This is a genomic window from [Lactobacillus] rogosae (genome assembly GCA_900112995.1).
Classification (GTDB): Bacteria; Bacillota; Clostridia; order Lachnospirales; family Lachnospiraceae; genus Lachnospira; species Lachnospira rogosae.
This window is the reverse complement of record FONU01000025.1, coordinates 1-43,807: the sequence shown is the minus strand read 5'-3', so window position 1 is coordinate 43,807 and position 43,807 is coordinate 1. Positions and strand designations below refer to the sequence as shown.

Genomic DNA, 43,807 nt, shown 5'->3' with positions numbered 1-43,807 from the left:
TTTTTAACTTTTTGTCCAATAGGGCGAACGCCCGACAGTCAAGGGAAGCAAAGCTTTCCTTGACGTGCACGGCGGGGTAAATTGGCAAAACAAGAGGAAAAATAAAAAAGAACCCAACAACCAGAAGAAACGAAAGGACAATTGAAAGATGAGCAAACAGACATGGAAACCCGGCAATATGTTATACCCAGTACCAGCAGTAATGGTTAGCTGTCGAAGAGAGGGTGAGAAGCCTAACATAATTACTGTTGCGTGGGCAGGAACAATATGTTCTGACCCTGCTATGGTGTCAATATCAGTGAGAAAGGAAAGATACAGCCATGATATTATAAAAGATTCAGGCGAATTTGTGGTCAATCTCACAACAAGAAAGTTATGCTATGCAACTGATTACTGCGGTGTTAAATCTGGAAGAAATACGGATAAATTCGCAGATATGCACCTTACACCACAGCAATCGGTTAAGATAGCTGCACCGGCAATAAAGGAAAGCCCTGTTAATATTGAATGTAAGGTTAAGGATATTATAGAACTTGGAAGCCACGATATGTTTATAGCGGAAGTTGTAGCTGTAAATGTAGATGAGAAGCTTCTTGACAGCAAGGGTGCATTAAGGCTTCAGGATGCTGACCTTATAGCATATTCACACGGACAGTATTACACACTGGGAGATAATATAGGCAAGTTTGGATACTCAGTTAAGAAGTAAAGGGTTTATTGCGTAGCACGGAACAATTTGTAGGTATCAAAGTCTGGGGCTTTTGACCCCGGCATCATAATAATGAACAGTTCATTATTATTTCACTATTTATAAGAAGTGTAAGACTTTACAAATAAGCATATGCGTGGTAGTATAAAATTTGTTACGAAAATGTTACAGAAATATTACGTCATTATATTATACGAATAATGACATTAAATATACTATTTGTTGGAGGAATGTATGACACGCATAACGAGATATGGTAGGGAGATGAGAACTACCTTTATCGCGACAATGTTTATTGCATGCCTTGTAATAGTGATAGGTATTCCATTTGTATCAAAGCAGATGTTTGATAATGAGGTGGGATATTACAGTATTTCTATTCAGGGTAATTATATTGGCGCTGCTAATACAGAAGACGAAGTCAATGTTGCACTGGCTGATGCAAGATTACAGCTCTGCAAAGAATTTGCAGATTATATATATATGGACTGCGATGTTAAGATAACAAAGCAGAGAAGAGCGATAGCGAAACGTATGACTACCAAGCAGTTACAGAATGCAATATACAGTTCATTATTTGACTGTATCGTTGATGTTGAAACACAGCTTGCTTATACTGTAAGGGTTGATGATAATATGGTAACTCTTGCTACTAAAGAAGAAGTTGAGGAGTTATTCAGAAAGATTATACAGCCATACAATGTAGCTGATGAGTTTGAACCTGTCATAAAGGCTGGAACATCGATTGATGAACAGTACACAATTGCTATCAATAAGAATGAGGAAGAGTCAGTTCAGGATACACAGATAGTTGCTTCATTCTTTGAAGATAATAATTCGGAAAATGGAACTAACAAGAAATCGCCTGACCAGCTTATGGGAATTGATTTTGCGGAAAATGTATCTGTTAACGCAGTAAGCGGGGATAAGGCAGATGTAGTGTCTGTACAGGAAGCTTATGACATTTTAACAAGAGAGAATAAATCCCAGGTATCTTATATAATAAAGGAAGGCGATACTCTTGAACAGATTGCCAAAGATTATCAGATGACTTTGGATGATCTGCTTAAGCTTAATGACATAGCTTCACAAAATGTGGTTGTTGTACCAGGCGATGAGATTGTGGTAACAGTACCGGATACGCAGATAACAGTGCTTACAACCAAGCAGCTCTCGTATGATGAGGACTACAAGGCGGAAGTGAGTTATATTGACGATAATAATAATTCAAGAGGGACTAATACAATTCTTGATGAGGGAACGTCAGGAAAAAGAACGGTGGTTGCTAATGTCACATATGCTAATGGCAGGGAAGTGGCAAGAGATATTGTAAAAGAGAATATAACAGAGGAGTCAAAGCCTGGGAAGATTGCAGTGGGAACCCTTACACAGACTGATTATATTAAGCCGGTGGCAGGAACTTTTGTTTCGGGTTATGGAACTGGAGAAGATACAGTTAATTACGGCGTTGACTGGACGTGTAGTGAAGGCATAACAGTTGTTGCAGCAAGAGCTGGTAAAGTTACAAGAGCAGGCTGGTATGGTGGATATGGTTACTGTGTTGATATACAGCATGAAGATGGAAGCCTGACAAGGTATGCTAATAACAGCAGACTTACTGTCAGTGTTGGAGAGCAGGTAAGTCAGGGTCAGCAGATAGCGTTAAGTGGAAGCACAGGCGATGTGACAAGTCCACGTCTGCATTTTGAAATATGGATTGATGGCACAAGGGTTAATCCTCTTAATTATGTTAATAAGAACTAGAATAAAACGTACAAAGGGTGTGGATATTTTCCATACCCTTTTTAAATCATAATAAAATGCGGATAAGACAGATTGACATAATGATATGGTGTGATATAATCATAAGGATATTGAAATATTTGAACATATGCCTTAATATATTTAAGGATAACGATAGAGTAATACCATAATTGTAACGGTATAGAATATGAGATTATGGTTAAGATATTTAGAGATTAGTAACTTTTTATGAATTAGTAAGTAGTGACAGAGGTGCGAATTATGGAACAGTATGTTGTCAAGGGAGGAGTGCCACTTCGTGGAGAGGTGTCCATAGGTGGAGCAAAGAATGCCGCACTTGGTATTCTGGCAGCAGCAATTATGACGGATGAGACCGTAACAATAGAGAATGTGCCTAATGTAAGAGACACAAGAGTGCTATTACAGGCAATAGAGGGCATAGGTGCAAAGGTTAAATATATATATAACAACACAGTTCAGATTAACGGGGGTTCAATAAGCGATCTTAATGTTGAATACGAATATATCAGAAAGATAAGAGCTTCTTATTATTTACTTGGGGCACTTCTTGGAAAGTATAAGGAGTCCAATGTGGCACTTCCGGGTGGCTGTAATATAGGAAGCAGACCAATAGACCAGCATTTAAAGGGCTTTAAGGCTCTTGGAGCAAAGGTAAATATTGACCACGGAGTTGTAAGTGCGAAGGCAGAAAATCTGGTTGGAGGTCATATTTATTTTGATGTTGTAACAGTTGGAGCAACAATTAATCTTATGATGGCATCGTGTATGGCTGAGGGAGAGACAATTCTGGAGAATGCGGCAAAAGAGCCACATATTGTAGATGTAGCGAACTTTCTTAATGCTATGGGTGCTAATATTAAAGGTGCAGGAACAGATGTTATAAGAATTAAGGGTGTGAACAGGCTTCACGGTTGCACATATTCAATAATACCTGACCAGATTGAAGCTGGTACATTTATGATGGCAGCAGCAGCCACAAGAGGAGACATTGTTATTAAAGATGTAATTCCAAAGCATCTTGAGTCAATAACAGCAAAGCTTCTTGAGATGGGCTGTAAGCTTGTTGAGGGCGATGACTGGATAAGAGTTATAGCTGAGGGTGAAGTGGGAAGCACTAATGTAAAGACGCTTCCGTATCCTGGTTTTCCTACAGATATGCAGCCTCAGATAGCGGTAGCACTTGCGCTTGCCAAGGGTTCTAGTATGGTTACGGAAAGCATATTTGAGAACAGATTCAAGTATGTTGATGAACTTAACAGAATGGGTGCTAAGATAAAGGTTGAAGGTAATACAGCATATATAGAAGGTGTGGAGAAGTTCACATCGGCTCAGTTATCTGCACCTGATTTAAGAGCCGGAGCGGCTCTTGTTATTGCTGCACTTGCGGCTGACGGAATTTCACAGATAGATGATATTGAATATATTCAGAGAGGTTATGAGGATTTTGAAGGTAAGCTCTCAGCACTTGGTGCAATTATTGCTAAAGTGGATTCAGAAAGAGAACTTCAGAAGTTCAAATTAAAGATTGGCTGATAATAATGGACTGCGGATATTTTTATGATATCTGTAGTTCATTTTATTTTTATATTTTTAATACTTTGTTATAATAATAGTGTGCTAATTTGTGGTATTATTATAAAGTGATTAATATATTTATATAATGATGTCCGATTTATAATAATAATGTTAAGATGTTATAACATTTGGATATTTAATATATAATATTTTATGTGCCGATGATGCACATTCTTTTTTATACACGATATTTAGAGAGAATACATATTTATAGCAAGAGGAATATATGAAATTAAGAGATAAGTTAAAGATTTCATTCTGTGTAATGATAGTACTTCCGGTTATTATGCTGTGTGTGTTTGTCGTAGGAATTTTCAAAATGCAGTCAGACAGCATATGCAAGACATATAATGTTGAAGGTGATACGGTGTTATTATATTTTTATTCGCCTATGACGTTGTTTGGAAGCATAACCGATGATGTGTATGAGCAGGTAAGAGAACAGGCAGAGACCGAACCAGAGAAGTTTAATAACAGAATATATCTAGAGGAGCTTAATGATACATTAAAAGAAAAGTTATCAAAGCTTGTTGTAAGAAAGAATAATAATGTTATATACAATTCGACAGGGTTAAGTTCAACAGAGCTTATTAATATACTTCCAGAGTATGAGATAGATGGAAGTAATATTGTAGATGTTGCAACATATAAAGGTGGAAGCTATCACAGCCTTATAAAGCAGGTTGATTTTACAGATGATTTCGGGAATACATATAGTGTATCAATACTAACTTCTGTTAAACAGAGTGTTCCACAGATAAGACATATGATTGTTGAGCTTATAGTAGTTATAATACTTATTCTTGCAATTACGAGCCTTATTCTTAATCTGTGGATATATAGTTCGATTATTAAGCCGGTTAATAAGCTTAAGCTTGCGACAGATAATATTAAAGAAGGTAATTTTGATTTTGAGATGCCCAAAGTACCTGATAATGAGATTGGAGATGTGTGCAAGGACTTTGAGGAAATGCGTCTTATATTAAAGAAGTCGTCAGAGGACAAGCTCCAGTCGGATAAAGAAGAGAAGGAACTTATAAGAAACATTTCCCACGACCTAAAGACACCTCTTACAGCAATCAAAGGATATGTAGAGGGCTTAAGGGATGGAATTGCAGATACACCTGAGAAGCAGGCAAAGTATGTTAAGACAATTGCTAATAAGGTTAATGATATGGATAAGCTAATAGATGAGCTTACTATATATTCAAGGCTTGATGCTAACAGGGTATTGTATACATTTGTTAAATTTGATGTGTCAGAATATTTTGATGACTGCTGTGATGAGATAGGAACAGAGCTTGATGCGGCAGGCATAGAGCTTAATTACAGAAATCATATTAAAGAGCCGGTCATAATTGCCGCTGACCCAGAGCAGTTAAAGAGAGTTATCAATAATATTATCAGCAACTCAGTTAAGTATATGGCTGAGGGGCGCAAGGGAAAGATAGATATAGATTTGTATGATGAGAGTGATTATGTACACATCATCATTGCAGATAATGGCAAGGGAATAGCTGGAAAAGATGTTTCGCATATATTTGAAAGGTTCTATAGAACTGATGAGTCGCGTAACTCGAAACAAGGAGGAAGCGGCATAGGTCTTGCGATTGTAAAGAAGATTGTCGAGGACCACAAAGGAAAGATATGGGCAGAGAGTGTTGAAGGAGAAGGCACTACAATGCATTTGAATTTACTCAAATATAATGTGCAGAACCCACAGCCTAAAGAATAACAGATTATAGAAAGATGAGGAATGAGATTATGAGCAAAGTATTAATAGTAGAAGACGAGGAAGCAATTGCAGATATTGAAAAGGATTATCTTGAATTAAGTGGATTTGAAGTAACAATATGCAAAGATGGTACAAGCGGACTTGCAGAAGCACTTGACGGAGAATATGACATCTGCATACTTGATGTTATGCTTCCGGGAATTGACGGATTTGAGATATGCAAGAAGGTAAGAGAGACTAAGAATATACCTATTATAATGGTATCAGCCAAGAAAGAAGATATTGATAAGATAAGAGGTCTTGGTGTAGGTGCTGATGATTATATGACTAAGCCATTTAGTCCAAGTGAACTTGTGGCAAGAGTTAAGGCTCACCTTTCAAGATATGAAAGACTTATTAACAGCTCGCAGCCAGAGAATGATATAATTGAAATACGTGGTATCAAGATTGATAAGACTGCAAGAAGAGTATTTGTTAATGGTGAGGAGAAGATATTTACAACAAAGGAATTCGATCTTCTTACATTCCTTGCTGAGCATCCTAATCATGTATATACTAAAGAAGAATTATTTAAGGAAATATGGGATATGGATTCTATCGGTGATATAGCTACAGTTACAGTTCATATTAAGAAGATAAGAGAAAAGATTGAACTTGATACAAGCAAGCCACAGTATATTGAAACAATATGGGGTGTTGGCTACAGATTTAAGTTATAATCAGTTAATGGGAGCCGTCAGGATGGATAACTCCCTGCGTTATGTAAGGAGTATTAACCATAAATTATCACATAAGTATATCATAATATAGAAAGAAGTGTTGAATATGATTATTGAGAAAGATTATTTTGATGCTGAGGAAGTTGATATTGCTAATGCAATGAATGATAAGTCAAGAGCACCTATAAGAAAGATACGTCTTGCAACAACTGATAGTAATAAGTATTATGCAAAGGCAATTCTTGTTGGAGATCAGGAAAATATTCTGTCAGGTGAAATAGTATTCAGACCGGATTCACAGGTTTCCAAGGAAGGTCTTGCTTTCAGTAAAGTCATTATAAAGGAAACAGCTGACGTTGAGGAATATTTTAAAAATCTTATCAGATTTGAAGGCTATAGAATTATAAGTGAGAAAGCTGACAGTGAGAATTTCAGGGCTGGATATGATGAATTATGTATGCAGGCTAATAAACTGTTATTTATGAAAAGTAAATAAACGGAAAGAGAATAGTTAAGATGTTAAATGTCATATATGAGGATAAAGATAAAATAATAGTTAATAAACCGGCAGGGCAGCTTTCGCAGAGTGCCAGAGGCTTTGATATGGATCTGGTAAGCGAAGTGCTTACATATAGAAAGAATAAGGGTGAGGAAGCCTATGCGGCAATTATTAACAGGCTTGACAGACCAGTATCAGGTCTTGTGCTTATAGCAAAGAACAAGAAAGAAGCGGCAAGGCTTTCAGCACTTATGCAAAGGGAATCTTTATGCAAGCAGTATCTGGTACTTGTATGTGGCAGACCTCATAGTGATACAGGCACATTTACAGATTATCTTTTAAAAAATGGCAAAGATAACACATCAAAGGTGGTATCAAAGGAACAGGCAGGAGCAAAAAAGGCTGTGCTTGAGTATAGCCTTATTGACTATGACGAGGAAAGAAATGTTTCACGCCTTTTGATTAATCTTATAACAGGACGACATCATCAGATACGTGTCCAGTTATCATCAAGGAATCTGCCCGTTGTTGGCGATGGCAAATATGGTGGAAACCCAGCGGTTAAGAAAGCAGAGGAGTACCATATTAAAAGGGGCTGTATAGCATTATGTGCTAAGAGCCTTACAGTTGATGGAAAGGTGTATGAAATTGAGCCTGAATTTTCAGGAGGAAAATAGAAAGACTAAAAACAGAGATTGGACAGCTCAGGAAAACAAGCAATCAATATAGAATTTTTTCAAGTATAATTTGTCGGTAATGTGGAATTATTTCATATATAGATGATGAATTATTACGGAGGAGATTGTATATTTTGCGTGATGAAAAGAGTGGTAAGACCAGAATAAAATTTCTTTTTGGAATAGCTGTTATAGTGGCGGCTGTATATATAAGCTTTAAGTATCTGATTGTGTATGTATGGCCATTTGTTATAGGTGTGTTTATAGCAGTTATACTTGAGAAGAAGGTAATATATCTGTCAGATAAGCTATACATAGGACTAGATAAGCTTTTAGGATGGAACAAAAGAATAACAATTAAGAAAAAGAAGTGTCAGGGGATTGCTGCAACGATTATTGTATCATTGATATTTGTTGTACTGCTGGCACTTTTTAGTTTTATAATTTTTAAGGGTGTAGATGAGTTCAGCAGGCTGTTAAGAAACCTTGATTATAACCTGATTGCGGTAAAGCAGCTCACAGCCAGAATGTGTTTTGATGCAGATGCATTTCTGGGACTGGAAGGAGGCTGTTGTCTTGAGTCACTTATTGCGTGTGGACATAAACTTATGAGCATAATGCCTGAGAAGATAATATTGATATCTGCTCCAGTTGTAAAAAATATTGTTATTATTGTGGGTGGAATTGTTGTATGCTTCATAGCAGTTATATATCTTGTGTCTGATTTGCAGAAGTTCAGGGATAATATAAGACAAGTAGTATTCTATGAAGAAATCCGTATGATATGGAAAGAAGTAAGAAGGCTTATAAATATTTATTTCAAAGTGCAGCTAAGAATTATGCTGATTAACTCTGGGTTATGTATGTTGGCATTTGCGATACTTAAGAATCCATACGCTATTGTGCTGGGAATTATTATAGGGATAATTGATGCACTTCCTGTATTCGGAACGGGTACTGTGCTTATTCCATGGATATTAATAAGCTTTCTTATAAGAAATTACAGATATGCGGTAATTTTGTTAATGGCATATATAATCACGTATTTTGTGCGTGAGATTATGGAGTCCAAGAGTATGGGCGACAGACTGGGAATATCACCATTTACAATGCTTGTGATAATATTCACTGGACTGCTTGTATATGGTGTGGCAGGGTTTATAACAGGACCGGTAAGTTATGTCATAATTAAGGCATTGGTTATAAGACTTAGGTGTGAAATGAGGATAGAGTAGGCATATAAAATATTTAAATAACGGATATCTGTGTTCTACTTGAAAATCCCTGCTGAAAATGTTAGACTATTACAGATTATGTGAGCTTTAATATGTGGATAACCTGTAGCATCTTTTATTGTGGGTTATCTGCTTAGATTACAGGCTTGCGGCACATTTAACAGGACGCGCAGACAGCGCAGGAAATGAGGTATATTTATGGCAGAGGATAAGAAGTTAGTAGAAGCGATTACTTCCATGGATGTAGACTTTGCACAGTGGTACACAGATGTATGTAAGAAGGCAGAGCTTATGTCATATTCAAGCGTTAAAGGATGTATGATATTTAAGCCGGCTGGATATGCAATCTGGGAGAATATAAAGAATGAAATGGATAGAAGATTCAAGGAAACAGGCGTAGAGAATGTATATCTTCCTATGTTTATTCCAGAAAGTCTTCTTGAGAAAGAAAAGGATCATGTAGAAGGATTTGCACCAGAGGTAGCCTGGGTTACTTATGGAGGACTTAATCCACTTCAGGAGAGAATGTGTGTAAGACCAACATCCGAGACACTTTTCTGTGATTTCTACAAGGATGAGATACAGTCTTACAGAGATTTACCAAAGGTATATAACCAGTGGTGTTCAGTTGTAAGATGGGAGAAAGAGACAAGACCATTCCTTCGTTCAAGAGAATTCTTATGGCAGGAAGGACATACAGCACACGCAACAGCAGAAGATGCAGAAGCACGTACACAGCAGATGCTTAATCTTTATGCTGACTTCTGTGAGGAAGTTCTTGCTATCCCGGTTATCAAGGGCCGCAAGACAGATAAAGAGAAGTTCGCTGGTGCAGAAGCTACTTATACTATCGAAGCACTTATGCACGATGGAAAGGCTTTACAGTCAGGAACAAGCCATAACTTTGGTGATGGATTTGCTAAGGCATTTGGTATACAGTATACAGATAAAGATAACAAGCTTAAGTATGTTCATCAGACATCATGGGGAACAACAACAAGACTTATCGGTGCTGTTATTATGACACACGGAGATAATTCAGGACTTGTGCTTCCACCTAAGGTTGCACCAGTTCAGGTTGATATTATTCCTATTATGCAGAAGAAGGAAGGTGTGCTTGATAAGGCATACGAAGTAAGAGATGCTATCAAGGCAGCAGGTCTTAGAGTTAAGGTTGATGATTCTGATAAGAATCCAGGCTGGAAGTTCTCAGAGCAGGAAATGCGTGGTATTCCAGTAAGAGTTGAGATGGGACCAAGAGATATTGAAGCTAATCAGGCTATCGTTGTACGCCGTGATACAAGAGAGAAGATTACAGTTGCAATTGATGAACTTGCAGTTAAGCTTCCGGAAATTCTTGACACTATCCAGAAAGATATGCTTGAGAGAGCAAGAGCACATAGGGATGCACATACATATGTAGCAGTTAACTATGATGAGTTCAAGGAAACAGCAGCTAATAAGCCAGGCTTTATCAAGGCTATGTGGTGCGGTGAGCAGGCTTGTGAAGATAAGATTAAAGAAGAGACAACTTGTACATCAAGATGTATGCCATTTGCACAGGAGCAGTTAAGCGATGTGTGCGTATGCTGTGGCAAGCCAGCTAAGAAGATGGTTTATTGGGGTAAGGCATACTAATTAAATGCAGCAATTCTGACATATCAGTGAACTGCATAGTAATGGGAGCAATCCGAGGGCATAAGTCAAGGGCAGAGTACCTTTTGCCTCTGACATTAATATATAAGATTATATAGAATACTGATAAGAATGGCAGACAATCCGTAAATACGGCTGGTTACCAGACTTGTCAGTATTTTTTACATTTATTTTATAAATATTAACACTGGATTTACGATTGCATACAAGCAGATTTTATAAACTCCCCATATATTATATATAGTCTTTAATTAAGCTGTTATCTGCAAAATACGTAGGGCAGACAGATTGATAAAGACCAGGCTGAAAATATAGAGGCAATTATTATTGTACAGGATAATGGCACATTTTCAGCAATATAAAATGTAAAGCTTGATATCGGGAGGAAACGATGAGAAGAATGAAGAAGGTTGCGGCAGCAACGTTAACAGCTATTATGGTAGCAAGTATTGCAATGGGAACAACTGAGAGCTGGGCAAGAAGTTCAACAAGAGCAGCGTGGAACAATGCTGCGGCACAGTCAAAGGACGAGGAGCAAATTGTCAATGATGCCTGTTATGCAGAAGATGGAAGCGTGACAGAGGAAAGAAATGTAAAGTCAAATGTATATGCTAACAGCGAGGAATGGGCAGCGTGGAAGACAAAGTGGGAATCAGTAAGAAATAACTTCTGTCAGATTGCACTTACACCGGGAGAAAATGCAACAAAGCTTAATGCAGCGTGGTATTCAACAACTGAGGGCGAGACACCTAAGATTAAGCTTATGGATTCAACAGGCAGAGAGATAAAGACATATGAGGGCGTGCAGTCGGTTGATACAGATGTTGAAACAGTAGTTGATAATGGAACAACTTATACATTATATCCTTGTAAAGTAACTGTTACAGATCTCACAGAAAATACTTCATATCAATATCAGTATTATGTCAACGGTGCTTGGTCAGATACATATAGTTATAAGACACAGTCTACAGAAAGCTTTTCAATAATGTATGTCGGCGACCCACAGATTGGTGCTTCAACTGGACAGATTAAGGGCGAGAATAAAGAGTATTTTGCGATGAATGACTCTTATAACTGGTATCACACACTTAATAATGCAGTCAGCAAGTTCCCTGATTTGAGCTTTATTATGTCAGCAGGTGACCAGATTAACCAGTCATCGGTTTCAAAGGATGCAGATAAGTTAGAACAGCAGATTGAATATGCAGGATTTCTTAATCCAACAGTATTAAGAAGCCTTCCGGTTGCTGTTACAATCGGTAACCACGATTCAAAGTCTGTTAATTATTCAAACCATTTTAATTATCCTAATAAGCAGACAAGCAGTGATAATACAGCTTCTAAGACAGCGGCAGGAACAGATTATTACTTTACATATGGCAACACTTTATTCATAAGCATAGATACTAACAATTACAATGTTACAACTCACGAAAATGTTATTAAAGAAGCGACTGAGAATAATCCAGATGCCAAATGGAGAGTTCTTATGTTCCATCAGGATATATATGGTTCAGGTTATGACCACTCAGATTCAGATGGTATAGTTCTTCGTACACAGCTTACTCCTGTAATTGATAAATATGATATTGATGCAGTCCTTCAGGGACACGACCATACATATTCAAGAACTTACCAGCTCACATCAGACAGCAAGGCACATAATTCATACACAGCAGCACCATCAACATCAAAGACTGATGAATTTAATGCCTATCTTACAGATAATTTATGTTATCAGCTTTCAACAGGGGAAAAAGATGGTTCAAAGGTTGTAGACCCTGAGGGAACAGTATATTTTGAGGCTAACTCAGCAACTGGTAGTAAGTATTATCAGCTTATAGGTACTAAGCAGAATTATATTGCCGCAAGATGTCAGAGCTGGAGACCTACATATTCAGTAATTGATATAACAGATACAACATTAACAGTAAGAACTTACGATGCGGCTACTAATGAAGAACTTGTGGCAGATGGTGGAGTAGCAACTGCTTATACAATTGTTAAGCAGGCTGATAAGAGTGCACTTACCAGTGAGGTTGCCAAGGCAGAGGCTTCTTTGGAAACAGCTAAGGCGGCAGGCAATTTTACAGAAGAGTCAGTAAATGCTCTTTCAGATACAATTGAGGCAGCTAAGGCAATTCTTGATAATGAGGAAAGCACAACAATGGATATTGCAAGTGCAGTTACATCACTTCAGGATGCAGTTAAAGCATTAAAGACAGCAGATAACAGCAGTGATAATGTTAATAACGGCACAGAAAATGGTGATAATGCGGCTGATAACAATGGCAATAATTCATCAGATAATAACGGTAACAACACATCAGACACAACAGGTTCTGGTAATGATAATGCGGATAATACGGCCGATTCTTCAATGGATAATGAAGGCACTCAGACAACAGATAACTCATCAGATGTAACAGCAGTTAATGAGAGCTCTGATAATTCCAATACAACCGTCAAGACAGGTGATATAAGCAGACCGGCAGTATATTACACAGCTGCAGGAATATCATTAATAGGAATTGCAGGAATTGTATTAGCAGACAGAAAAAAGAAACATATTAAATAATGGAGATATATAATGTCGGATAAAAAGAAATTCTTAATCCGTATTATAGTAATTATAGCCGGTCTTGCAGCATTTATAATAGCTGCTGACCGGCTTAAAGTTACAGATAAGGCGGAGATAGTAACAACTCTTGGTTATTCCTATGAAAGTGCCCGGGTTGTTGAGGTGGTGGAAGATAATCTTTCACCAGATGGAATAAGAGTCGGATACCAGATGTTAAAGGTTCAGCTTACATCAGGTGAGTATAAGGGGGAGATAGTCAATGCAACGAGTGCAGAGGGTAATCTTTTTGGAGCAGTGTGCCATAAGGGGGATTCTGTAGTTGTGCATATGAGCGTGTCAGGAGAGTCTAAAAATGTATCTGTCTATTCAAAGGACAGGATTATACAGATAGCTGTATTTGTTGGAATATTTCTGCTTCTAATATGTGTTATTGGTGGAAAGAATGGGGTTAAATCGGTTGTCGGGCTGGTGTTTACATTTGTTGCAATATTCAAGATATACATACCTCTTATATATAGAGGTTTTTCGCCATTTGCTGCGGCGGTAATTATTACAATAATAACGACAATTGTGACGATGTATCTTATAAGCGGTGCAACTATAAAGACATTTTGTGCAATTGCAGGTACGGTTCTTGGGGTATTGTTAGCGGGAGTCAGTGCGTGGCTGTTTGGCGTATGTGCGGATATTGACGGATATAATGTGTCTAATATAGAAACGCTTTCGTATGTGGGACAGCTTACAGATATTAAGATTGGTGGCCTGTTGTTCTCAGGAATATTAATAGCATCGTTAGGTGCGGTAATGGATGTTGCTATGTCGGTATCATCGGCGATAAGTGAGATACACGATAAAGCACCAGAGCTTAGTTCGGTGGAATTGTTTAAGAGTGGAATGAACGTGGGACGTGATATGATGGGAACTATGTCTAATACACTTATACTTGCATTTGTCGGAAGTGCAGTTAGCGAGCTTGTAATTAATTATGCGTATAACCTTCCATTCAGGCAGATTATTAATTCTTATAATATAGGAATAGAGATTATGCAGGGCGTGTCGGGAAGCATAGGTGTAATACTGACAGTTCCGGCAGTGGCAGCTATCACTGCATTTTTATGTAATAGGAAATTTCAATAGAATTCCCTGTTACATAAAAGGCACTATGTGCCAATCTGCACACTTGTGTGAAGCTGTAGTGTGTCGTAAGTGACCATATTTGGTGCGAGAATGTGCTTTGCACATTCTTTTTTTAAATATAAAGCAAGATAATATTAGTAATAAGAATAGGAAGTAATAAGGGCAGGAATATAATTCCATAAATTGAATACAATATAAATACAGCATAAAATTAAAACAATATATGAATTGCTTAGAACTCGTTGATGTATTAATAAAAGTATGTTATACTTTTAACAATAAATTAACGGACGTAATAACTAAATACGTTATAGGAATAATGGAGGGAAGCTTATGGCGAAATGGGTTTACAGATTTTCAGAAGGCAACGCTTCAATGCGGCCATTACTTGGTGGAAAAGGAGCTAATCTTGCAGAGATGACATGGCTTGGTATGCCAATTCCACAAGGTTTCACAGTTACAACAGAGGCCTGCACTGAATATTACAGACACGGAAAGCAGATTACAGATGAGATACAAGCTCAGATATTTGAAGCTATTGGCTGGCTTGAGGAGTATAACGGAAAGAAGTTCGGGGATACACAGGATCCTCTCTTAGTTTCTGTAAGATCAGGTGCAAGGGCATCTATGCCGGGTATGATGGATACAATACTTAATCTTGGACTTAATGATGTGGCAGTTGAGGGCTTTGCGGTTAAGACAGGTAACCCAAGATTTGCGTATGATTCATATAGAAGATTCATACAGATGTTCTCAGATGTTGTTATGGAAGTTCCTAAGTCATATTTTGAGAAGATTATAGATGAAGTTAAGGCTGATAAGGGTGTTGTATATGATACAGAGCTTACAGCAGATGATTTAAAAGAACTTATTGTAAGATTTAAGGCTGTATACAAGGAAGCTATGAAGGGTGAAGAGTTCCCACAGGATCCTAAGGTTCAGCTTATGGAAGCAGTTAAGGCAGTATTCCGTTCATGGGACAACCCTAGGGCAATTGTATACAGAAGAATGAATGATATTCCGGGCGACTGGGGAACAGCGGTTAATGTACAGACTATGGTATTTGGTAATAAGGGTGATACATCAGGAACTGGTGTAGCATTTACAAGAAATCCATCTACAGGTGCTAAGGGAATATACGGAGAATATCTTATCAATGCACAGGGCGAGGACGTAGTTGCTGGTGTCAGAACACCTCAGCCAATAACACAGCTTGAGAAAGACCTTCCAGAGTGTTATTCACAGTTTATGGAACTTGCAATGAAGCTTGAGAACCACTACAAAGATATGCAGGATATGGAATTTACTATAGAAGAAGGCAAATTGTATTTCTTGCAGACACGTAACGGCAAGAGAACTGCACAGGCGGCTATCCAGATTGCGTGTGATCTTGTAGATGAGGGAATGATAACACCTAAAGAAGCAGTAATGAGAATAGAAGCTAAGTCTTTAGACCAGTTATTACACCCAATGTTTGATACTGATGCACTTAAGGCAGGGGAAGTTATTGGAGAAGCACTTCCAGCATCTCCTGGAGCTGCCGCAGGTAAAGTAGTATTTACAGCCGAAGAAGCCAAGGAACTTGGAAAAGGCGGCAAGGGAGAAAGAGTTATCCTTGTAAGACTTGAGACATCTCCAGAGGATATAGAAGGTATGCACGCTTCACAGGGCATACTTACAGTAAGGGGAGGTATGACATCACACGCTGCTGTAGTTGCAAGAGGTATGGGTACTTGTTGTGTTTCAGGCTGTGGAGCAATATCTATAGACGAGGAAGCTAAGCAGTTTACACTTGGTGGATATACATTTACAGATGGGGATTATATATCACTTGATGGTTCAACAGGTAAGATATACAAAGGCGATATTAAGACAGTGGAAGCTACTGTAAGTGGTAATTTTGGAAGAATTATGGCTTGGGCTGATGAATATAGAAAGCTTGGTGTAAGAACTAACGCAGATACACCAGCAGATACTAAGAATGCTGTAAGGCTTGGTGCTGAGGGAATAGGACTTTGCCGTACAGAGCATATGTTCTTTGGTGAAGACAGAATTCCTAAGTTCAGAAGAATGATTCTTTCTGATACAGTGGAGAAGAGAGTAGAAGCATTAAAGCCAATTGGTGAGTTCCAGAAGGCAGATTTCAAGGCTATGTATGAAGCACTTGAAGGCAGGCCAATGACTGTAAGATACCTTGATCCACCTCTTCACGAATTCGTGCCAACAGAGGAAGAAGATATTAAGGCACTTGCAGATGATATGGGACTTACAGTAGAAGAAGTTAAAGCAAAATGTGAGGCACTTCACGAGTTCAATCCAATGATGGGACATAGAGGCTGCCGTCTTGCAGTAACATATCCAGAGATTGCAAGAATGCAGACAAGAGCAGTAATGGAAGCTGCGATTGAAGTTTCAGAAGAAAAAGGCTATGAGATTACACCAGAGATAATGATACCTCTTGTGGGCGAGAAGAAAGAATTAAAGTTCGTTAAAGATGTTGTAATAGAAGAAGCGGAAGCTGTTAAGAAAGAAAAGAATTCAGATATCAAGTATAAGATTGGTACAATGATAGAAATTCCAAGAGCGGCACTTCTTGCTGATGAGATTGCAGAAGAAGCAGAGTTCTTCTCATTTGGTACTAATGATCTTACACAGATGACTTTTGGATTTTCAAGAGATGATGCAGGAAAGTTCCTTGACTCATATTATAAGAGCAAGATATATGAGTCAGATCCATTTGCAAGATTAGACCAGAATGGTGTAGGACAGCTTGTTAAAATGGCAGTTGCCAACGGAAGAAAGACAAGACCAGCACTTAAGTGCGGAATATGCGGAGAGCACGGTGGAGATCCATCAAGCATAGAATTCTGTCATAAGGCAGGACTTGATTATGTAAGCTGTTCACCATTCAGAGTGCCTATTGCAAGACTTGCAGCAGCACAGGCAGCAATTGCCAGCGAATTGCAGAATGACAGCGAAGGTGACACTAATGCCGCGGCTAAGGAAGGCATAGATACAGATGAGCTTAAGGAGAAAGCTAAGAAAGCTGCTAACGAAGCCGCCAAGGTAGGCAGGGAAGTAGCTAAAGAGGCTGTCAAGGTGGGTAAGGAAGCCGCCAAGGCCGGTAAAGAGGTAGCATTTGCAGGGGTGGCTGGACTTAAAGCAGGAATAGCAGAAGCGAAGAAGGCTTATAAAGAGAATAAGAATAAAGATAACTAGGTCGGATTATTTACACAGGTATTGGTGTGATTGTGTTATCATAATAGTAAAAGAGCTAATCATTAATATGCAGGCATAGCTTTGTGGCATATAATGGTTAGCTCTTTACATTTTAAAAGATATGGCTGAATTTATATTTGAAATAATAATATGGTATAAAAATTAAATTAAAGTTGGATTTTTAAGGTAGGCGAAAAGCCAAACCTGTGTTATATTATAGAACATATAAGCTGAATATATATTTAGAATGTGAGGATAGATATTACTATGGCTAAATTTACAAAAAGAGCTATAATGTTAAGCCTTTTAAAATTACTAAAGCAGAAATCAGTTGATAAAGTTACGGTTAAAGATATATGTGATGAGTGTGAAATTAACAGAAACACATTTTATTATTATTTTAAGGATATATACGATGTTCTCAATAACATATTTATGGAAGAGATTGAGAAGAATTTAAGAGAAGCTGGAAGTAATGGTTCATTTTATGAGGAGTACAGCAGGGCTGCGGCGATACTTGTGGAGTATAAGGACGTTGTGATACACGTCTATAATTCCAGGAACCGCGATATTATTACCAATTATCTTGAAAAGATGACCGCTGAGGTAGTAAGAAGTTATATTGCGGCTAAGAGTGAGGGCGAGAATATCTCAGAAAAGGATCTGGAATTCATGTCGTATTTTTATGGCTATGCGATAATCGGAAGTACATATAAATGGATAGAAAGTGGTATGCAGGCTGATTTTGAGCATTTTATAGCAAGAATTTCTGAGTCAATAGATGCAACACTTCCAGTTATGATTTCAAAAGCTAAAGCAAATAGTAACTAACATTTATAAAAATTTCATTTTCAGACAGATTGAGGGAAGTGTACGAATTTAGGTACACTTCCCTCAATCTGTCTGTATTAATTGATATGAAAATGAGTTATCCTAACTTTAAGTTAAAGAATTCACAAAGATATTTAAGAAAGGAGGCAGCATTATGAATGGCATAAAGAACTTTAAGAATATGTACAGTATTCTTACAATATGTCTTATTCTTGTTGGGGCTGTACTTCTTATAGCACCGGGAATTGCGTTAGATGTTGTGTGTATAATATTCGGGATATATATGATAATATACGGCGCAGTCAAGATTATGGGATATTTTGCAAAAGATGCTTACCAGCTTGCATTCCAGTTCGATCTGGCACTTGGTATAGTTATTGCAATTGTGGGAATTGTATTTGTGTGCAGGACAGCAAGAGTGGTGCAGTTGTTATCAACCTGTATAGGAATTGTAATGCTTGTAGATGCGACATTTAAAATACAGACATCTATAGATTCCAAAAGATTTGGAATAAGCCGCTGGTGGCTGATGCTTATACTGGCAGTTATTGTAGCTGCGATTGGCATATTGCTTATATTAATGCCGGGTGAGACAACAAGGCTTATGGTAAGGCTTATAGGGCTTAATCTGTGTATGGATGGAATTCTTAATCTTGTTATCGTGATAGATACGGTTAAGACAGACAAAGCATTAAGGCAGTGATTATATAGATAATTAACGCAGTAGTTAACAATTGGAATATTAATAAATAATTAATACAGATCATAAGAGTTTATACAATAAAGAAGAAATTAAAAGCGACAGGAGTTGAAAAAAATGGGAACAATTACACATAAAGCAGGAAGAGTAGCCGTAGGAAAAGCAGCAGATGTTGTTATTAAAAATCTTGATAAAGATAGAGAAAAAGAGATATTAAAGCTTGTCGATTTTATGGAAAAATATATGGATGGTGAGAAGCTTGATGTTGATTTTGACAGCGTGAGAAAGAAAATCAAAGATAAGGACAGTGCACTTAATAAGTATATTAATAAGGCATTAGATGAGATAGACCCTGGCGTATTAAAGACTATGGTGCTTAATCTTGGATTTGAGGCATTCTTAAATGGAACTAAGACAATAAGAAAGATGAGAGAAAAGTATAACTGTAATGTTCCTTGGCTCATTCTTATGGATCCTACAAGTGCCTGCAACCTTCATTGTACAGGCTGCTGGGCGGCAGAATATGGCAACAGGCTTAATCTTACATTTGACGAAATGGACAGTGTTGTAACACAGGGCAAGGAGTTAGGAATATATCTTTATATGTTTACAGGCGGTGAACCACTTGTAAGAAAGAGCGACATAATAAAGTTATGTGAGAAGCATAATGACTGTGCATTTCTTTCATTTACTAATGGAACACTTGTTGATGAAGCATTTTGTCAGGAGATGAAAAGAGTAGGCAATCTTTATCTTGCAATAAGTCTTGAGGGATTTGAAGCAGTCAATGACTTAAGACGTGGCGATGGCGTATATGGCAAGGTTATGAATGCAATGGATCTTTTAAAGAAAAATGGTCTTGTATTCGGTACTTCAATATGCTACACATCTAAGAATACAGAAACAGTAACAAGTGATGAATTCATACAGCTTATGGTAGATAAGGGCTGCCGTTATGCAATGTATTTCCATTATATGCCAGTTGGAAATGATGCTTCAGTTGAATTGCTTCCAACACCAGAGCAGAGAATATATATGAAAGACCGCATAAGACAGATAAGAAGTCTTACAACAGGACAGGGCTTATTTACATTTGATTTCCAGAATGATGGTGAGTTCGTTGGTGGCTGTATAGCAGGCGGAAGAAACTATTTCCACATTAATGCAAATGGTGATGCAGAGCCTTGTGTATTTATTCATTATTCAGGTGCGAATATAAGAACTAATACATTACTTGAGATACTTAACCAGCCATTATTTATGGCGTATAGAAAGAACCAGCCATTTAATAAGAATCATTTAAGACCTTGTCCTATGCTTGAAAATCCTGAGATTTTACAGAAAATGGTCAAGGAAACAGGTGCTAAATCAACAGATTTACAGTCGCCAGAGACAGCAGAGCATCTTTGCAGCAAATGTGTTCCATATGCCAATGCGTGGAAGCCATATGCTGATAAGATATGGAGTGAAACTCCTGTAAAGAAGAGTAGCTATGAGAATTATGGACATTGTTGATTGCAGGTCAGCAGATATGTGAAAGGAGAAGCTTATGAGTAAGAAGTCAATCGGAAGCAGGACATTAAAGGCGGGAGCAGCACTCCTTGCAGTAGGAGCAGGAGTTGCGGCTATTAATGCAAAGAATAAGAACGGTACAGAGAAGAAAGAGATAAAAGAAATACAGAAGAAAGAATACGAGCAGTACAGAAATACTGAGCGTGGTAAATATGATAAGAACAGCAAGGGTATATATTACTCAAATGGTAATTATGAAGCATTTGCAAGACCAGAAAAGCCAGAGGGCGTTGATGCTAAGTCAGCATATATTGTAGGTAGCGGACTTGCCTCACTTGCAGCAGCTTGTTTCCTTGTAAGAGATGGACAGATGAAGGGAAGCCATATTCACATTCTTGAAGCTATGGATATAGCTGGTGGTGCGTGCGATGGCATTAATGATCCAACAAGAGGGTATGTAATGCGTGGCGGTAGAGAGATGGAGAATCATTTTGAGTGCCTTTGGGATTTGTTCAGAAGTATTCCATCATTAGAGAAGCCGGGTGCATCAGTGCTTGATGAGTATTATTGGCTTAATAAGCACGACCCTAACTATTCACTTTGCAGGGCAACAGTTAATCAGGGTGAAGATGCACATACAGATGGCAAATTCAATTTAAGCCAGAAGGGCTGTATGGAGATAATGAAATTGTTCTTCACTAAAGATGAAGATTTGTATGACAAGAAGATTGAGGATTTCTTTGATGAAGAAGTGTTTGACTCGGATTTCTGGCTCTACTGGAGAACAATGTTTGCATTTGAGAACTGGCACAGTGCGTTAGAGATGAAGCTTTATATCCAGAGATTTATTCATCATATAGGCGGACTTCCAGATTTCTCAGCACTCAAATTCACTAAGTATAACCAGTATGAATCACTTATCCTGCCTATGCAGAAGTATCTTGAGGCAGCAGGTGTTAAGTTCCAGTTCAATACAAGGGTGGAAAATGTTATATTTGAGTTCAAGGATGGCAAGAAGATTGCCAGGACAATAGAGTGCAATGTCAAGGGTAAGGAAGAAACAATTGAGCTTACAGAGAATGACCTTGTGTTTGTAACTAACGGAAGCTGTACAGAGAGTACAATCTATGGTGACCATACTCACGCACCTGTAGGAGATGCAGAGGTAAGAACAAGCGGCTGCTGGAGTCTTTGGAAGAATATTGCAAAGCAGGATCCATCATTTGGACACCCAGAAAAGTTCTGTGGCAATGTATCTAAGTCTAACTGGGAGTCAGCTACAGTTACAACAAGTGATGAAAAGATTATCGATCATATTAAGAAGATATGTAAAAGAGACCCTAGAACAGGAAATGTTGTTACAGGCGGTATCGTAAGCTGTAAGGATTCAAGCTGGCTTCTTAGCTGGACAATTAACAGACAGGGACAGTTCAAGGAACAGAAGAAAGATGAAGTATGCGTATGGGTATACAGCTTATTTACAGATGTAGCTGGTGATTATGTCAAGAAGCCTATGAAAGAGTGTACTGGTCAAGAGATTACAGCAGAGTGGTTATACCATATTGGAATACCAGTAGATGAAATAGATGAACTTGCTAAGAACCACTGCAATACAACACCTACGATGATGCCTTATATCACAGCATTCTTTATGCCAAGAAGAAAAGGTGACAGACCAGACGTTATACCAGATGGCTGTGTGAACTTTGCATTCCTTGGACAGTTTGCTGAGACACCAAGAGATACTATATTCACAACAGAATATTCAGTAAGAACAGCTATGGAGGCTGTATACGGACTTCTTGGCGTAGACAGGGGCGTTCCAGAAGTATGGGGAAGCGTATATGATGTAAGAGATCTCTTAGATGCTTCAGTTAAGCTTATGGACGGCAAGTCACCTCTTGAAATAGAACTTCCTGGCGTGCTTGATAACATTAAGAAACCACTACTTAGAAGGATAAAGGGAACTGTAATTGAAAAGGTTCTTAAAGACCATAATGTTATTAAGGATTATATGAAGTATTAATATAAGCGATAGTTGTCTGATAAATACGATGTTTTAAGATAACATAGTGTTTAAAAATGCAGCATTTTAAAATAGTGCAGGAAACTGTTGTGCTATATACAGAATATCAAAAATATTTGTCATATAAAAAGCTCAGCCTCAAGCTGATGGATAATTCCAGCAGCTAGGGCTGAGCCTTTTTATGTATTAGGAAAGCACCTGTGATTGGTGCACATATGACTACTTTAAATTATCAAGAAGTGCAATTAAAGTAGCCTTATCATTAAGCTTAGGGTTCTCAATTACAATATCAAGCAGTGTATTAAGTGTATTGCCGATTTCTGCACCCTTAAGACCATATTCGATAAGGTCAACTCCTGTTATATCAAGGTCTTTTATTGTAAAGCAGTCACCTCTTTCAAGTATATCATCTGCCATACGCTGTAATTTATTCAGATGGTTATACTTGGCAGGGTTACTTATAAATGTAATCTCTTCACTTGCTTTAATAGAAGCACGCTGTAATCTTATTACTAACATAAAAATGTCACGTCCACACTGATGAAGTGCTTCCCTTACAGCAGGTTCAGTTTCATCAATGTGAAGCGGGGTGTATGTTAATATCTTTACAACAGTATCAATAGTCTTGTTATCCATTCTAAGATTTCTTAAAGCTGTTCTTGCCTCATCAGGTGAGCATACAAAAAGAATTGCGGCTAATCTAAGTGGAAGCTCATTATCAGTATATTTGCAGGTAAGAAGCAGCTTCTTGGCATATCTGCCGGTAAGATTATCTGCTATTACAGGCAGAATATTATTAAAAAGACCTGTTGTTGCATAAAGACTGCAATAATCAGGGTTATCTGATAAAAGAGTCTTCTTAAGTTCTACGCATACACGTTCCATACTGACTTTATCTATATTGCGGTTAAGCTTTTCAATAGCCTTAAATGTATCCGGTTCAATGGTAAAGCCAAGCTGTGCAGAAAATCTTATGGCTCTCATCATTCTTAAAGCATCTTCTGTAAAACGCTCAATTGGGTTGCCAACGCATTTTATTATGCGGTTATTAATATCGTCTATTCCGCCATATTCATCGACAAGCCCAGTTATATTATTGTAAGCCATAGCATTTATTGTAAAATCACGTCTGCATAAATCGTCTGTCAGCCTGTCGGAGAATTCAACAGAAGATGGGTGTCTGCCGTCTTTGTACTCGCCGTCAATTCTGTAGGTTGTAACCTCATATCCAACATTGTGCAACATAACTGTTACTGTGCCGTGTTCAATTCCGGTATCAATTGTCTTGTTGAAATATTCTTTGATATCGGAAGGGAGTGCAGAGGTTGTTATATCCCAGTCATTAGGAGTGAGTCCCATAATAGAATCGCGGACACAGCCACCTACAGCATAAGCCTGATGGCCGTGGCTTTTAATTGTGTTGATTATAAATTCAACGTCATTAGGCATATCAATTTTAAAATTACTATAATCCATACTTAATTACCAATCTTTAAATTATTATTTTGATTTCATTTTTAAATCTTTAAATCTGTTATTTGGCTATATAAAATTTGCAATAGTTCGCATTATTACTGCCCATAATTTTAACAAAAAAAACTATGTTTGTCACTGAATGGCAAAGCATTTTTTATTGAACACATGCATATGATAAGTAGGCCTAGTTGGATTGGAGGGTATATTCGTGAATGAGAAATCAGAAAAGGTGTTAGAACAATATAATATCAGCATTAACCGTATGATAAGAGGCAGGGGCGGTATTATTATTGCAACTGGACAGGGGTATAAGCTTTTTACCCAGTGTGAGAAGCCTGACAAGTATTATGAGAGGGAGAATAATATTACACAGATATTAAAATCAGCGGGATTTGGCAATACAGATACATATGTAAGAAATAATGAGGGACAGCTTGTGTCGCAGGATGAGGACGGCAGAAGATATATTTTAAAAGACTGGTTTGATGCGAAGGAAAGTGATGTAAAGGATATGGGGGATATGTGCAGAGCGGTGAGTATGATGGCGTATCTTCATATGGCGTTAAGGGAGGCTGGAAGCGAGCTTAAGATTAATCCATGTGGTGAGACAGAGTACAAGGAGTATGCACAGGCAGAGCTTAAGGCATGCCAGAACAGGAAGGAAACAGCACTAAGAAAGACATATGTGAAGCACACAAGGGAATTAAAGAAAGCATACAATTATCTTAAGCAGAAAAAAGGCAGACAGACATTTGAGCAGCTGGCATTTAAGCATATCGGTGACTATTATGAGGAGGCGTGCAATGCAAGCGAGAGGCTTATGGACGAAAGATTTGATGAGAGGCTTCTAGATGCGGCGGTTAATGGAGAGATTTCGCATGGAAGCTATACTTACCATAATGTGCTTATCGGTGGAAAGGATACTTATGTTGTTAATTTTGACAGATATAAGAATGAGTGCCAGATTAGTGATTTGTACCAGTTCATAAGAAAAGTTATGGAGAAGTATAACTGGGAAAATAGTGTGTTCTACAGGCTTCTTGATGAATATGACAGAATATGTCCTCTTGATGATAATGAGCTTGAACTTCTTATGACACTTTTGTCATATCCGGAGAAATTCTGGAAGATAATTAACCAGTATATTAATAGTAATAAATCGTGGATTCCAGATAAAAATGTAGATAAACTAAGGAAGGTTATTGAGCAGAATGAAAGAAGAAGAGAATTAATTGATAAAATATGCTGTGTGTGGTAAAATTCCCATAGGTATAGCCAATAAACGATTATAATCAGGATACAGGGAATGAAACATACATTTATATATAATAAAGCTAATAGAACAAAGAACGAAAGTGGTATTACAAGAAGCAGGACACATCTGTTTAACATAGTTAAGCCATATTCGGTTGTAAAGAGAATGGCAGTTATTATAATGACTGCCATTATGATAATATGCCAGACAGGTTGTGGAACATCGGGAAGTAACGGAGCGATTGTACCGGGCAGTTCAATTACACCAGCGAAGAAAAAGGGCAATGTAACAGACATAGCCAGGAACAGTGACAATGCAACACTAGTGGGGATAGTATCGTCAATAGATACCACGCTTAAGAATATACATTTTATTGATGTTGAAACTGGAACGGAATATTCAGTAATGTATACAGGTGGTACTGATATACAGGATGCTTATGGAAAGCTTAAGGCGGCGACATTGATACAGCCCGGAGAGATATATGATGTATACTGCAACAAATATGGCAAGGCAACCAAGATATATGGTTCAAAGAATGCGTGGAGCAGGACATCAGTTACGGATATAGAGCTTGATGAAAGCTCTAAGAGTGTGGTGATTGGACAGACTACGCTTAATTACAGGGATTATACGGTAGTAACCTCTGGAGGTAATCTTATAAGCATTGCACAGATTGTAAAGGAAGATGAACTTACGTTAAGAGGAATTGATGATAAGCTGTACTCAATATCGGTTGATAATGGGCACGGATATCTGGAACTGACAGGAATAGATGCATTTGTAGGTGGTTATGTGACATTAGGAAGCAGTCTTTTGTATGGTGTTACACAGGATATGATGCTTACTGTCGGAGTTGGTACTTATGATGTTGAGCTTCAGAGTGCAGATATGACAGCAACCAAGAAAGTAACTATTAAGAAAGATGCGACTTCAACGCTTGATTTCTCAGAATATAAGCAGCTTTCAGCTAAAAAGGGTGCAATCAACTTCTCAGTTACACCAGAGAATGCAATTATGGCAATAGATGGAAGTGAAGTTGATTACTCAAAGCCTGTGTCATTAACATATGGTTCTCATACACTTACATTACAGGCTAACCATTATGAAACTTATACAGAGACATTTACGGTTAATTCAGATTACAAGACTAAGGTTATTGATATGACAAGTACAAGCTCGTCAACAACAGCAAAGACGACATCAGCGAGCCTTACTAATGGTTATAGTGTTAATATAACAGCACCATCAGGAGCGGCTTTGTATGTAGATAGTGTATACATAGGTGTTGTTCCCTGCTCATTTAGCAAATCAAGTGGCAACAAGACTATAACATTGTCACAATCTGGGTATAATACAGTAAGCTATACTATATCAATACCTAATACAGCAGGTGATATGACATATGCGTTTCCGGATATGACAAAGACAAGTGAGACTGCGACTGTACAGACGCCAACGGTAACAACGCCTACAGCCACATCTTCTAATTAGATTATGCAGAATGTATAGAAAAGAGGCAGAAGGATAATAATGACAAAAAAGATGAATATACCATTTTCACCACCAGATATATCAGAAAAGGAAATTGAAGCAGTAAGCGAAGCATTAAGGTCGGGCTGGATTACAACAGGTCCAAGAACCAAGGAATTAGAAAGACAGATGGCAGAGTTCACTGGCACTAAGAGAGGTGCGTGTCTTAATTCAGCTACAGCGTGTATGGAGACGGCTCTTAGATTATTCGGAATTGGAGCGGGAGATGAGGTAATAGTTCCGGCATACACATATACAGCATCAGCAAGTGTTGTATGCCACGTTGGTGCAACTTTAAAGCTTATTGATGTGCAGGAGGGAACTTATCATCTTGATTATGATGAGCTTGAAGCAGCCATAACAGAGAAGACCAAGGCGGTTATTCCAGTGGATATAGCTGGTGTAATGGTCGATTATGATAAGATAAGGGCAATACTTGAGAGCAAGAAGGCTTTATTTAAGCCGGCTAATGCTTATCAGGAGGCACTTGGAAGAGTTCTTATACTTGCTGATTCGGCACACGGATATGGTGCGTCAAGAAATGGACATAAGAGCGGACAATGTGCGGACTTTACATCATTTTCTTTCCATGCTGTTAAGAACTTTACAACAGGTGAAGGTGGAGGCCTTGTATGGAGAGAACTTGACGGAATAGACGATGAAGAAATATACAAAAAGATTATGCTTATGAGCCTTCACGGACAGTCAAAGGATGCACTTGCAAAGACTAAGCTTGGTGCGTGGGAATATGACATTATTGCACCACTTTATAAGTGTAATATGACAGATATAACAGCCGCCATAGGTCTTGCTCAGATGACAAGATATGAGGGGATGCTTGCAAGAAGAAAGCAGATGATTAATATGTATACAGAGGGTATTAAGGCAGATGATGTTGAGTGCCTGTGCCATTATACAGATGAATATTCATCAAGTGGACATCTGTTTCTTACAAGACTCCTTGGAAGAGATGTAGAAGACAGAAACCAGTTTATAATAAGAATGGCAGAAGCAGGAATTGCAACGAATGTACATTTCAAGCCGCTTCCTATGCACACAGCATATAAGCAGCTTGGCTTTGATATAAAAGATTTCCCAAAATCTTTTGAAATGTATCACAATGAAGTCACACTTCCACTTCATACTAATCTTACAGATGAACAGATAGAATATGTTATAGAGAATTTTAACAGCCTTAAATAACAGGTTTAACAGACTGGCAGAAAAGAGGTTGGTATGCAGCTTAGAAAATGGAATGAGCTTCCAAAGTTTATGAGAACAAGGGAAGTAAGAAAATATTACAATATAGTTAATAAACGTAGAGCTTCTTTAATGGTGAAGAGATTATTTGATATCGTAGTTGCATCAATAATGCTTGCTGTGCTTGCATTGCCGATGTTAATAATTGCAATACTTATAAAATGTGATTCAAGAGGACCTGTATTTTTCAGACAGGAAAGAGTTACACAGTATGGAAGAATATTTAAGATATACAAGTTCAGGACAATGGTTGTTAATGCTAATGAGCTTGGTGCTTCTGTGACTGTGGATAATGACAGAAGAATAACAAGAATGGGAAAGCTTTTAAGAAAGATAAGAGCTGATGAATTCCCACAGTTATTTAACATTCTTGCAGGAGATATGACACTTGTCGGCACAAGACCGGAAGTGCCTGAGTATGTAAAGCAGTATTCTAAAGAAATGTATGCAACACTGCTTTTGCCGGCTGGGCTTACATCAAGAACAAGCATAGCTTATAAAGATGAAGATAAAATATTAGGCAATGCCGCCAATCCGGATAAAGCGTATGTTGAGGAAGTACTTCCTGCGAAGATGAAGTATAATCTTGAGGCATTAAGAAAGTTTGGTTTTGCAGAGGATTGCAGGGTGCTTTGGGATACATTTGAATCTGTTGTTGGAAGCGAGAGGCTTTCAGTGACAAAGAGTAGAAGGAGATAATAAATGTCTGATATGCTTATTACTATGTGTGTTATTGCATATAACGAGGAACAGAATATTAATGGAATATTAGAATGTATTAAAAATCAGGATTATGACCATAACAATATGGAGGTTGTGCTTGTAGACGGAGCATCAACTGATAATACAAGAGCACTTATGTGTGAATTTGCACTTGATAATAAAGATGAATTCAGAAGGGTTGTAGTGCTTGACAATCCTAAAAAGACACTTCCATCAGGCTGGAACGTTGCATTGAGGGAATATAAGGGTGATGCGATAATAAAGGTAGATGCACACGCTGTAATTCCAGAGGATTTTGTCAGTAAGAATGTGAGGGTGCTTGAAACAGGCGAATATATATGTGGTGGACAAAGACCTAACATAATAGACAAGCCAACTCCATTTAAGGAGACACTTCTTCTTGCAGAGAGCAGTATGTTTGGTTCAAGCATTGCTTCATACAGGAATAATCCTGGAAAGACTTATGTTAAATCGTTATTTCACGCAGCATATAGAAGAGAAGTATTTGAAAAGGTTGGTTTCTTTAATGAGGAACTTGTGCGTACAGAAGATAATGAAATTCATTATAGAATGAGAAAAGCTGGATATAAGCTGTGCTTTGACCCTGATATAATATCATACCAGTATACAAGAAGCAGTCTTAAGGCAATGCTTAAGCAGAAGTATGCTAACGGCTACTGGATAGGAAAGACAAGCAAGGTATGTCCTAAGTGCCTTAGCATATATCATTTTGTGCCATTTGCATTTGTCAGTGCAATAATAGCTTCAGGTTCGGTTATTGGAGCGACAGGACTTGCAGAGTGCATTAAGAAAAGGCACAACCATACACTTGGAAAAGGTATTTCGGCATTAAGAAAAGTAACAGTAGTGCTTACAACTGTTATGTGGGTGCTCTATGCTTTAATGGCATCTGGTATGGCGGCAGTATCTGCATTTAAAGCTGAAGATAAAAGAAATATAACTAATGCCTGTCTTCCTGTATTATTCCTGCTTCTTCATTTAAGTTATGGAATAGGCACAATAGCAGGACTTATGGATAAATCAAAAAGAGGTTAATTATGGAAGAGACAAGGAAAGATAAGCTACAGTTAATAGTCAGACGCTTTTTTCTTATAATAACAGATATAATTCTTGTTAACGGCTGTGTATTTATATCGCTGGTAATGAGGTTTAACGTTGATCTGGCGGCGATAGAGTCACAATATATACAGAATTTTAAGAGTACCTGCGTACCATTTACACTTATAACACTGCTTATATTCTGGTGTTTCAGAATGTATCACAGTTTGTGGCAGTATGCGAGTATAGCCGAGCTTTATAAGATAGTTGAGGCTTGTATTGTATCGGAGGTGGCACACGTCTGTCTTACAACAGTTATGGGAACACCGCTTCCTAGAGCCTGTTATTTTATGTCAGTAGTATTTCTTATAGTTGCAATGTGTGCGAGCCGTTTTATGTACAGGCTTATAAGAACACTTTTACAGGAATACAGACATACATCAGAGCAGATTAAGATTATGATAATTGGTGCCGGTGAGGCTACCAATGTTCTTATGAGAGAGATTGCTAATTCAAGATACCTTGATAATTCCAAGGTTGTATGTATTATTGATGATGACCCTAAAAAGGTTGGAAAGTATATACGAGGCGTTAAGATTGTTGGAACAAGGGAGCGTATTAAGGAATATGCAAGATACTATGAGATAGATGAGATAATATTTGCTATTCCATCAGCATCGCAGGAAACTAAAAGACAGATACTTAATATCTGTAAAGAAACTAACTGTAATTTAAAGATTATACCTGGCGTGTATCAGATGATGGACGGCGAGATTAATGTTCAGGATATCAGAAATGTTGATGTGGACGATTTACTTGGAAGGGATCCTATCAATGTTGATGTGGAGTCAATTCTTGGATATGTATCGGGCAAGACTGTTCTTGTAACAGGCGGCGGTGGTTCAATTGGTTCTGAGCTTTGCAGGCAGTTAGTCAAGCATAACCCTAAGTGCCTTATTATATTTGATATATATGAGAACAGTGCCTATGATATACAGCAGGAATTAAAGATGAATTGTCCTTATGCCAATGTGGTGACGCTTATTGGTTCAATAAGAAATAACACAAGACTTGAGTGGATATTCTCACATTACAGACCGGATATTGTATATCACGCAGCGGCACATAAGCACGTTCCGCTTATGGAGGGAAGCCCTAATGAGGCAGTTAAGAATAATGTAGCCGGTACCTGGAATCTTGCAAGAATGGCAGACAAATATAATACCAAGAGATTTGTAATGATAAGTACAGATAAAGCCGTTAATCCGACTAATATAATGGGTGCGACAAAACGTATATGTGAGATGATAATTCAGTATTATAATGGAGTATCTAATACAGAATTCGTAGCCGTAAGATTTGGTAATGTACTTGGAAGCAATGGCTCTGTAATTCCTCTTTTTAAGAAGCAGATTGCAGCAGGGGGTCCGGTTACAGTTACACACCCTGATATAATAAGATATTTTATGACAATACCGGAGGCCGTGTCGCTTGTTATTCAGGCGGGTGCATACGCCAAGGGTGGTGAGATATTTATTCTTGATATGGGTGAGCCGGTAAAGATAGATGACCTTGCAAAGAATCTTATAAGACTATCAGGTTACACACTTGGTGTGGATATGGAGATTAAATATACTGGTTTAAGACCTGGTGAGAAGTTATATGAAGAACTTCTTATGGCAGAGGAAGGGCTTCAGGATACACAGAATAAGCTTATTCATATAGGCAAGCCTATTGAATTTGATAAAGACAATTTTGAGGACAAGCTAGAAGTCCTTAAGGAAACAGCTTACAAAGAAGATGCGATGGCAGTAAGACGGCTTGTAAAGGAATTCGTTCCAACTTATAAGCCTGACCATGTATCGGATAATGATATACAATAAGAAACTGCAAAAAGAGGTTACTATGAAATATATTATTGATGGAAGCTTTTTGTATGGACATATTAAAGGTGTCCAGAGGTACGCAAGACAAATAACAAAAGAACTTGATAAATATATGGCGGATAAGCCTTACGAGGTTGAGATAGCTGTGCCCGAGATTGATTCAGAAGGTACATCTGCGGAGATTAACAGCTATAAGACACACTATAATAACATTAAGATTGTTATATTGGCTGGAAAATCTGGAAGAATGTGGGAACAGTTCACGTTTCAGAGATATGTGGACAAGCAGAAGGCTAAGCCTGTATATTTATGTAATGAAGTATCACTGTTTATGAAAAATGGAATAGTTACGGTACACGACATAGCATTTAAGACACATAAGGAGTTCTTTAGAGAGCCGGGTGACTGGCATGAGATATTGTTCAGAAAGCTTATGTATCTTAAAGCCTTTAAGAGTGCTGATGCGATAATAACGGTCAGTGGGTTTTCCAGAAAAGAAATCATTGATAATTATAATACCCATGGTAAGGAAATAGTAGTTGCAGGCAATGGCTGGCAGCACTTTGATGTGAACAGCATAGACGAGAGTATATTTGACAAGTATGCTTCAAGAATAAAAAGACATAAATATTATCTGTATATGGCTTCATTGGCACCTAATAAGAATCTTAACTGGATTCTTAATAATGCGAAGCTTCACCCAGAAAGTACATATGTAATAGCAGGTGAAAGTCTTGGGGACAGGTCTGGAATAGAAAAGCTTGGCAATGTAGTGGCGATTGGTTATGCCAGGGATTCAGAGGCAAGAGCACTTATGAAATACTGCAAAGCATTTTTATTCCCATCAACCTATGAGGGCTTTGGAATACCACCTATGGAGGCACTCTGTATGGGAGCTGAGATTGTTCTTGGTGATATTCCGGTGCTGCACGAGATTTACAAAAATGCGGCTACATATGTCAACTGTCATAAGCCTGATGTGAATATAGATGAGCTGTTAGAAAAGAATAAGGTGAGTGACGAGGCAGTGCAGAATGTACTTTCAAGTCATTCGTGGGACAGGTCAGCCCATATAATTGCAGGAATTATGGACAAATATGCAGAATAAGGATTAAAAAGATGAAGATAGCGGTTGATGCAAGAACGCTTGGCAGCAGACCAAGCGGAGTGGGAATGTATCTTAATGACTTTCTTAAGCAGCTTATGAAATATGAGGATCTGGAATTCGTTCTTATATCAGATGTTGCAGAGAGTGAATATATTAAGTCATTTATTAAAAATGGAATAAAAGTATATACAAAGGGAAAACAGGTGTATAAGAGTGCCGGAGTTTATGCTTATTTTGCATATGTGAAAAAGCAGCTTGATATTATTAAGCCTGATATATTCTGGGAAGTTAATACGATAATTCCGATTAACCTCGGCGGTAGTTTTAAGACTATGATTACAATACACGATATGTTTCCAATAGAATATGTTGAATATTTCGGGCAAGTATATAGTATGTATTTTAAGTACAATCTTAAAAAGACACTTAAGAATACAGATATGATTCTATATAATTCAGAACAGACCAAAAGGACAACGGAAGAAATTTTCCCGGAAGCTAAGAGCATAGCGAATGTTAATGCTTATATAATATCCAATCCTGTTAAAAAGCAATGGGATAATAAAGATGATGATTATTTTCTTTATGTTGGCAATATGGAGAAAAGAAAGGGTGTTGACCTTCTTATAAAAGGCTATTTGCAATATAAGAACCGGGGTGGCAAGAAGAAACTTATTCTTGGTGGAAAGATGCAGGAAGAAGAGATTAACCAGATTGTAAGGTCGGCAATGATGTTAGATGAAGATATAACTTATCTTGATTATGTGACCCACGATAAAAAGCACGAGCTGTATGCCTCAATGTCAGCTTTTGTGTTTCCGTCGAAGGCCGAGGGGTTTGGTATGCCGATTATTGAGGTTATGCGTTTTAAAAAGCCAATTATAGCAAGTAATCTTCCTATATTTGATGAGATTACAGACGGCAATATTAATACATTTAATATAAGATGTAATGAATATGAGCAGATAAACAATCTTGCAGATGAATTATTGTCATATAATACAGAGGTTGATACAGAAGCATATGCAAATGTAGTTAAAAGATATGCACCTGATAGACTTGGGAAAGTTGTGTATGATTTCATTACAAGTGATTAAATTATTTATATTGTATATAAATAATATTTGTAATAGTATTAATGTGCTGGATTATAATTAAATTGAAAGATAATAGAAGACATTAAGGAGAAAGTATGAAAGTATTAGTAACAGGAGTGTCAGGTCAGTTAGGTCATGACGTTATGAATGAACTCGATAAAAGAGGGTACACAGGAATAGGAAGTGATATAGCTGATAATTACAGTGGTATTCAGGATAATAGTGCTGTTACAACAATGGAATATGTCAAGATGGACATAACAGATGAGGCTGTTGTAGATGAGGTTATAAGCAGTGTATCACCAGATGTTATTATACACTGTGCGGCGTGGACGGCAGTAGATATGGCAGAAGATGATGACAAGGTTGAGAAGGTAAGAGCTGTCAATGCCAAAGGGACAGCTAATATTGCAAAGGCGGCTAAGAAGCTTGATTGTAAAATGGTATATATAAGCACAGATTATGTGTTTAATGGGCAGGGTGAGAAGCCTTGGGAGCCGGACTGCAAGGAATACAAGCCGCTTAATGTATATGGACAGACTAAGCTTGAGGGTGAGCTTGCGGTTGCTGATACACTTTCAAAATATTTTATAGTAAGAATAGCATGGGTATTCGGTGCTAATGGCAATAATTTTATAAAGACAATGATTAAGGTTGGAAAGAACCACGAGACTGTAAGAGTTGTTAATGACCAGATAGGAACACCAACATATACACTTGATTTGGCAGTATTATTAGTTGATATGATAGCTACAGAGAAATATGGATATTATCATGCAACTAATGAGGGTGGCTATATTTCGTGGTATGATTTTGCGTGTGAAATATACAGACAGGCTGGAATGGATATTAAGGTTATTCCGGTATCCACAGAAGAATATGGCCTTTCAAAGGCGGCAAGGCCATTTAATTCAAGATTAGATAAATCAAAGCTTAAAGAGGCAGGATTTACACCGCTTCCAACCTGGCAGAATGCTGTGGAAAGGTATATTAAATATTTAAAAGAACAGGAACAGGCTACAGGTAACGAATAGAAATGATTATAATGTCAGGGTCAGAACCCAACAACTTTAATATTTCGTTATTGTGTATCCGTATTTACTAATTAAGAAGAAAGGTAAACGTATGAAGGAGAAGGCGGTTGGATTATGGAACAGGATTGCTACTAAAGAGAATAAGCAGATTGCGAAAAATGTTCTTTTGATTTTGCTTGTATCAAGACTATTTTATATATTTATTGGCTGTGTTACCAATTCAGCATTTGGCAATAATATTACATTTGCTAAGATGTTTCTTGGTGGCGATGCAGACTGGTATATTAAGATTGCTGAAAAAGGATATAGTCTTTCTGGAAGCATAAAGCCGGGAGATGGACAGGCTAACTGGGCATTTTTTCCGTTATTTCCAGTATCAATAAGATTGTTTAAATACATATTTTTCTTCCTTAATTATGCACAGGCAGGAATATTTCTCAGCTTAATATATGTGTATATAATGGGGATATTTCTTGTTAAGACAGTAAGGCTTTATAAGCCTGACAGATTAGGATATTTTGCAGTGGTTCTTGTATATATGGGACCATACTCATTCTATCTTCATTGTGTATATTCAGAAACATTATTTATGATGCTTATTGCAGTGTTCTTTTACTATCTAAAAAAAGAAAAGGGCAATATTAATAATTACTGGATTTCAGCAGCTGCGGCTATGCTTGCAAGCTGTACAAGAATAGTTGGTGTTATACTTGTATTCCCGCTCGTATTGCAGATGTACCTTGATTTATATGAGGGCAGGATAACATTTGGAAAGCTTGGCAGTTTTATAGTACATATGTTTAAAAATCCAGTTAAGATATTGCAGGTATTCTTATGTCCGGCAGGCATATTTGTTAATATGATGCATCTGTATTATGTGACAGGAGATGCGTGGGCGTTCAGAAATGTGCAGGCAGCATGGAGAGAAGATGGTGCTGGCTGGATAGGTAATATGATATGGGATTTCTTTAATAATATATATGCAGAAAGATACTGGATTCCGCTGGTTATGATACTGGCAATAATCGTGTATGTATATATGCTTAAATGTAGATATTATTCAGAAGTTCTATTTGCTGTCATAACACTTATAATTCCTTTTACGGGCGGAGTTATGTCAATGTGCAGATTTATAGCTGGAAGTTATGTTGTATACATTGGTTTATATGATTATTTTGCAGATAAGAAAGACTTAAAGTGGCTGGCGGTATTTCTTGCAGTAGTTATGGAAGCATTTCTTATATGGTTATGGTTTACAGCAGGTGTCAACGCATTTACGGCGTAGAAAAGGAGAGTTGGGATGAATAATAAGAAAAAATGTATTAATATAATTGCATATATTATTGTTGTGATTCTTGCAGTGTTCTATCTTGCAACGCTTGTGCTTGGCAGTAAGCTTGATGTATCAGATGAATATAAGCTTTACTATGTAGATGGTGAATTGTCAAAGTGGCCGGGTGAAAATGGTCTTGACTATTACTTTGGTAATACAGAGATATATGATATATCAAAGCTTGAAGAATATAAAAAGTTATTAGAAGAACAGAAGCTTTATGGCGATATTATAACAGATGATGAAGAAGAGGCTGATGAGGTTAATGAGGATAGTGTGGAGTCTAACAGAGATTCTGCCATTGATAAATATTTCCAAAAAATGTTAGCAGCAGAGAATAATTATGTATCAGAAGATGCTGATGATAATTCTACAGCTGATAAAGATGAGGATAAGACAATAGCTTCTGCATTGAACATTCCTTACAGATACACAAAGGGTTTCTATTCACTTCATACAGGGATATATACTAATAAAGGTAATGAGGCAGCACTTTATTACAGATTTGTAACAAGAGTTGAGAAAGACATTGTGCTTGAAGTGTATGGTGCAAGCTATAATACAGATACTAAAGTATATGCCAATGATGAATATATTGGAACTATAACTGCATATAATGAAACAGAGGGAGCGGTTAAGTACCATAAGAATGAATATGGTGACAGGGAAAGAGAAGATAAGGTGAATGATAACCTTAATACTTTAAAGATACCAGCAGATATTGTAGGAAATGATGGTATTGTAAAGATATCTTTCGTGCCAGAAGAAACTGTTAATATATATGATTACACATCAGCTATTAGCAATGATAATTTTAAGAAGTATAAGGGATTTCGTATTACTTCGGTTAATATGTTTTATTAATTAATAAATATTGTAAAAAACACTTGCCAAGATAAGATATATATGATAAAATGCAAAAAGTTTCCTGAGTTAGCAGACTGACTTAGGAATTATGGGTGGATTCCCGAGTGGCCAAAGGGGACAGACTGTAAATCTGCTGGCACTGCCTTCGAAGGTTCGAATCCTTCTCCGCCCATTCTACATAATACTGGCTTGCAGGCAGTAAAGTGCAACTTAGGCTGCACCAAGTTTGGATTATGTATTAAGATATACCAAAGAGCCGGTGTGGCGGAACTGGCAGACGCACAGGACTTAAAATCCTGCGGGACTTATACTCCCATACGGGTTCGATTCCCGTTGCCGGCATAGGACTTCCTACAAATGAGTAGGAAGTCTTTTTTGTGTAATAGGAATTCTTTATTACACAAAAGGCACTATGTGCCGATGATGCACACCCACACGAATCTGTAGTTAGACGCAGATTACCATGCCTGGTGTTGGAATGTGCTTTGCACATTTTTTGTATTAATAATCAATTTGTTGTTAGAAATGAGGGTGCAATGGTAGAATTAGATGGAATGTTATCCATAGTAATGCCAGCATACAATGAGGAAAAATTAATATATCAAAGCATAATCAAGACACTTGATATAGTATCAGGCTTTGTCAGAGAAATTGAACTTATAGCTGTTAATGACGGAAGTAAGGATAATACCAAGGCGGAGATATTAAGAGCGGTAAGAAAAGACAAAAGAGTAAGGCTTGTCACTTCTGATAAGAACAGAGGTAAAGGTAATGCCATAATATCGGGCGTGTCGCAGGCTGAAGGAAAGTATATTGCATTTGTTGATGCAGATCTGGAACTTAATCCGGCACAGCTTGAGGGTTATCTTAAGAAAATGCTTGATGATAACGCAGATGTTGTTATCGGGTGTAAATTTCATAAGGGGTCAAAGCTTAAATATCCATTTAAAAGAAAAGTAATAAGTATGTGTTACTATATAATGCTTATAATATTATTTCATCTTAATGTAAAGGATACGCAGACAGGACTTAAGGTGTTTAAGGCAGAAGCTATTAAACCGGTAGGACATCTTATAAGAACATCAGGTTTTGCATATGATATAGAACTGCTTGTAGCGGTGCATAGAAGGGGTTTCAAAATAGCAGAAATGCCAGTTGAGGTTGTATTTGTAAGGGATAAAGGCGTTAACAGAATTGGAATAAAAGACTGTGTAAGAGCATTCGCTGATACCTGGGCAATATTTGCAAGAGTGTATTTTAAGCATTATTATGATTAATAGTCAGTATAATATTACAATAAATAAATTCAGGCATTTATGTGTGAATTGGTGGACTTAAGAAAAGAGGAATACAGTTGAATAAGTTTAAAGAATTATTAGAAAAAGCAGGAGATTTGCAATTTATAAAAAAAGCAAAAGATTACATTGCAATTCATAAGATAGCGGCAGTAACAACGGCAACAACTGCTGCGGCAGGAGAGAATATAAAGAGTGGTCTGTAATGGTCAGACAGTGAAATTACAATTAAATAAACTATAAGTATGCTTTAGTGATTTCTGCATAAAATAATTCTGACAGATAAAATGTTACATTTTTTGGTGAATGGAGGAATTATGACAGGAAATATTAAAGTGAATTGGAAAAGGCTGATTTTAGCGATGGTGATAAGTATAGGAGCAGGAGTAATATCGTGGCTTCTTACAGGTAATTCAATGGAAATCTACAGAGATTTGAATAAACCTGCACTATCACCTCCTGGTCAGCTTTTTCCTATTGTATGGACAATTCTTTTTATACTTATGGGACTGGCATCTTATATTGTATGTGAGACAAGGGATGATGACAGAACAGAAGCACTGATATTATATGGAGTACAGCTTGTAATCAATATAGGCTGGTCAGTTATATTCTTCAACTTTGGTGCTTTCTGGCTGGCGTTTGTATGGCTTATGATATTGTGGATTTTAATAATATTTACAATATGGAGATTTTTTAATGTTAATACAGTGGCAGCGTGGCTTATGGTTCCATATCTTTTATGGGTAACCTTTGCAGCATATCTTAATATTGCGGTTGCGATTATGAACTAATCAGATGCTTTTGGTATTAGGTGTTAATTAATGTAGTCATTGCGTAATTTTAATGTAATAATTTCGCAATAAATTCAAAAATAGTTAACATATTGTTAACAATTTAAAGCTGTATAAGTGGTATAATTACAAAAATCTGCACAGTAGTAAGCATTAATGGAAAGAATTACCGGATTGTAAGAGTAGTGCAGATAATAGATGAAATATACAAAAAGTACAGTTTTACTGTATTTATTCGTTGGAAATGAGGAACGGAATGAAAAAGGCATGGCCACACATAAAATGTGTATTATTTATCGTTGTTCTGGCAGTGGTTATACTTGTGTGCGATTATCTGTTTGCTGAGAGTGGATATATACGTTTTGTGTTAAATGATGTGAACAGTTCAAATGAGAGCTACGACACAATAGTGCTTGGAGCTTCACATACAAGATGTAGTATAGATACAGAATATCTTGATAAATATATGAATGTTAATTCGTTTAATATGGGAATACCAGGAGAGACGGTTGATGATTTCTATTATGTATTGAAATCAGTTGTCGATTCGGGTAATAATGTTAAACAGGTAATTGTGGATGTAGACTATTACTATTGGATGAATGGGCAGTCCCAGAATCATTTTTCCAAGTCATTTATATACCAGCAGATGAAAGATACTTGGGTTAAGGCAGAATATCTGTGGAATAACAGGGCTGAACTTGATATAAGAAATGTATTTTCAAGAAGGCTGACCTGGAAATGCACGATAAAGAAGGCAAAGACTAATATTGCACTTAAAAAGACAAAAGAATATAAGAATTATGATATGTCAGCAGGACTTGATACAGATGGATATTTTGCAACCGCAGGTGGTCCATATCTTGGAAAAGGATTCTGCTACAGATATAGAATCAATGAAGTGCCAGGTAATCCATCATATGTTAATACAATGAAAGGAAATGCTGCTAAAAGCCTTGATAAAACAGTTATATCACAGTTTGAGCGTTTTCTTGATTATTGTAATGATAATGATATAAATGTTGTATGTGTGTCAACACCTATAACACCAGATGCATTTAAGGAAGCACAGGTGGACAGGGCGTCCGAAAAGCTTAAAGAATTATTTGATAGCTACAATATTAAATATTATGATTTTAATAAGACGCTTATGTCTGTGCTTCCAAGAGATGATTCGGGTTATGTGGATACAGAAGGACATATGTATGGAGAACTTGCTGTTAAATATTCAGATGTATTAGCAAAAGTACTTGCAGATGATGCAGAGGGAAATGTTAATGAGGAAGAATATTTCTACAAGTCATATGAAGATATGTATGAGACAATGAAAGACGATTATGAGGCGGCTACAGGACTTGAGTGGAAGTCTTATTAACTGCCATATATATTATATGAAAATACATAGGAATGGAGAAAGATATGTCATTTACGACTTTTGAGTTCTTTCTGTTTATAGCAGCGGCAGTTATTATATATTATGTGATACCTAAAAAGCTGCAATGGATATGGCTTCTTATAATAAGTTATGTATATTATGCTTCTTATGATATCTCGACAGTGTGGATGTTATTACTGACAACATATGTTACATACAGGGGCGGAATTCTTCTGGACAGATTGAATGAGCAGAAACCGCAGGACGGAATAAGCAGGGAAGAAAAGAAAGATTTCAAGAAAAATATTGTCCGTAAAAAGAAAAAAATAGTACTGGCTATGGTACTTATAGCGTTTGGAATGCTTGGGATTATGAAGTATACCAATTTTATGCTTGGAAATATAGATGCAGTTTTAAGACTTTTTGGGAGTGGAAAGCAGATAGGAGTTCTTAATCTGACACTGCCGCTTGGCATATCGTTTTATACATTCCAGTCAATAAGTTATGTTGTTGATGTATACAGAGGCAAGCATAAGGCTCAGGGCAATTTCTTTAAGCACGCATTATTTGTTTCATTTTTTCCGCAGCTTTTACAAGGACCGATTGGAAGATATGAAAGACTTGGAAGCCAGTTGTATGAAGGACACAGCTACAATTTAAAAGAATTGCAGTTTGGTGTCCAGAGAATACTATGGGGCTTTTTTAAGAAAATGGTACTTGCTGACAGGGTAAATGCGGCAGTCCTTCTCATATTCCATAATTACTGGAATTATGGCGGATGGTACAATGTGTTAGGAGTGCTTCTTTATAGCATACAGCTTTATGCAGATTTCTCCGGTGGAATTGATATTGTCATAGGAATTGCACAGATGTTTGGAATTACGATGGATGAGAATTTCAGACAGCCATATTTCTCACGCTCAATAAGTGAGTTCTGGAGAAGATGGCACATAACGCTTGGTACATGGATGAAGGACTACATATTCTATCCATTTTCTTTATCTAAGAGTATGGCTAAATTCGGTAAGTGGAGCAAGAAGAAATTTGGTAACAATGTTGGAAAGCTTCTTCCTGTAGGACTTGCTGACATTTTGGTGTTCTTTGTTGTAGGTGTATGGCATGGAGCAGCGTGGAAGTACATAATGTATGGTATATATAATGGCGTAATTGTTGCAGGAAGTGGAATGTTAGCACCTGTATATGCAAAGATACAGGAAAAGCTTCATATCAATCCTAAGAAATGGTGGTATCAGGGCTTCTGCATTATAAGGACATTTATTCTTGTCAATATAGGCTTTTATTTTGATATGGCAAATGATTTAAGAGCTGCTAATGCTATGTTGGTACAGACAGTTACAAAGGCACATATATCACAGCTTTCAATGGCGGCTGTTAAAGCTGTAGGGCTTACAAGTCAGGATTTGCTAATTGTTATAGCAGGCTGTATTATTATATTTGTTGTCAGTCTGTTAAAAGAAAAGGGGATTAACATAAGAGAAACAATAGCATCATATAATATTGTAATAAGATGGATTATATATATAGGATTTATAATGTTTATACTTATATATGGAAGTACAAGCACAACATCAGATTTTATATATGCTAATTTTTAATAATTACAGTAAATGAGTGGCGAAAATCAGGTTATAGCCGCTTATTTGCTGTTTTTTTGTTGTAGTGACAATTATTGTGGGAGGTGGTATAATAATATGTGAATGCCTAAGTGGAGCATTTTCACATTTATTCTGTTCATAACGGAGTAGATAGTGAAGGCACACATAAAGTGTTCTTATTTTAAGGTTTGGTACGTTAGTAAGAATATTATATCAGGAGATGAATATGAGTAATAAAGATGACGGGCTTTCACAGTTAGTACAGGATGTGATTGACGGAAAAGCTGAGAAAAAGGAACTATGCAATAAGATTTACAAAGAGGTATACGCTTTAGCATACCCTGTATATCAGAACGAAGAAAAGAGTATGACCCAGGCAAAGAAGGCACTTATTGAGATATGTAAGAGAATAGGTGATTTTAACCTTGAAAGAAATATTCATAAGCAGGTTGCAACAATTGCATCTGCGTTCTTCTTTACAAGTGTGGTAAGTGAGAATGCAGAAGAATTAAGGAATAATGCACCAACAGGAGAATATGAATATACTCATATTAAGGATGATGAAGAATTCGTTACATATATGAAGCAGAAGGCAATAGCCTTCAGAAGCCCTAAGTCATTTGACCAGCAGGAGGAGAGCTTTAGAAATTTATCAGAGATAGAAATGTCGCTTACAGAATTATACGCTTATGAGATGCTTTCTGTTGATGCGATTGAGAGCGTAACCGATGTTGACAGTTCTTATATAAGCGGCTGGTTAGCAGGCATAAGAAGTTATGTATTAGGTTATGAAACAGCTGGTAATGCCGATAATAATGATATGGCAGCAGTCGCTGATAATGATTACAATTCATTAGATGAAAGTGATTATTCTGATGAAGAGTATGATGACAGTGATTATGGTTATGATGAGAATAATAATAATGATGATTATAGAGAAAGAGAAGCTGTAAGTTCTGTATACAGAAAAACAGGAAAAAGATTAAAGGAAAATGCTGTTACAATATTCATTAAAAGACTTTTTCCAGCACTCACACTTCCGGCAAGAATGATGGTTTCATGGATTGCAGGTGGTGTAATAGTTATTATTCTTATTATTATTCTTGTTGTATCAGTTAAGGCTGGCAAGAGCAATAAGAAGAGTGCTTCTTATGAATACCAGAATATGCAGTATACAACAGAACAGGCTGCAACGAAGAATAATAAGAAGAATGAGGCGGCAACAGCTTCAACTGAGGCAGGCACAGAAGAACAGACTACACAGAAGCAGACTGAGAATGTAACACAAAGTACTACTGGCAGCAGTTCTAATAATACAACCAATAGGACAACAGCTAATACATCTGATGATGATAGCATCACAGGAAATACTAGTTCAGATAATAGTGGAAGCACAGACAATGATACCAATGGAAGTGGTGACACAGGAAGTACAGATAACGGAGCAAGCGGAAGCGGCACTACAGGCGGAAGCACAGATAACGGAACAAGTGGAAG

General features: G+C 37.3%; 33 protein-coding genes, 2 tRNA genes and 1 pseudogene. 35 read left to right on the top strand and 1 reads right to left on the bottom strand.

The window, feature by feature from the left end; genetic code table 11:
* The first annotated feature begins 148 nt into the window (after positions 1–148).
* The 16 genes from BM157_RS11030 to BM157_RS10955 all read left to right on the top strand — a co-directional run bounded on the left by BM157_RS11030 (position 149) and on the right by BM157_RS10955 (position 22,599).
* Positions 149–709, top strand: coding sequence for a flavin reductase family protein (locus BM157_RS11030; RefSeq protein ID WP_022502347.1), 561 nt, complete (start codon positions 149–151; stop codon positions 707–709).
* Between the two features lie 234 nt (positions 710–943).
* Positions 944–2,473 (top strand): peptidoglycan DD-metalloendopeptidase family protein, encoded by a 1,530-nt coding sequence (locus BM157_RS11025; RefSeq protein WP_090141163.1) that lies wholly within the window; start codon positions 944–946, stop codon positions 2,471–2,473.
* Positions 2,474–2,734: 261 nt separating this feature from the next.
* A complete protein-coding gene (locus tag BM157_RS11020) occupies positions 2,735–4,027 on the top strand; it encodes a UDP-N-acetylglucosamine 1-carboxyvinyltransferase (RefSeq protein WP_022502349.1) in 1,293 nt (430 codons plus the stop codon).
* A 268-nt stretch (positions 4,028–4,295) separates the two neighbouring features.
* Entirely contained in the window at positions 4,296–5,804 is a 1,509-nt protein-coding gene (locus BM157_RS11015; protein ID WP_055306910.1) for a HAMP domain-containing sensor histidine kinase, read from the top strand.
* 29 nt (positions 5,805–5,833) lie between these two features.
* Positions 5,834–6,523, top strand: a complete 690-nt coding sequence (locus BM157_RS11010) for a response regulator transcription factor (protein ID WP_022502351.1) — start codon at positions 5,834–5,836, stop codon at positions 6,521–6,523.
* Positions 6,524–6,629: 106 nt separating this feature from the next.
* Entirely contained in the window at positions 6,630–7,019 is a 390-nt protein-coding gene (locus BM157_RS11005; protein WP_090141161.1) for a hypothetical protein, read from the top strand.
* 20 nt (positions 7,020–7,039) lie between these two features.
* A complete protein-coding gene (locus BM157_RS11000; RefSeq protein WP_055176849.1) occupies positions 7,040–7,699 on the top strand; it encodes an RluA family pseudouridine synthase in 660 nt (219 codons plus the stop codon).
* Positions 7,700–7,833: 134 nt separating this feature from the next.
* A complete protein-coding gene (locus BM157_RS10995; protein ID WP_318255947.1) occupies positions 7,834–8,934 on the top strand; it encodes an AI-2E family transporter in 1,101 nt (366 codons plus the stop codon).
* Positions 8,935–9,132: 198 nt separating this feature from the next.
* Positions 9,133–10,572: a proline--tRNA ligase gene (proS, locus tag BM157_RS10990; protein WP_022502355.1), complete on the top strand. Its 1,440-nt coding sequence runs from the start codon at positions 9,133–9,135 to the stop codon at positions 10,570–10,572.
* Positions 10,573–10,981: 409 nt separating this feature from the next.
* Positions 10,982–13,171, top strand: a complete 2,190-nt coding sequence (locus tag BM157_RS10985) for a purple acid phosphatase family protein (RefSeq protein ID WP_090141157.1) — start codon at positions 10,982–10,984, stop codon at positions 13,169–13,171.
* 12 nt (positions 13,172–13,183) lie between these two features.
* Positions 13,184–14,311 carry a YibE/F family protein gene (locus BM157_RS10980; protein ID WP_090141155.1) on the top strand — a complete coding sequence of 376 codons (1,128 nt, stop codon included), beginning with the start codon at positions 13,184–13,186 and terminating at the stop codon, positions 14,309–14,311.
* A 333-nt stretch (positions 14,312–14,644) separates the two neighbouring features.
* Positions 14,645–17,530, top strand: a complete 2,886-nt coding sequence (ppdK, locus tag BM157_RS10975) for a pyruvate, phosphate dikinase (protein ID WP_090141153.1) — start codon at positions 14,645–14,647, stop codon at positions 17,528–17,530.
* A 267-nt stretch (positions 17,531–17,797) separates the two neighbouring features.
* Positions 17,798–18,361 carry a TetR-like C-terminal domain-containing protein gene (locus tag BM157_RS10970; RefSeq protein ID WP_022502357.1) on the top strand — a complete coding sequence of 188 codons (564 nt, stop codon included), beginning with the start codon at positions 17,798–17,800 and terminating at the stop codon, positions 18,359–18,361.
* A 154-nt stretch (positions 18,362–18,515) separates the two neighbouring features.
* On the top strand, positions 18,516–19,064 hold the full coding sequence (locus tag BM157_RS10965) for an HdeD family acid-resistance protein (RefSeq protein WP_022502358.1): 549 nt from the start codon (positions 18,516–18,518) through the stop codon (positions 19,062–19,064).
* Positions 19,065–19,178: 114 nt separating this feature from the next.
* Positions 19,179–20,576: a radical SAM protein gene (locus BM157_RS10960; protein ID WP_022502359.1), complete on the top strand. Its 1,398-nt coding sequence runs from the start codon at positions 19,179–19,181 to the stop codon at positions 20,574–20,576.
* A gap of 34 nt (positions 20,577–20,610) precedes the next feature.
* Entirely contained in the window at positions 20,611–22,599 is a 1,989-nt protein-coding gene (locus BM157_RS10955; protein ID WP_055306907.1) for an oleate hydratase, read from the top strand.
* Between the two features lie 219 nt (positions 22,600–22,818).
* On the opposite strand, the gene BM157_RS10950 is transcribed toward BM157_RS10955, so the two are convergent.
* The gene (locus BM157_RS10950; RefSeq protein ID WP_090141151.1) at positions 22,819–24,075 is read right to left on the bottom strand and encodes a CCA tRNA nucleotidyltransferase; all 1,257 of its coding nucleotides are present in this window, start codon (positions 24,073–24,075) and stop codon (positions 22,819–22,821) included.
* Between the two features lie 208 nt (positions 24,076–24,283).
* Here BM157_RS10950 and BM157_RS10945 point away from each other — a divergent pair, with 208 nt between their 5' ends.
* The 19 genes and pseudogenes from BM157_RS10945 to BM157_RS10860 all read left to right on the top strand — a co-directional run.
* Complete coding sequence (locus BM157_RS10945; protein WP_022502362.1) at positions 24,284–25,333, top strand: protein kinase family protein; 1,050 nt, start codon at positions 24,284–24,286, stop codon at positions 25,331–25,333.
* A gap of 48 nt (positions 25,334–25,381) precedes the next feature.
* On the top strand, positions 25,382–26,824 hold the full coding sequence (locus BM157_RS10940) for a PEGA domain-containing protein (RefSeq protein ID WP_090141149.1): 1,443 nt from the start codon (positions 25,382–25,384) through the stop codon (positions 26,822–26,824).
* A 51-nt stretch (positions 26,825–26,875) separates the two neighbouring features.
* Positions 26,876–28,066: an aminotransferase class I/II-fold pyridoxal phosphate-dependent enzyme gene (locus tag BM157_RS10935; RefSeq protein ID WP_055177312.1), complete on the top strand. Its 1,191-nt coding sequence runs from the start codon at positions 26,876–26,878 to the stop codon at positions 28,064–28,066.
* A 33-nt stretch (positions 28,067–28,099) separates the two neighbouring features.
* A complete protein-coding gene (locus tag BM157_RS10930; protein WP_022502365.1) occupies positions 28,100–28,822 on the top strand; it encodes a sugar transferase in 723 nt (240 codons plus the stop codon).
* A gap of 3 nt (positions 28,823–28,825) precedes the next feature.
* Positions 28,826–29,902, top strand: a complete 1,077-nt coding sequence (locus tag BM157_RS10925; RefSeq protein ID WP_022502366.1) for a glycosyltransferase family 2 protein — start codon at positions 28,826–28,828, stop codon at positions 29,900–29,902.
* A 2-nt stretch (positions 29,903–29,904) separates the two neighbouring features.
* Positions 29,905–31,788, top strand: a complete 1,884-nt coding sequence (locus tag BM157_RS10920; protein WP_022502367.1) for a polysaccharide biosynthesis protein — start codon at positions 29,905–29,907, stop codon at positions 31,786–31,788.
* A 22-nt stretch (positions 31,789–31,810) separates the two neighbouring features.
* A complete protein-coding gene (locus BM157_RS10915; RefSeq protein WP_318255946.1) occupies positions 31,811–32,899 on the top strand; it encodes a glycosyltransferase family 4 protein in 1,089 nt (362 codons plus the stop codon).
* A gap of 11 nt (positions 32,900–32,910) precedes the next feature.
* Positions 32,911–33,996, top strand: coding sequence for a glycosyltransferase family 4 protein (locus BM157_RS10910; RefSeq protein WP_090141145.1), 1,086 nt, complete (start codon positions 32,911–32,913; stop codon positions 33,994–33,996).
* A 95-nt stretch (positions 33,997–34,091) separates the two neighbouring features.
* Positions 34,092–35,030 (top strand): dTDP-4-dehydrorhamnose reductase, encoded by a 939-nt coding sequence (rfbD, locus tag BM157_RS10905; RefSeq protein WP_055176861.1) that lies wholly within the window; start codon positions 34,092–34,094, stop codon positions 35,028–35,030.
* Between the two features lie 91 nt (positions 35,031–35,121).
* Entirely contained in the window at positions 35,122–36,315 is a 1,194-nt protein-coding gene (locus BM157_RS10900) for a glycosyltransferase family protein (protein ID WP_022502371.1), read from the top strand.
* 15 nt (positions 36,316–36,330) lie between these two features.
* On the top strand, positions 36,331–37,227 hold the full coding sequence (locus BM157_RS10895) for a hypothetical protein (protein ID WP_022502372.1): 897 nt from the start codon (positions 36,331–36,333) through the stop codon (positions 37,225–37,227).
* A gap of 93 nt (positions 37,228–37,320) precedes the next feature.
* Positions 37,321–37,402, top strand: a tRNA-Tyr gene (locus BM157_RS10890).
* Between the two features lie 83 nt (positions 37,403–37,485).
* Positions 37,486–37,572 (top strand) — tRNA-Leu (locus BM157_RS10885).
* A gap of 194 nt (positions 37,573–37,766) precedes the next feature.
* Positions 37,767–38,507: a glycosyltransferase family 2 protein gene (locus BM157_RS10880; protein ID WP_090141143.1), complete on the top strand. Its 741-nt coding sequence runs from the start codon at positions 37,767–37,769 to the stop codon at positions 38,505–38,507.
* 77 nt (positions 38,508–38,584) lie between these two features.
* A complete protein-coding gene (locus tag BM157_RS13080) occupies positions 38,585–38,731 on the top strand; it encodes a hypothetical protein (RefSeq protein WP_318255945.1) in 147 nt (48 codons plus the stop codon).
* Between the two features lie 111 nt (positions 38,732–38,842).
* Positions 38,843–39,319, top strand: coding sequence for a TspO/MBR family protein (locus tag BM157_RS10875; protein WP_318255944.1), 477 nt, complete (start codon positions 38,843–38,845; stop codon positions 39,317–39,319).
* 256 nt (positions 39,320–39,575) lie between these two features.
* Positions 39,576–40,694, top strand: a complete 1,119-nt coding sequence (locus BM157_RS10870) for a hypothetical protein (protein ID WP_090141142.1) — start codon at positions 39,576–39,578, stop codon at positions 40,692–40,694.
* Between the two features lie 44 nt (positions 40,695–40,738).
* A complete protein-coding gene (locus tag BM157_RS10865; RefSeq protein WP_055176871.1) occupies positions 40,739–42,310 on the top strand; it encodes an MBOAT family O-acyltransferase in 1,572 nt (523 codons plus the stop codon).
* A gap of 226 nt (positions 42,311–42,536) precedes the next feature.
* Positions 42,537–43,807, top strand: a pseudogene (locus BM157_RS10860) (hypothetical protein); the annotation flags it as partial.

Coding starts and splice junctions, on each gene's coding strand:
- BM157_RS10970 (WP_022502357.1), top strand. CDS start 17,798: ATGGCTAAATTTACAAAAAGAGCTATAATGTTAAGCCTTTTAAAATTA.
- BM157_RS10935 (WP_055177312.1), top strand. CDS start 26,876: ATGAATATACCATTTTCACCACCAGATATATCAGAAAAGGAAATTGAA.
- BM157_RS10950 (WP_090141151.1), bottom strand. CDS start 24,075: ATGGATTATAGTAATTTTAAAATTGATATGCCTAATGACGTTGAATTT.
- BM157_RS10920 (WP_022502367.1), top strand. CDS start 29,905: ATGGAAGAGACAAGGAAAGATAAGCTACAGTTAATAGTCAGACGCTTT.
- BM157_RS10880 (WP_090141143.1), top strand. CDS start 37,767: ATGGTAGAATTAGATGGAATGTTATCCATAGTAATGCCAGCATACAAT.
- BM157_RS10940 (WP_090141149.1), top strand. CDS start 25,382: ATGAAACATACATTTATATATAATAAAGCTAATAGAACAAAGAACGAA.
- BM157_RS10865 (WP_055176871.1), top strand. CDS start 40,739: ATGTCATTTACGACTTTTGAGTTCTTTCTGTTTATAGCAGCGGCAGTT.
- ppdK (WP_090141153.1), top strand. CDS start 14,645: ATGGCGAAATGGGTTTACAGATTTTCAGAAGGCAACGCTTCAATGCGG.
- BM157_RS10925 (WP_022502366.1), top strand. CDS start 28,826: ATGTCTGATATGCTTATTACTATGTGTGTTATTGCATATAACGAGGAA.
- BM157_RS11020 (WP_022502349.1), top strand. CDS start 2,735: ATGGAACAGTATGTTGTCAAGGGAGGAGTGCCACTTCGTGGAGAGGTG.
- BM157_RS11025 (WP_090141163.1), top strand. CDS start 944: ATGACACGCATAACGAGATATGGTAGGGAGATGAGAACTACCTTTATC.
- BM157_RS10985 (WP_090141157.1), top strand. CDS start 10,982: ATGAGAAGAATGAAGAAGGTTGCGGCAGCAACGTTAACAGCTATTATG.
- proS (WP_022502355.1), top strand. CDS start 9,133: ATGGCAGAGGATAAGAAGTTAGTAGAAGCGATTACTTCCATGGATGTA.
- BM157_RS10870 (WP_090141142.1), top strand. CDS start 39,576: ATGAAAAAGGCATGGCCACACATAAAATGTGTATTATTTATCGTTGTT.
- BM157_RS10930 (WP_022502365.1), top strand. CDS start 28,100: ATGCAGCTTAGAAAATGGAATGAGCTTCCAAAGTTTATGAGAACAAGG.
- BM157_RS11030 (WP_022502347.1), top strand. CDS start 149: ATGAGCAAACAGACATGGAAACCCGGCAATATGTTATACCCAGTACCA.
- BM157_RS10955 (WP_055306907.1), top strand. CDS start 20,611: ATGAGTAAGAAGTCAATCGGAAGCAGGACATTAAAGGCGGGAGCAGCA.
- BM157_RS10965 (WP_022502358.1), top strand. CDS start 18,516: ATGAATGGCATAAAGAACTTTAAGAATATGTACAGTATTCTTACAATA.
- BM157_RS10895 (WP_022502372.1), top strand. CDS start 36,331: ATGAATAATAAGAAAAAATGTATTAATATAATTGCATATATTATTGTT.
- BM157_RS10960 (WP_022502359.1), top strand. CDS start 19,179: ATGGGAACAATTACACATAAAGCAGGAAGAGTAGCCGTAGGAAAAGCA.
- BM157_RS10910 (WP_090141145.1), top strand. CDS start 32,911: ATGAAGATAGCGGTTGATGCAAGAACGCTTGGCAGCAGACCAAGCGGA.
- BM157_RS11000 (WP_055176849.1), top strand. CDS start 7,040: ATGTTAAATGTCATATATGAGGATAAAGATAAAATAATAGTTAATAAA.
- BM157_RS10980 (WP_090141155.1), top strand. CDS start 13,184: ATGTCGGATAAAAAGAAATTCTTAATCCGTATTATAGTAATTATAGCC.
- BM157_RS10900 (WP_022502371.1), top strand. CDS start 35,122: ATGAAGGAGAAGGCGGTTGGATTATGGAACAGGATTGCTACTAAAGAG.
- BM157_RS10915 (WP_318255946.1), top strand. CDS start 31,811: ATGAAATATATTATTGATGGAAGCTTTTTGTATGGACATATTAAAGGT.
- rfbD (WP_055176861.1), top strand. CDS start 34,092: ATGAAAGTATTAGTAACAGGAGTGTCAGGTCAGTTAGGTCATGACGTT.
- BM157_RS11005 (WP_090141161.1), top strand. CDS start 6,630: ATGATTATTGAGAAAGATTATTTTGATGCTGAGGAAGTTGATATTGCT.
- BM157_RS11010 (WP_022502351.1), top strand. CDS start 5,834: ATGAGCAAAGTATTAATAGTAGAAGACGAGGAAGCAATTGCAGATATT.
- BM157_RS11015 (WP_055306910.1), top strand. CDS start 4,296: ATGAAATTAAGAGATAAGTTAAAGATTTCATTCTGTGTAATGATAGTA.
- BM157_RS10875 (WP_318255944.1), top strand. CDS start 38,843: ATGACAGGAAATATTAAAGTGAATTGGAAAAGGCTGATTTTAGCGATG.